51 protein-coding genes (1 of these 51 cut by a window edge) are annotated in these 57671 nt (G+C 49.1%); 32 read left to right on the top strand and 19 right to left on the bottom strand.

All coding sequences use genetic code 11. The features are described from left to right. The 6 genes from ACO6VG_RS05190 to ACO6VG_RS05165 form a co-directional block, all read right to left on the bottom strand. Positions 1 to 1033, bottom strand: the 5' portion of a protein-coding gene (locus tag ACO6VG_RS05190) for a hypothetical protein (RefSeq protein WP_422135922.1). It extends 347 nt beyond the left edge of the window; the window shows 1033 of its 1380 coding nt (coding positions 1-1033); the start codon lies at positions 1031 to 1033; the stop codon falls past the left edge of the window. Positions 1034 to 1164: 131 nt separating this feature from the next. Beyond that, a complete protein-coding gene (locus ACO6VG_RS05185; RefSeq protein ID WP_422135921.1) occupies positions 1165 to 1791 on the bottom strand; it encodes an F-box protein in 627 nt (208 codons plus the stop codon). A 308-nt stretch (positions 1792 to 2099) separates the two neighbouring features. Then, positions 2100 to 3761, bottom strand: a complete 1662-nt coding sequence (locus tag ACO6VG_RS05180) for an F-box protein (protein WP_422472993.1) — start codon at positions 3759 to 3761, stop codon at positions 2100 to 2102. A gap of 138 nt (positions 3762 to 3899) precedes the next feature. Then, positions 3900 to 5681: an F-box/WD repeat-containing protein gene (locus ACO6VG_RS05175; protein WP_422413259.1), complete on the bottom strand. Its 1782-nt coding sequence runs from the start codon at positions 5679 to 5681 to the stop codon at positions 3900 to 3902. 109 nt (positions 5682 to 5790) lie between these two features. Next, positions 5791 to 7455 carry an F-box/WD repeat-containing protein gene (locus tag ACO6VG_RS05170; RefSeq protein ID WP_422472991.1) on the bottom strand — a complete coding sequence of 555 codons (1665 nt, stop codon included), beginning with the start codon at positions 7453 to 7455 and terminating at the stop codon, positions 5791 to 5793. Positions 7456 to 7593: 138 nt separating this feature from the next. Beyond that, positions 7594 to 9252: an F-box/WD repeat-containing protein gene (locus tag ACO6VG_RS05165; RefSeq protein WP_422472989.1), complete on the bottom strand. Its 1659-nt coding sequence runs from the start codon at positions 9250 to 9252 to the stop codon at positions 7594 to 7596. A gap of 235 nt (positions 9253 to 9487) precedes the next feature. Between ACO6VG_RS05165 and ACO6VG_RS05160 the strand changes: the two genes are divergently transcribed. Beyond that, positions 9488 to 9676 carry a hypothetical protein gene (locus tag ACO6VG_RS05160; RefSeq protein WP_422413251.1) on the top strand — a complete coding sequence of 63 codons (189 nt, stop codon included), beginning with the start codon at positions 9488 to 9490 and terminating at the stop codon, positions 9674 to 9676. 77 nt (positions 9677 to 9753) lie between these two features. Here the strand turns inward: ACO6VG_RS05160 and ACO6VG_RS05155 are convergent, their stop codons facing one another. Beyond that, entirely contained in the window at positions 9754 to 9960 is a 207-nt protein-coding gene (locus ACO6VG_RS05155) for a hypothetical protein (protein ID WP_317144466.1), read from the bottom strand. A 5-nt stretch (positions 9961 to 9965) separates the two neighbouring features. Beyond that, positions 9966 to 10244 carry a BrnT family toxin gene (locus ACO6VG_RS05150; protein WP_422137048.1) on the bottom strand — a complete coding sequence of 93 codons (279 nt, stop codon included), beginning with the start codon at positions 10242 to 10244 and terminating at the stop codon, positions 9966 to 9968. Positions 10245 to 10273: 29 nt separating this feature from the next. On the opposite strand from ACO6VG_RS05150, the gene sigZ reads away from it, so the two are divergent. The 4 genes from sigZ (at position 10274) to ggt (ending at position 14423) form a co-directional block, all read left to right on the top strand. Continuing rightward, entirely contained in the window at positions 10274 to 10810 is a 537-nt protein-coding gene (sigZ, locus tag ACO6VG_RS05145) for an RNA polymerase sigma factor SigZ (protein ID WP_422139292.1), read from the top strand. 166 nt (positions 10811 to 10976) lie between these two features. Next, entirely contained in the window at positions 10977 to 11738 is a 762-nt protein-coding gene (locus tag ACO6VG_RS05140; RefSeq protein WP_422135913.1) for a glutathione S-transferase family protein, read from the top strand. Positions 11739 to 11858: 120 nt separating this feature from the next. After that, entirely contained in the window at positions 11859 to 12554 is a 696-nt protein-coding gene (locus ACO6VG_RS05135) for a class I SAM-dependent DNA methyltransferase (protein ID WP_422472987.1), read from the top strand. 102 nt (positions 12555 to 12656) lie between these two features. Then, positions 12657 to 14423 (top strand): gamma-glutamyltransferase, encoded by a 1767-nt coding sequence (gene ggt / locus ACO6VG_RS05130; protein ID WP_422135911.1) that lies wholly within the window; start codon positions 12657 to 12659, stop codon positions 14421 to 14423. Positions 14424 to 14486: 63 nt separating this feature from the next. Here the strand turns inward: ggt and ACO6VG_RS05125 are convergent, their stop codons facing one another. Then, complete coding sequence (locus tag ACO6VG_RS05125; protein WP_422472985.1) at positions 14487 to 14684, bottom strand: hypothetical protein; 198 nt, start codon at positions 14682 to 14684, stop codon at positions 14487 to 14489. Positions 14685 to 14985: 301 nt separating this feature from the next. On the opposite strand from ACO6VG_RS05125, the gene ACO6VG_RS05120 reads away from it, so the two are divergent. The 3 genes from ACO6VG_RS05120 to ACO6VG_RS05110 all read left to right on the top strand — a co-directional run bounded on the left by ACO6VG_RS05120 (position 14986) and on the right by ACO6VG_RS05110 (position 18590). After that, complete coding sequence (locus ACO6VG_RS05120) at positions 14986 to 17010, top strand: ATP-binding protein (RefSeq protein ID WP_422472983.1); 2025 nt, start codon at positions 14986 to 14988, stop codon at positions 17008 to 17010. A 35-nt stretch (positions 17011 to 17045) separates the two neighbouring features. Further along, positions 17046 to 17366 (top strand): FitA-like ribbon-helix-helix domain-containing protein, encoded by a 321-nt coding sequence (locus ACO6VG_RS05115; protein WP_422135908.1) that lies wholly within the window; start codon positions 17046 to 17048, stop codon positions 17364 to 17366. A gap of 96 nt (positions 17367 to 17462) precedes the next feature. Then, positions 17463 to 18590: a hypothetical protein gene (locus ACO6VG_RS05110; protein ID WP_422472981.1), complete on the top strand. Its 1128-nt coding sequence runs from the start codon at positions 17463 to 17465 to the stop codon at positions 18588 to 18590. A 60-nt stretch (positions 18591 to 18650) separates the two neighbouring features. Here ACO6VG_RS05110 and ACO6VG_RS05105 read toward each other — a convergent pair whose 3' ends face one another. Together ACO6VG_RS05105 and ACO6VG_RS05100 are read right to left on the bottom strand one after the other, a co-directional pair. Then, a complete protein-coding gene (locus tag ACO6VG_RS05105; RefSeq protein ID WP_422412708.1) occupies positions 18651 to 19700 on the bottom strand; it encodes a hypothetical protein in 1050 nt (349 codons plus the stop codon). Positions 19701 to 20005: 305 nt separating this feature from the next. Next, positions 20006 to 21721, bottom strand: coding sequence for a sugar phosphorylase (locus ACO6VG_RS05100; protein WP_422472979.1), 1716 nt, complete (start codon positions 21719 to 21721; stop codon positions 20006 to 20008). A gap of 193 nt (positions 21722 to 21914) precedes the next feature. Here ACO6VG_RS05100 and galU point away from each other — a divergent pair, with 193 nt between their 5' ends. The 7 genes from galU to ACO6VG_RS05065 all read left to right on the top strand — a co-directional run bounded on the left by galU (position 21915) and on the right by ACO6VG_RS05065 (position 26460). Continuing rightward, complete coding sequence (gene galU, locus ACO6VG_RS05095) at positions 21915 to 22745, top strand: UTP--glucose-1-phosphate uridylyltransferase GalU (RefSeq protein WP_422135904.1); 831 nt, start codon at positions 21915 to 21917, stop codon at positions 22743 to 22745. 25 nt (positions 22746 to 22770) lie between these two features. After that, positions 22771 to 23643, top strand: coding sequence for an HAD-IIB family hydrolase (locus ACO6VG_RS05090; protein ID WP_422472977.1), 873 nt, complete (start codon positions 22771 to 22773; stop codon positions 23641 to 23643). A 59-nt stretch (positions 23644 to 23702) separates the two neighbouring features. After that, complete coding sequence (locus ACO6VG_RS05085) at positions 23703 to 24914, top strand: glycosyl transferase (protein WP_422135902.1); 1212 nt, start codon at positions 23703 to 23705, stop codon at positions 24912 to 24914. A gap of 112 nt (positions 24915 to 25026) precedes the next feature. Continuing rightward, positions 25027 to 25470, top strand: a complete 444-nt coding sequence (locus ACO6VG_RS05080; RefSeq protein WP_422472975.1) for a hypothetical protein — start codon at positions 25027 to 25029, stop codon at positions 25468 to 25470. Positions 25471 to 25561: 91 nt separating this feature from the next. Then, positions 25562 to 25777: a hypothetical protein gene (locus ACO6VG_RS05075; protein ID WP_422135900.1), complete on the top strand. Its 216-nt coding sequence runs from the start codon at positions 25562 to 25564 to the stop codon at positions 25775 to 25777. Further along, positions 25777 to 25977 carry an efflux RND transporter permease subunit gene (locus tag ACO6VG_RS05070; RefSeq protein ID WP_422476255.1) on the top strand — a complete coding sequence of 67 codons (201 nt, stop codon included), beginning with the start codon at positions 25777 to 25779 and terminating at the stop codon, positions 25975 to 25977. Before ACO6VG_RS05075 ends, ACO6VG_RS05070 begins: the two co-directional genes overlap by 1 nt. A 33-nt stretch (positions 25978 to 26010) precedes the next feature. Then, positions 26011 to 26460: a DUF411 domain-containing protein gene (locus tag ACO6VG_RS05065; protein WP_422139282.1), complete on the top strand. Its 450-nt coding sequence runs from the start codon at positions 26011 to 26013 to the stop codon at positions 26458 to 26460. A gap of 239 nt (positions 26461 to 26699) precedes the next feature. Here the strand turns inward: ACO6VG_RS05065 and ACO6VG_RS05060 are convergent, their stop codons facing one another. Next, the gene (locus tag ACO6VG_RS05060) at positions 26700 to 27536 is read right to left on the bottom strand and encodes a trypsin-like serine peptidase (RefSeq protein WP_422472973.1); all 837 of its coding nucleotides are present in this window, start codon (positions 27534 to 27536) and stop codon (positions 26700 to 26702) included. A gap of 157 nt (positions 27537 to 27693) precedes the next feature. On the opposite strand from ACO6VG_RS05060, the gene ACO6VG_RS05055 reads away from it, so the two are divergent. Further along, positions 27694 to 28677, top strand: coding sequence for a transposase (locus ACO6VG_RS05055; RefSeq protein WP_422472971.1), 984 nt, complete (start codon positions 27694 to 27696; stop codon positions 28675 to 28677). 273 nt (positions 28678 to 28950) lie between these two features. Here ACO6VG_RS05055 and cueR read toward each other — a convergent pair whose 3' ends face one another. Both cueR and ACO6VG_RS05045 read right to left on the bottom strand, forming a co-directional pair. Next, a complete protein-coding gene (gene cueR / locus ACO6VG_RS05050; RefSeq protein ID WP_422135896.1) occupies positions 28951 to 29364 on the bottom strand; it encodes a Cu(I)-responsive transcriptional regulator in 414 nt (137 codons plus the stop codon). Continuing rightward, positions 29361 to 31820 (bottom strand): heavy metal translocating P-type ATPase, encoded by a 2460-nt coding sequence (locus ACO6VG_RS05045; protein WP_422135895.1) that lies wholly within the window; start codon positions 31818 to 31820, stop codon positions 29361 to 29363. The genes cueR and ACO6VG_RS05045 overlap by 4 nt, the downstream gene beginning before the upstream one ends. Positions 31821 to 32082: 262 nt before the next feature. Here ACO6VG_RS05045 and ACO6VG_RS05040 point away from each other — a divergent pair, with 262 nt between their 5' ends. Beyond that, positions 32083 to 32535, top strand: coding sequence for a hypothetical protein (locus tag ACO6VG_RS05040; RefSeq protein ID WP_422472969.1), 453 nt, complete (start codon positions 32083 to 32085; stop codon positions 32533 to 32535). Between the two features lie 257 nt (positions 32536 to 32792). On the opposite strand, the gene ACO6VG_RS05035 is transcribed toward ACO6VG_RS05040, so the two are convergent. Continuing rightward, positions 32793 to 33380, bottom strand: coding sequence for an acyloxyacyl hydrolase (locus tag ACO6VG_RS05035; RefSeq protein WP_422472967.1), 588 nt, complete (start codon positions 33378 to 33380; stop codon positions 32793 to 32795). A gap of 545 nt (positions 33381 to 33925) precedes the next feature. Between ACO6VG_RS05035 and gspC the strand changes: the two genes are divergently transcribed. The 12 genes from gspC (at position 33926) to ACO6VG_RS04975 (ending at position 45518) form a co-directional block, all read left to right on the top strand. Continuing rightward, positions 33926 to 34822, top strand: a complete 897-nt coding sequence (gspC, locus tag ACO6VG_RS05030) for a type II secretion system protein GspC (RefSeq protein WP_422472965.1) — start codon at positions 33926 to 33928, stop codon at positions 34820 to 34822. Further along, on the top strand, positions 34819 to 37020 hold the full coding sequence (gene gspD, locus ACO6VG_RS05025; protein WP_422412749.1) for a type II secretion system secretin GspD: 2202 nt from the start codon (positions 34819 to 34821) through the stop codon (positions 37018 to 37020). The genes gspC and gspD overlap by 4 nt, the downstream gene beginning before the upstream one ends. Next, positions 36995 to 38533: a type II secretion system ATPase GspE gene (gene gspE / locus ACO6VG_RS05020; protein WP_422472963.1), complete on the top strand. Its 1539-nt coding sequence runs from the start codon at positions 36995 to 36997 to the stop codon at positions 38531 to 38533. The genes gspD and gspE overlap by 26 nt, the downstream gene beginning before the upstream one ends. Continuing rightward, on the top strand, positions 38533 to 39756 hold the full coding sequence (gspF, locus tag ACO6VG_RS05015) for a type II secretion system inner membrane protein GspF (protein WP_422472961.1): 1224 nt from the start codon (positions 38533 to 38535) through the stop codon (positions 39754 to 39756). The genes gspE and gspF overlap by 1 nt, the downstream gene beginning before the upstream one ends. Before the next feature lie 92 nt (positions 39757 to 39848). Then, the gene (gspG, locus tag ACO6VG_RS05010; protein WP_422135888.1) at positions 39849 to 40289 is read left to right on the top strand and encodes a type II secretion system major pseudopilin GspG; all 441 of its coding nucleotides are present in this window, start codon (positions 39849 to 39851) and stop codon (positions 40287 to 40289) included. Further along, complete coding sequence (gspH, locus tag ACO6VG_RS05005; RefSeq protein ID WP_422135887.1) at positions 40289 to 40873, top strand: type II secretion system minor pseudopilin GspH; 585 nt, start codon at positions 40289 to 40291, stop codon at positions 40871 to 40873. The genes gspG and gspH overlap by 1 nt, the downstream gene beginning before the upstream one ends. Before the next feature lie 3 nt (positions 40874 to 40876). Then, positions 40877 to 41278: a type II secretion system minor pseudopilin GspI gene (gene gspI, locus ACO6VG_RS05000; RefSeq protein ID WP_422472959.1), complete on the top strand. Its 402-nt coding sequence runs from the start codon at positions 40877 to 40879 to the stop codon at positions 41276 to 41278. Further along, positions 41275 to 41913: a type II secretion system minor pseudopilin GspJ gene (gspJ, locus tag ACO6VG_RS04995; protein ID WP_422139273.1), complete on the top strand. Its 639-nt coding sequence runs from the start codon at positions 41275 to 41277 to the stop codon at positions 41911 to 41913. Before gspI ends, gspJ begins: the two co-directional genes overlap by 4 nt. Then, complete coding sequence (gene gspK / locus ACO6VG_RS04990; protein ID WP_422472957.1) at positions 41910 to 42917, top strand: type II secretion system minor pseudopilin GspK; 1008 nt, start codon at positions 41910 to 41912, stop codon at positions 42915 to 42917. The genes gspJ and gspK overlap by 4 nt, the downstream gene beginning before the upstream one ends. Further along, positions 42914 to 44149 carry a type II secretion system protein GspL gene (gene gspL, locus ACO6VG_RS04985; protein WP_422139271.1) on the top strand — a complete coding sequence of 412 codons (1236 nt, stop codon included), beginning with the start codon at positions 42914 to 42916 and terminating at the stop codon, positions 44147 to 44149. Before gspK ends, gspL begins: the two co-directional genes overlap by 4 nt. Continuing rightward, a complete protein-coding gene (gspM, locus tag ACO6VG_RS04980; protein WP_422135882.1) occupies positions 44146 to 44712 on the top strand; it encodes a type II secretion system protein GspM in 567 nt (188 codons plus the stop codon). Before gspL ends, gspM begins: the two co-directional genes overlap by 4 nt. 5 nt (positions 44713 to 44717) lie before the next feature. Next, positions 44718 to 45518 carry a type II secretion system protein N gene (locus tag ACO6VG_RS04975; RefSeq protein ID WP_422472955.1) on the top strand — a complete coding sequence of 267 codons (801 nt, stop codon included), beginning with the start codon at positions 44718 to 44720 and terminating at the stop codon, positions 45516 to 45518. A gap of 4 nt (positions 45519 to 45522) precedes the next feature. On the opposite strand, the gene ACO6VG_RS04970 is transcribed toward ACO6VG_RS04975, so the two are convergent. After that, a complete protein-coding gene (locus ACO6VG_RS04970; protein ID WP_422412759.1) occupies positions 45523 to 47760 on the bottom strand; it encodes an ankyrin repeat domain-containing protein in 2238 nt (745 codons plus the stop codon). 854 nt (positions 47761 to 48614) lie between these two features. Here ACO6VG_RS04970 and ltrA point away from each other — a divergent pair. Both ltrA and ACO6VG_RS04960 read left to right on the top strand, forming a co-directional pair. Beyond that, positions 48615 to 49922, top strand: a complete 1308-nt coding sequence (gene ltrA, locus ACO6VG_RS04965) for a group II intron reverse transcriptase/maturase (protein WP_422132384.1) — start codon at positions 48615 to 48617, stop codon at positions 49920 to 49922. Between the two features lie 485 nt (positions 49923 to 50407). Then, positions 50408 to 50833 carry a hypothetical protein gene (locus ACO6VG_RS04960; RefSeq protein ID WP_422472953.1) on the top strand — a complete coding sequence of 142 codons (426 nt, stop codon included), beginning with the start codon at positions 50408 to 50410 and terminating at the stop codon, positions 50831 to 50833. A 52-nt stretch (positions 50834 to 50885) separates the two neighbouring features. Here the strand turns inward: ACO6VG_RS04960 and ACO6VG_RS04955 are convergent, their stop codons facing one another. The 3 genes from ACO6VG_RS04955 to sbcD form a co-directional block, all read right to left on the bottom strand. Continuing rightward, positions 50886 to 51092 (bottom strand): hypothetical protein, encoded by a 207-nt coding sequence (locus ACO6VG_RS04955; protein WP_422135878.1) that lies wholly within the window; start codon positions 51090 to 51092, stop codon positions 50886 to 50888. A gap of 244 nt (positions 51093 to 51336) precedes the next feature. After that, entirely contained in the window at positions 51337 to 55002 is a 3666-nt protein-coding gene (locus ACO6VG_RS04950; protein WP_422472951.1) for an AAA family ATPase, read from the bottom strand. Further along, on the bottom strand, positions 54999 to 56243 hold the full coding sequence (sbcD, locus tag ACO6VG_RS04945; protein ID WP_422412147.1) for an exonuclease subunit SbcD: 1245 nt from the start codon (positions 56241 to 56243) through the stop codon (positions 54999 to 55001). The genes ACO6VG_RS04950 and sbcD overlap by 4 nt, the downstream gene beginning before the upstream one ends. A 290-nt stretch (positions 56244 to 56533) precedes the next feature. Between sbcD and nagB the strand changes: the two genes are divergently transcribed. Beyond that, positions 56534 to 57334 carry a glucosamine-6-phosphate deaminase gene (gene nagB / locus ACO6VG_RS04940; protein WP_422135875.1) on the top strand — a complete coding sequence of 267 codons (801 nt, stop codon included), beginning with the start codon at positions 56534 to 56536 and terminating at the stop codon, positions 57332 to 57334. The last annotated feature ends 337 nt before the right edge of the window (positions 57335 to 57671 follow it).

Genomic DNA, 57671 nt, shown 5'->3' with positions numbered 1-57671 from the left:
CTGAAGACCATGTTACTGTTCTACCTGTATTATGGTAAGGAAAGTCAGAGAAAAACGACCTGTGTCTGGTTAAAATCGATTTATCATCATCAAATAATTTATCTGCATCGCAATCTTTTATACCGTAGAGTGGCAGGGTCTCTGACAATGTTGGTTGAGTAAACATGCCATGGCTAGCTATTATATAAGGTGGTTTCGATAGCCATTGATTATCAATGTCTGAATAAAACAAAAAATTGGTTCCGAGTTTTTCAAAACGATTAGCCAGATTAATTTTGTTTTCAGATTTAGCCTTATCTATACAAAAGTTTATAGTCTTGGTAATGTGTTGAGATACAACAATTCTGATGCAATCCATAAACATGAAACCCATATATGCAGTATGCCAATCTAATTCCTTGGGAAATTTTAACTGCAGGTCTGTTTCAAGAGAGATACATAAGATATTATCATGATCTTTGAAACTGGCTTTCATCTCATTGATTTGGGATTCTTTAAGCGCCTTGTCAGAAAATACTATAAACAGTGGGATATCATTTTTACTGAGTTCGGTTCCTTCTTTCAATATTCTTTGGACATAATTCAATCCGTTAAATCTTTCAGGATTATTTTTGCCATCAAATATGGTGGTGCCATGCAGCGCTGCCCATGTATGAAATACTGGACATGGAGGACATACCTTCAAATCCATAGCAGTAGCTTTCTCTAATGTATCTATGCCTGAAAACTTTAAACTATCAGCGATATTTCTCCAGGATAATTCATCGATTGAATCAAAATAAGTTCGGTCGAGAGTGAAGACGATGTTTTTCGCAAGGTGGACGTAGAAATCATCATTGTCTTTTTCGTTCATAACCGGAGAAATGCATCTTGATGAAAGATCCTTAGTCCCAAAATAATTTCCTGTGTGTTCTACTGCGCAAGGAAGATACTTTATATCATCCTTTTTTACAGATGGACTCTCTTGCTCCATTTTGGACTGCGTTAGAATATGTGCCCCTGGCGGTACAATTGGTTTTACTACTTGATACATGCCCTTTTCCCTTTTCCCTTTTCCCTTTTCCCTTATTAGGCTGTTAAGAATCTAAAATGCTCACATTAGCAAAACATAGCCCTAAAGATCTTTCTAGTACCAAATAATTGCTAACAAATGTGTAATAATGGCTAACAAAAAATTTCCGAGAAATGTACGCAGGGTGTATTTGTGTGAAGAACAGATCGCTTGAGCTCGTTGGCAGTCAACACACCGAGGCCATCGACGCTGAAGGTGGCTGTGCTTAAATTGAAGGAATGAGTAATTTTGGCTTTTTCCACTAACTTGAATTTTTTACATTCAGACATCAGTTTACTGTTGCTGAAAAGTAACTGAACAGGAAAATAAGAACTCTTTCTTTGTTTAATGAGTGACTCGATAGTTTCTGAATTTGCAAACGTCTGCAACCAATCACGGAGCTGTTGCTCGTCTTTTGTCTTAATTGCGGCCTTTAGTTGATAAAGATGTGGTGAAGGAAACCGGCGATCCCATGCACTTTCCAGAGCTCTGTTTTGTTTAACAAAATCGCGAAAATATCGGCATACCTTGGCTAAACGGGTAATCTCTCGAAAATCCAGGCATCGAATAATCTTTAACTGTGTTAATTCGGGCAAAGCTAAAATCGGAGAGTTATTGTTGTGATATAGAGTAACGTCCCTACCTGCACTGACACCCGTTGGTGCTTCCTCCAGTTGATGCTGCACAGGTGTTGGCGGGAGTGATTCGTGTATCCCGGAATGGCTGTTAATTGGGTTCATCCCTCATTACTCCGTAGCTCCAAAGTCGGTCTTTATTCTCGCCTGGAAAGGTTATTTAAAAAGCATTCAATCTGTTGGAGTCGGTTTTATAGTGGAAGTTCAAAAAAGATTGAGGTCAGTGGAACTAATAAGTACCTAACCAGTTGGTTTCGCATATTCTTGACGGCGGCTTTTTCCACCCTTCTGCGTTCCAACTCTGGTTGCGTAGCTATGGCTACGCGCCCGTCGTTGCACCTTGAAGGATGAAAAAATCCACTCGCCAGAATATGCGAAACCAACTGGCCAGGTACTTAGCAATCATTCGATTATCAATTCTTCTTCCGAAGTTCAGTGATTCTCACCGTGTTATCTTTACAGACGGTCATCACATTTCGGCTGTCGGGGCTAAAACTGGCTGCGGTGAGTTCTGTCTCTTTTTGAATGACGGCTTTTTTCAGCCATGACCCGTTGGTCTCGAGACCATAAATTTTCACTACACCATCGACACTGGCGGTCAACACATGGCAAGCATCGGCACTGAAGGTGGCTGAGACGACCTCACCCGGATGGACAATGCGGGCTTTTAGTGCCCATGATCCATCGGCCTGCAGGCTGCTGATTTTCGCTATGGCATCACTGGTGGTCACCACATGCTGGCAATCGGCACTGAAGTTGGTTGAGGTGACCTCCTCAGGGTGTTCAATGCAGGCTTTTTCTTCCCAAGATCCAGCACTCTGGCTATGGATTTTCGCCTTACCATCATTACAGGCGGTCACCACATGGCGGCAGTTGGCGCTGAAGTTGGCTGATTTGATCAACTCATCATGTTTTATCGTGCCCACTTCTTTCCACGATCCATCAGCCTGCAGGTTATAGATTATTGTCGCGTGATTACGATGAGTGCTGAGGACCAGATGGCAGCTATCGACACTGAAGTTGGCCAGGAAGACAGGGGCCTTTAGTTGGATGGTAGATGTTACTTCCCACAATCCCGCAGCCAACTGGCCATGAATTTCTACAACGTGATCCATTGAATTAAGAATTATCATGTGACGGCCATCGGGGCTGAGCTTGGCCGAAGTGATCCAATTTCTATAAAAAGTCTCCTCTACTTCCCATGACCCATTGCCCCTTCGACCAACGAGTTTCACCGTGTTATAGGAACTGTGGGTCACCACAAGGCGGCTATCAGCACTGAAAGTGGCTGAATTGAGGAAATTCTTATGGGAAATGCAGGCCTTTTCTTCCCAGGATCTATGATCATCCAGACCATAGATTTTCCCTGTGCCATCGCGACAGACGGTGACCATGTAACGGCCATCGGGGCTGAAGCTGGCTGACAAGACCACACGATTATGGGTAATGGTGGCTTTTTCTTCCCATGATCCATTGGCCTCCCAGCAGTAGATTTTTGCCGTGTGATCGCTACTGGCGGTTACCAGATGCTGGCCATCGGGGCTGAAACTGGCTTCATAGACTCGACCACTATGGGTAATTTCGAGCGTTTCCACTAACTTAAATTCTCTGCACAGAGACATTAATTGACTGTTGGTGAAAAGTAACTGGACAGGGAAATGAATATTCTTTCGGTGTTCAATGAGCGACTCGACAGTGCCCTTATTAGCAAAAGGCGCCAACCAATCACGGAGCTGTTGCTCATCTTTTGTCTTAATGGCAGCCTTTAGTTGATATAGAGGATGTGGTGAAGGAAACCGGCGATTCCATGCTCTTCCCAAAGCGTTATGGTGTTTAACAAGATTGCGAAAATATCGGCATACTTTTGCTAAACGGGTAATCTCTCGCAAACCCAAACAGCGAATAATCTTTAACTGTGTTAATTCCGGCAAATCTAAAAGCGGAGAGTTATTGTCGTAATAAGGAGTAACGTCCCTGCCTTTACAGACAACGGTTGCAGCTTCCTTCAGTCGATTTCGCTTGGGTGTTGGCGGGTGTGGTTCCTGTATCCCGGAATGGCTGTTAATTGGGTTCATCCCTGATTGCTCCGTAGTTCCAAAGTCAGTCTTTATCCACAGTTAAAGGGGACATTTAAAATGGATTTGATCCGTTAGACTCGGTTTTACAATGGAAGTTCAAAACATTGCGTAAGCAAAAATACGCTCATTCGATCATCAATCTTTTTTCCGAAGTTCAGTGATTGTCACCTTGTTATCTGCGCTGACAGTCAACACATGTCGGCTATCGGCGCTGAAGTTGGCTGATTCGACAGAAAACTCGTGTCGAATGGTGGCTTTTTCTACCCATGAACCATCGGTCCACAAGCCATAAACTTTCGCCGTGTGATCGCAACTGGCGGTCACTACAAGGCAACCGTCGGCACTGAAGGTGGCTGAACAGACGTAACCTTTGTGGACAATAGTGGCTTGTTTTTCCCATGATCCATCAGCCTTCCGGCCATAGATTCTTGCCTTTTTATTGTCGACGGTGGTCACCAAACGGAGGCCATCGGCACTGAAGTCGGCTGAGATGTTGTCGATTTTGTGAGAAAAGATGGCTTCCTTTACCCATGATCCGGGGGGCTCCAGGCCATAGATTTTCATCGTATTATTAGAGATGGTCAGCAGGCGGCCGCCATTGGCACTGAATCTGGTTGAGAAGACACCCGTATTAAAAATCGTGACTGTTTCTTGCCATGAACCATCGTCCTGCAGGTCACATATTTTAAGCGTCTTAAGGACACCTTTGGTTATCAGATGGCGTCCATCGGCACTGAAACGAGCTGAGTGGACAGGAACATCATGAGTCATGGTGGTATTTATTTCCCATGACCCATTGGCTTCCTGACCATAGATTTCCACAGTGTTGTCTTTACCACTGATCATCAGATGACGGCAATTGGGACTGAATCTGGGCAATATGAGCTCACCGTTATGAATCATGGTGGCTTCTGCTTTCCATGAGCCATTGTCCTTCTGACCATAGAGTGTGACAATGCCAGATACGCTGAGGATCAATAAATAACGACCATCGTCGTTTAGCTGGGCAAATTTGATCGAATCATTATGGTAATTAGTGTATTTTTCTTGCCATGATGTATCAGTCTCCAGACCATAGATTCTCAGCGTTTTATCGGTGCTGGCGGTCAACATTTGGCGTCCATCAGCAGTGAATCTGGCAAATTTGACCAGACCATTGCCAGAAATGGTGGCTTTTGGTTTCCATGAGCCATTGTCCTCCCGGCCATAAATTTCCCCCTTGTTACGACTGGCGACCACCAGATTGCGGCTATCTGGGCTGAATGTGACGATGTAGAACCGACCATTATGGGAAATGATGTTTTTTGGTTTCCATGAGCCATTGTCCTCCTTAGCAAAGATTTTCGCTGTATTATCACGACTGGCAGTGACCAGATGCTGGCCATCGGAGCTGAAACTGGCATTGTAGACAATATCACCACGGGTAATTTCGGCTTTTTCCACTGACTCAAATTCTTTACATAGCGACATCAGTTTACTGTTGGTGAAAAGTAACTGAACAGGAAAATAAGTATTCTTACGTTGTTCAATGAGGGGCTCTATAGTGCCCTTATTAGCAAATGGCTCTAACCAGTCACGGAGTTGTTGCTCATCTTTTGTTTTAATGCTGGTCTTTAGTTGATATAGATGGGATGAAGGAAACCGGCGATTCCATGCTCTTCCTAAAGCGTTAACCTGTTTAACAAGATTGCGAAAATATCGGCATACCTTTGCTAAACGGGTAATCTCTCGAAAACCCAGGCAGCGAATAATTTGCAAATGAGTTAATTCGGGCAAATCTAAAAACGGAGAGTTATTGTTGTGATACAGAGTAACGTCCCTGCCCGCACTGACGCCCGTTGATGCTGCCTCCATTTGAGGTTGCACAGGTGTCGGTGAGGCTCTGTTTATGCAGGAATTGCTGTTAATTGGGTTCATCCCTCATTGCTCCGTAACTCCAAAGTCAATATTTATTGCTATCTGGAAAGGACATTTAAAATGGATTCAGTCAGTAGGATTCGGTTTTATGATGAAAGTTCATCGATCATCAATCCTTTTTCCGAAGTTCAGTGATCCTCACTTTGTTATCCATACTGACGGTCACCACATTTCGGCTATCGGCGCTGAAACTGACTGCGGTGAATTTTGTCTCTTTTTGAATGACGGCTTTTTGCAGCCATGACCCGTCAGCCTCCAGACCATAAATCTTCACTTTACCATCGTCACTGGCGGTCACCACGTGGCAAGCGTCGGCACTGAAGGTGGCTGAGACGACCTGATCATAATGGACAATGCTGGCTTTTAGTGCCCATGATCCATCGGTCTGCAGGCTATTGATTTGCGCCGTGGCATCGTCACTGTTAGTTACCACATGTTGGCAATCTGCACTGAAGCTTGCCGACCTCACCCCCCCGGAGTGGACAATGCAGGCTTTTTCTTTCCATGATCCAGCACTCTGGCTATAGATCTTTGCTGTATTATCTTTACTGGCGGTCACCAGGTGGAGGCAGTCGGCGCTGAAGTTGGCTGATTGGATCAAATCATCATGTTTGATCGTGCCCATTTTTTTCCATGATCCATCAGCCTGCAGGTCATAGATTATTGCCGCAGGAGCAAATGTGCTGATGACCAGATGGCAGCTATCGGCGCTGAATTTGACCCGGTCGCTTCCATCCTCTAGCTGAATGGTGGATGTTACTGCCCATAATCCAGCGGCCAACTGACTCTGGATTTCTATAACGCGATACCCGGGAGTATGAATGATCAGGTGACGGCCATCGGGGCTGAGCTTGGCCGAAGTGATCCAATTTTTTTGAAGAGTGTCCTCCAATTCCCATGATCCATTGTCCCCCCGACCTGTAATTTTCAGCAAAGCATCATTACCATAACCAACAGTCAACACACGGCGGCCATCAGCACAGAAGGTGGCTGAAGTGATGTATGTCTCGTGGGAAATGGAGGCTTTTTCTTCCCATGATCCATCGTCCTCCAGACCATAGATTTTCACTGTGCCGCGATGAGCGGCGATTATCAGATAGCGGCCATCGGGGCTGAAGGTGGCTGATATCACCCAATATTCATGGGTAATAACGGCTTTTTCTTCCCATGAGCCATTGGGCTCACGGCTGTAGATTTTCGCTGTTGTATCGCGACTGGCGGTTGCCAGATGTTGGCCATCGGGGCTTAAAGTAGCCTGGTAGACACGACCTCCATGGGTAATTTCGAGTTTTTCCACTAACTCAAATTCTTTACATAGCGACATCAGTTTGCTGTTGGTGAAAAGGAGCTGAACAGAAAAATGAATGTTCTTTCCTTGTTCCATGAGCAACCCGATAGTGCCCTTATCAGCAAACGGCTCCAACCAATCACGGAGTTGTTGCTGATCTTTTGTCTCAATGGTGGATCTTAGTTGATATTGCTGTGGTGAAGGGAAACGGCGATACCATGCTCTTTCCAGAGCTCTATCTTGATTAACAAGATCGCGAAAATATCGGCATACCTTTGCTAAACGGGTAATCTCTCGTAAACCCAAAAAGCGAATAATCTTTAATTGTGTTAATTCGGGCAAATCGAAGAATGGCGAGTTATTGTTGTGATATAGAGTGACGTCCCTACCCGCACTGACGCCCGTTGGTGCTTGCTCCAGTTGAGGTTGTTCAGATGTTGGCGACAGTGGTTCGTTAATACTAGAAGTGCTTTTTGCAGGGTTCACGACGGTTTCCTTCATAGCGCCAAAGTCAGTATGTATCCTCAGTTAAAAAGGACATTTAAAATGGATTCGATCCGTTAGACTCGCTTTTACAATGGAAGATCAAAACATTGCGTAAGCAAAAATACGCTCATTGGATCATTAATCCTTCTTCCATAGTTCAGTGATTCTCAGCGAGTATTCGTGACCGATGGCCGCCACATTTCGGCTATCGGCGCTGAAGCAGGCTGCGTTGAATCGTATACTGTTATGAACGGCGGTTTTTTGCAGCCATGATCCATCGGCCTGCTGGCCAAGGATTCTCACCATACCATCGTCACTGTACGTCACCAGATGACAAGCGTCGGGACTGAAGGCGGCTGAGAGGATCTTATCCTTATGGACAATGTTGGCTTTTGGTTGCCATGAGCCGTCGGTTTGCAGGCTATGGATTTTTGCTGTGGCATCATCACCGATGGTCAAGACATGCTGGCAATCGGCACTGAAGCTTGCCGATTTGACCCCCCCATGGTGGACAATGCAGGCTTTTTGTTCCCATGATCCAGCATTCTGGCTATAGATTTTCGCCGTACCATCATCACTGGCGGTCATCAAATGGAGGCTGTCAGGGCTGAAGTTAGCTGATTTGATCGACTGATCATGTTCAATCGAACCCATTTCTTTCCATGATCCATCAGCCTGCAGGTCAAAGATTATCGCTGTGTGAGCGTAAGTTGTGATGACCAGATGGCAGCTATCGGCACTCAAGTTGCCCGTGCGGATATTAAACCTGAAATTAATAGTGGATGTTACTACCCATGATCCGGCGGCTGACTGGCCATAGACTTCTAAAACATCATCCAGAGAACCGAAAACTACCAGGTGACGGCCATCGGAGCTGAGCTTGGCCGAATAGACCCCTTCGTCATGAATAGTGTCCTCTACCTGCCATGATCCATTGTCTTCCCGGTGGATGATTTTCACCGAATCTCTTAAACCGACGGTCACCACACGGCGGCCATCGGCACTGAATTTGGCTGAACTGAGCATATTCTCGTGGGAAATGCAGGCTTTTTCTTTCCATGATCCATCGTCTTCCAGACCGTAGATTTTTGCCTTGCCATCCCAACCGGCTGTGACCAGATAGCGGCCATCGGGGCTAAAAATGACTGAATCAACAGTATGATCATGGCTAATGGTGGCTTTTTTTTGCCATGATCCATTGGTCTGCAGGGAGTAAATTTTCGCTGATTTATCACGACTGGCAGTTGCCAGATGCTGGCCATCGAGACTTAAACTGGCGTGGTAGACAGTATCATCATGTCTAATTACGGCTTTTTCCACTAACTCAAATTCTTTACTTTGAGACATCAGTTTACTGTTGGTGAAAAGTAACTGAACAGGGAAATAAATATTCTTGCGTCGTTCAATGAGCGACTCGACAGTGCCCGTATTAGCCATTGGCTTAAACCAATCACGGAGTTGTTGCTCATCTTTTGTCTTAATAGTGGTTTTTAGCTGATATAGGTAGGGTGAAGGAAACCGGCGATTCCATGCTCTTCCCAAAGCGTTATTTTCTTTAACAAAATCATGAAAATATCGGCATACCTCTGCTAAACGGGTAATATCTCGAAAACCCAAACAGCGAATAATCTTTAATTGTGTTAATTCGGGTAAATGTAAAAACGGTGAGTTATTGTTGTGATATAGAGTAACGTCCCTGTCTGCACTGATACCCGCTGGTGCCTCCTCCGGTTGAGGCTGCAAAGGCGTTGGCGAGAGTGGTTCGTGTAGGTTGGAATTGCTGTCGATAGGGTTCATTCCTGATTGTCCCGTAACTTCAAAGTTAGTATTTATCCCGGCTTGGGAAGGGCATTTAAAATGGATCAGATCTGTTGGACCCGGCTTTATGGTGGAAGTTCAAAAAATATTGAGGTCAGAATAATGAAAGGCACGACTTATAAACGACTGTCCATACTGCCCGATCTGCCCCAACCCCTGTCGCACTGCCTCCCTGGACCCGGACTACAACGCCAGCAAGAAAGACGTGCTCATCATGCAAGAAGCCATCTTGCAGCACCAGGCACACTTCAATCAAAAAATGGCCGACATGAGAGCCGAGTTTGACGCTCGCTTCAAAGAACAGAAAGCCGAGTCAAACGCCCGCAAAGCCGAATCAGACGCTCGCTACTACGGAGTGAAAATGGACAACATCTTTTGGCAGGCCGGTATTATCTTGAGCTGATTAGGAATGTGCTGAGGGTTTGATTACCTGGCTCATTCGGCAACGGGGTGCCTTATATAGGGTACAGAACAATTTCTTTACCCATTTCCAGCTTCTTTCTTAGGGAGATTTGGATTTACCCGCTTAAAGCGTTTGAGTTGTTCTTCGGACAAAGGCTGTGCATCAGGGTCTTCCAATGCAGCCTCATGAAGTTCTTCTTCGGTCATTTCATCGAGAGCTTTTTTATCTTTGTACACATCAAGTTTTTGCCCTTTTACGTAGTCTACAGAGACTGTTTTTCCCATTGTGATCACCATGATTTATGCTGTTCATATAATCGACGCTCGTGCTTTTCAGCACGCCTCACCGAGATCAGCCTGGTTGAGGTTTCATTACTTCTCATTGTGTAGCATACATAAAGTGTATCCAACTCTTTATCCATACCAATGGTGATATACCGATCTTCCCCGTAAACTTCTTTGCCATCATGGGCTTCGATCCGGTAAGGATCATCGAATACGGATATACCCGCAATCAGAGACATCTTGTGCTTCCGTACTGGCGGTAAACTGTTACTTCCATGTTTAATTCCAACCCTTTCAGCAGGGGCAGACTGTTATGCAAAATCACTGGCAGGAGCATAAAGCCCGGCTGCAACGTTATATAGCCCGAGAAGTGAGCGAACCATCGGCTGTGGATGACATTTTGCAGAATGTCTATCTCAAAGCGCATACCCACATTAAGACACTCAAGTCTGGAGACAGAATGGGTAGCTGGCTGTTCCGGATTGCACAAAATGCTGTCATGGATTACTACCGTCAGCAGAAGCCCTGGGATGAGTTATCAGACAGTCTTGCTGCCGGGGAAGAAGATGAAGCAGAGAGGGCCCATCAGGAGCTGGCCCGTTGCCTGGTGCCTTTTATGGATGAGCTACCCGAGAAGTACCGGATTCCTCTGCAAATGTCAGAGTTGCAGGGCATGAGCCAAAAGCAGGTAGCAAAAGCCCTGGGTTTATCCCTGTCCGGTGCCAAGAGCCGTATTCAGCGTGGTCGGGTTCAGCTGAAAGAACGTTTTATTGCCTGCTGCGATATTGAAGTGGGCCGGGGCGGTGTGATGGACTATCGGCCTAAAAAAACCGGCTGTAAAAATTGCTGAGAACAACTATCAGCGAAAAAAACTTAGCCCTTCTCCTGCCTGTAACCAACTGGGCAAAATATTTTCACGATAAAAAAACATTTTTTTTGCGTCCTTTTTTCATACCTCGCGTCTTTATAGGTAACAGGCCGGTCTGACCGGTCATCGCTGAATCGAGGTATCGACCATGTTGAAAGTTATCAGCTTTAAAATCTGCCCATTTGTGCAACGCATTACCGGAATGCTGGAAGCCAAAAGTATTCCTTATGAAATCGAATACATCAGCCTGAGCGAAAAGCCCCGATGGTTTCTGGCTATTTCACCAAACGGCCAGGTACCTGTCATGGTCACTGAGAATGGCACAGCTTTGTTTGAATCCGATGCCATCGCCGAATACCTGGAAGAAGCTTATCCCCCACTGCTGCCTGGCTTGAGCGCAGAGCAGAAAGCACTGAATCGTGCCTGGAGCTACCTGGGCAGTAAACAGTACCTGGTTCAGTGCTCTGCACAGCGAAGTCAGGACGCTCAGGCTCTGATTGAACGCACTGAGAAGCTGGCCAGCGCCTTTGCCAAAGTGGAGAAGGGATTGGCTGAACAGCCATTCTTCAACAGTGATTCACTGGGCATGGTCGATCTGGCCTGGCTGCCCGTGTTGCATCGTGCCCATATCATTCAGGTGAACACAGGCTATGACTTCCTGGCTTTTTATCCTAAAACCAAAGCCTGGCAAAAAAGTCTGCTGGCGACCGGGCTGGCTGAAAAGAGTGTCTCCGATGACTTTATTGAAAAGTTCACAGGCTTTTATCTGTCTGAGGAAACCTTTCTTGGCCGCTGTGAACAGGGAGGGGAGTGCAATGCCTTTAATCTGGAAGAGTGCTGTATAGAAGCTGACTGCTGCAAGACAGAAGTTACGGCTTGTAAGGATTTCGTCAGTGGCTGCGGATGTTAAGCATGGGGGGCTGGTGGATCTCCTGTTTGAGTGGCATTCATTGGTGTTTGTTCGAATAGTGGCAATCGTTGTTCCTGATACACTTCTGGCCACAGAGAATAAGCGACAGAGAGTATCAGGATGAGCGAAATGTACGAAAAGTTCGCCAGGGATTACGAAAAAGCCATTATCGATAATATCTACAATGGCCATCTGGAGCGTCCATCATTAATCGCCATGCTGCCCGAACTGGGCGGAAAAAGTGTTCTGGATCTGGGGTGTGGACCGGGTGTCTATGCAGAGTATTTGATCAACCAGGGGGCAAAGGTGACTGCGATTGATGCCTCGCTGGAAATGGTTGAGATCGTCAAAGAGAAGTTGGGTGATAACGTTAGAACTTATGCACAGGATATTTCTCTTGGGCTGCCAGAAGAAAAAGAAGCCAGTTATGATGTTATTATCTGTCCTCTGACCGTGCATTACATTGAAGACCTTAGTGTACTGTTCGGTGATGTTAAGCGCCTGCTGAAAAATGGCGGCGTATTTATCTTTTCTACCCATCACCCGATAGTGGATTTTGAAGTGTCACCTTCAGGCAATTACTTTCAAAGAGAACTGATCACGGAAGAGTGGGATACTGTAGGTCATCCTGTCGGAGTAAGCTTCTATCGTCGTTCACTGACAGAGTGGTTTGAGAGTCTGGCTGCAGCAGATCTGTGTGTCACTCACCTGTCAGAAGGAAAGCCGTCGGAGCGCATGAAGTCTCTCTGCGCCGAGAGCTATAAGAAGTTATCCACAACGCCTAACTTTATCTTTTTTAAGTGTGAGGTCAGGTAGGCACCTTTTTAAACTGCTCAATTCCAAAAGTCATTGCACATTTGAGCCAAGACTGAAACCATGGTCCGACCTTATAAAAATTAATTGAAAGGAAGTCTTGCTATGTCTGGGGGAATGTTCAGACGGTATGTTATCACCGCCAGTCTTTTGGCTGCTTGCTTTAAGGTGCAGGCAGAGGCCGTGAGTCTGAGTGATGATCTGGCGCCTGAAGCAGCGACGGGATTTGAACAAAAGAGTCTGGTAAAAGCCAGCAAACATATGGTGGTAGCAGCCAACCCGCTGGCTGTGCAGGCAGGTGACGAAGTCCTTAGAAAACGTGGTTCGGCAGCGGATGCTGCGATTGCTGTTCAGTTGGTTCTGAATCTGGTTGAGCCCCAGTCGTCCGGAATTGGCGGAGGAGCCTTCACCCTTTACTTCGATGCCAAAAAGAACCGCCTGATCACTCTTGATGGCCGGGAAACAGCCCCTGTAGAGGCGACACCGACCTTGTTTCTGGACAGCGATGGCAAGCCGTTGCAATTCTATGATGCTGTGGTGGGGGGGCGCTCAGTCGGTACGCCAGGTACCGTCAAGCTGCTGGAAGAGATGCATCAGCGTTATGGTAAACGTCCATGGTCTGAGCTTTTCCAACCGGCCATTAAACTGGCTGAGGAAGGCTTTATCGTTTCTCCCAGGCTGGCCAGCTTGATTGCCAGGGATCAAAAAAGACTCAGCCGTTATTCGGGTACCCGTGAATACTTCTTTGATGAAAAAGGACAGCCGCTTCAGGCAGGCGCTGTTCTGAAAAATCCTGAGTTTGCCAGGACACTGAGGCTGATTGCCAAAGAAGGCTCAAAAGCCTTCTATGAAGGGAAGTTGGCGGACAGGATTGTCAAAACCGTCAGAGAGGCCGAGGGGAATCCCGGAGTGCTTTCAAAGAAGGATCTGAAAAACTATCAGGTAAAAGAGCGAACGCCGGTGTGTTCGGCCTATCGTCAATACTCTGTCTGTGGCATGGGACCTCCCAGCTCTGGCGCAACCACGGTGGGACAGATCCTGGGCATTTTGCAATCTTATGATCTGGCCAACCTGGGGGCGGATAATCCGGAATCCTGGCGCCTGTTTGCCGGTGCATCAAGGCTGGCTTTTGCCGACAGGGCCCGTTATTTGGCCGACAGTGACTATGTGCCCGTACCTGTTCAGGGGCTTCTGGACAGCCAATATCTGGCAGAGAGAGCCAGACAACTTCAGTCTGATCAGGCTCTAAAGACGGTTAAAGCAGGCAAACCCCTCTGGCAGCATGCTTCGCTTCAGGCCGATGATCAGTCCATTGAACTGCCTTCTACCAGCCATATTTCCATTGTCGATGCCGAGGGTAATGCGTTATCCATGACGGCGACTATTGAGAATGGTTTTGGCTCCCGTTTAATGGTGGGCGGTTTCCTGCTGAACAATGAGATGACGGACTTCTCTTTTTCCAGCCATGACAATGGTACGCCCATTGCCAATCGCGTTGAACCTGGTAAAAGACCAAGGTCTTCTATGGCGCCCACCATGGTTATGGATAAAAAGGGACAGCCTTATATGGTGCTTGGTTCACCCGGCGGAAGTCGTATAATCAGCTATGTTGCCAAAACCCTGGTCGCACATATTGACTGGGGAATGGACATTCAGGAAGCCATTGCTCTGCCCCATAAGCTGAACCCTTTTGGCGTTTATGAGCTGGAGCAGGATACCGAAGCAGAGCGTCTGAAGTCGGCACTGGAAAAGCTCGGCTACTCCGTCAAGGTGCGGGAACTGAACAGTGGCCTGCACGGCATTGTGATCACGGACAAAGGCCTTGAAGGTGGCGCTGACCCCCGTCGTGAGGGAGTAGCGATGGGGATTTGAACGAAATTAAGGGGGTAATCCCGCTTCTTTAGGAGGGTGTCGCAAAACTTCAACAGCTCGTTCTCACGCTCTGAAGTCGTCATTCCCGCGAAGGCGGGAATCCAGCGCCAACGGTGGATCTCTGCCTTCTCGGGGATGACAAGGCCAGGGGGACACCGGGCAGTATGGTTCTGGTGGAGAGTCAGTGTGGATTCCCGCCTTCGCGGGAATGACGAGAATGAAGCCGGGAATGACGAGAATGAAGCCGGGAATGACTGGCAATGACGGGAGTCAACGCGTTCCCACGCCGGAGAGAGTTTTGCGACACCCTCTTAGAGGCGGGGAGTGTCAGAGACTCCAGCAAATTACATTCCTGATGAAACAGTGATACCCGTCTGACATTTTCTGATGTTTTGTAATAGTCATTCCAGTAACTCTGTCTATACTGCCTTCTCAAGCAACGGGTGCAGAACAGGTTTTATTTTGCTGTGCATCTTTTCTCACTGAGCGAAAAATCACTTTGTTTGATGCTATCTTCAATCCGTGAAAAACAACAATGCGGGCTGCTTCCAAGGGAGTGCCAATGAGCCTTCATACAAATCTTGCCGGAAGGTTACGTAATACTAATCTGCCGAAAACTCATGGTCTGCTGCCGGTTTTTGAAGCCGTGGTCAACTCGATTCAGGCCCTTGAAGAAGCAGATGGGCTGGCCGAAGGTCAGATTACTCTTGAGATTATTCGTAACCCTCAACAACAAATGCACCCCGGAAAAGGGGCTGAAAAAGAAATCATCAAAGGCTTTACCATTACCGATAATGGAGTCGGATTTAACGCAGCCAACATGGAGTCCTTTGAAACCCTGGACTCAGATCACAAGATCGGAAAGGGTTGCCGGGGCATCGGGCGTTTGATGTGGTTGAAAGCCTTCGACACCGCCGAAGTAGAAAGCGTTTTCTGTCAAGAAGGAAAGCTTTATCAGCGAAACTTTTCTTTTTCATCCCGGCAGGGTGTTCAGACAGAGTCGCCGGTGGCGGTTCATGACCAGAAAGTACGGACGGTGCTAAAACTGGACGGGTTTGACAAAGAGTATTACGCGAGTTGCCGTAAAACCCCGTTGAGTATTGCCGAGGCTCTGCTGGAACATTGCCTGTGGTATTTCGTCAGAAGCCCGGCAACGCCAAACATTATTGTAAAGGATGGTACCGAAAGCATTTCTCTCAGCGACATTTACGATCGCTGCATGCACTCTGCTGCAACGGCAGAACAAGTCAGTCTGAAGGGCTATGTTTTTGAACTGAATCACATTAAGTTTCGGGCTGGAGTGAACAAAAACCACCCCATGTTCCTCTGTGCGGCTAACCGTGTTGTTAAAGAAGAGTCTATTGGCAAAAAGGTACCCGGGCTCTTTGGCACTCTATCCGATGATGCGGGTGAGTTTACCTACGCCTGCTATGTCACCTCAGACTATCTTGATGAGCATGTCCGTTCTGAAAGAACGGCATTTGATATCGCTGAAACGATTGAGGATCTTATCAGTGATCAGGAGATTTCCCTCAGCGAAATCCGGGAAGCGGTCGTAGAGAAAACCAGAGAATACCTTTCCGATTACCTCCACGACAACATGAAAGCAGGCAAGGAGCGGGTGAATACCTTTGTTGCTCAGAAAGCGCCACGGTACCGTTCAATTATGAGCCATATGGATGAGCGTGAACTTGTGGTTGACCCCAGAATATCGGACAAGGAGCTTGAGTCCCTTCTCCACAGGCACTACTACGAGGCCGAAAAAAGCCTGATGGAAGAAGGGCATGAAATTATGAATCCGGCGGTAGAAAGCAATCTGGAAGATTATCAAAACCGACTGAGTGACTACCTGAGAAAAGCACAGGACTTCAAACAGTCAGACCTGGCCAACTACGTCACTCACCGCCGGACAATCATCGATTTGCTGGAAAAGTATATTGAGCGGTTGGATGACGACAAGTACGCTCGTGAGGATTTAATCCATCAGTTGATTATGCCAATGCGTAAGGATTCCACGCAGACACCGTTTGATGCCTGTAATCTCTGGCTGATTGATGAACGACTCGCGTTTCATGACTATCTGGCCTCAGACAAGCCTTTGGGTTCCATGCCTGTTACCGGTGACATTTCTGGAAAAGAGCCAGACCTGTGTGCGTTAAATGTCTGTGATAATCCTATTCTGGTGTCCGATAAAAAAGCCTTGCCGCTGGCATCCGTTACTGTGGTCGAGATCAAACGGCCCATGCGAAACGATGCCCGAGAGGGAGAAAATAAAGATCCTATCGAGCAGGCTTTGAGCTATTTGGATCGTATTCGTGAAGGCCAGGCGAAAACGGCGAGTGGCAGGCTGATACCCAATTCACGGGATATACCAGGCTTTTGCTACGTCATCTGTGATTTAACGCCATCAGTTGTGCAGCGTTGCCGAATCTTCGACCTCACGCCAACCCATGACCACATGGGGTATTTTGGATACAGTAAAAGTTACGGTGCCTTTATCGAAGTTATTTCTTATAACCGGCTGGCACAGTCGGCGAAGGAAAGGAACAAAGCATTCTTCGACAAACTGGGCCTGCCATCCACTTAACCTTGACACAGAGTGTGCTCTGCAGGAGTGAAACTATGGCAATGATGACGCTTGGAAATATCCCGGATGAGCTCTACAGTGCTCTGAAGGCCAGGGCTAAGCAAAATAACCGGAGCCTGGTTGCCGAGGTTCGGAATATTCTCAAAGAGGTTCTTCAACCTGAGGATCGGCTGTTGATGGGTGATGCCCTGGTCAATGCCGGGCGAGACATCGGCCTGACGGACGAGGAAGTTGATGCGCTGGAGTCTGACCGGGATAAGACACCAGCGGAACCGCTGAAGTTACAACTCGTTCCCACGCTGGATAGAGTTTTGCGACACGCTCTCAAAGCACGGGGTTTTAAACTCATTCGATAAAACTACCAATCAAGCTCAGAAAACGCTTATTTTCTTGATCTATCACTTTCTCAATCTACCCTTACTCTCTACAAGTCAGAGCACACGGATAGAATGATGGGCAACTCAATCTTTGCGGCATTGTTTTTACTGTCAGTGCTGTTATCTGTCGTCTATCAGGCTGAGTCGTCGACAAGACATTTTGTTGTCGATTTTCAAAAGGATGATGCAGGTTCTCCGATCCAGAGCTTTTCTATAAAACGTGATTTCAATACTCTGTCGTATACCTCGTCAGACATGGTCGACACAAACGGCTATGCGGGGTTAGGTATTGAGTCCCTTGCATGGCTACCTGCAGGAGCGTTTGTTGCTCTTGGCTGGCTTTTGAAAAACTATTGGAACTCCGATCCATCACTGCTTATCCCAATGGATCAACTGGAAGCCAGTCAGGATGACCGGCCTGCAATCATCACCATGATGCTTCCCGGGAATAGCCAACAAAAAAATGACCAACAAAACCCGCCATCAACATCATCCGGTCAGCAAGCCACAGGTGGGTCAACCAGTGCCCAGATTAAAGGCTATGCCAGCGGCTCCCAGCTTTCTGGCTCTGACGGCGATGACAGAAACCCTGAACCACAACAGCATACCTTCGATTACAATTGTCACTTTGGTTCCTGTCACGGTATTTGTAAACTCCGATCACCAACTGGCATCTTGGCGAGGCCGAGAGCAGCCAGTAAATCTATCAGGAGAGGTCGTGATCCCGCCAGGGGATTTGTCTGTGATGTGCAGATGAAAACGAGCAGTGGTGAGCGGGCGCCCTGCGGGATTCGCTGCAGAGATAGGGAGAGGCTGTCAGAACACAAAATGCGATACCACACTGCGCCACTATTCTGTGATGTGATAGTGGTCGGGGGAGATGGTGAGCAGCGAGTATGCGGAGAAGTTCTTCATGTACTAGAGCAGGAGGATCACAACGACAGTAGATACCATGACGACGAATTGGATATTAGATGGTCGGATCCCAACAGAAGCCATCAGGTTCCCGGGTCAGTATTTTGTGACGTGATCCTATACGTGAATTTTAACGAGGGTCGCGTACATCGGATGACGCAGCAACTATGCGGGAGGATCTTCGAGAGTGAAGAAGGGCTGCTTCGTCACATAAGCAGACGCCACCAGGGATGCCATCACAGATGGAAAGACATAAGACCACCGGCAAACCTCCGGTGGCGTTTTTAACCCCATATCAGCGCCGCACTTTTGCGACAGTCTTAAGAGTGAGGGGCAGTCTATTCCCGATCAGCCTCCATGCTTTATTGTGGCGCCATTATTGTTGTTCGGATTATCGGGCCTGCGTCTTTGATGTATTCTTTTATGCCACATCAGGCCCCGAGCAGTCCTGAAGCCAAGTCCGCATGGCCACCGTCGACCATTGCAAATGGCGACTGTTACGTAACAGGTGTGTTGCCTGTGTTTTCTTCTTTTGTGATCCTTCAGGGCTGTATTACTCTGGCAGATTTGCCCGCATGCTCGCTGCCGACCACCCTCCCCGAACACTGTCACTTTACAGGTGTGTTGTTGCACGAGAGGGCTCTGTCGATCGAAGTCTTCATTGGGCGTTGAGCTTTGTTTCGGTCTTGCACCTGATTGTCGGAATTTACAAACGCCATTACAGTTATCTGCGAAACAATTTAAACCCAAAGTATGTTGGTGTTGTTCAGGGACTTCGTCTCCACCGTCAGAGTCAGAATACTGGCGGCTGGTGATAGTGCCTCTGAACCCTGAGGTTGTTCCTGAGGCTTGCCGGGTCGATGATTCCGATAGTTGGCCTTGTTGTTGGTTATCTCCGGAGCTGAGCGTCATAGTGTTGATCATAAACGGATAATCCTGGCTCGACTCTTGTTGTCCAATCGGGTTGAACATCGGTGAATCGGAGTTCCAATAGTTGCTTAAAAACAAACCGACAGTGATAAACGATTCTAAAGGTAGCCGTGAATAAGTTTTGGAGCTTTGCGTGTCACGGCTGGTCAGGATCAGTTCGTAAGCAACCAGCCACTGGGAGGCGTAAAGCAAATGCCACGAAACCGACTCAATAATGATCGTTATTAGCCCGAAAATACCGGGTCCGAAGGGTGTGTCATTTGCCGGGGAATCCTGGTCTGAATGACCGTTGTTGCTGGCAATGATTGAAGGAGTGTTCGGCAAAGTATGCGGGTCATGCTGTTTGATAGAAAAGCTTTTGTCTGGAGAACCTGCATCCTGTTCAAGCTCGACAACAAAGTGTCTTATTGACGCCTGGCAGGCGATAGACAGCAACAGCAGTGCTGCAAAGAGTGGGTGTTTGATCACTTTATTCTTACATCCTGGTTTGCCCTGGAAAAAGTGTAGACCAGAGAAATAAGCGTGCTTTCTGGCAAAGAGATTCTGTTAAAAACTCATTGAAGCACTGCTGTATCCATTGTTGTGCCCGAAGAGTGTGATCACGAGCTATTCGACGGGTAGATGGATGACTTCGGTCACTTATTTAGACGATTGGTGTCTTATGATAGTTCCGGATCGCCTGACAAAAGATATCACCCTCATCAAAGAGGGTATTGTTAGAAACCTGGTAACGAGTTGTTGGAGTTATGCGAGACCCTCGATTGGGCGAGGGTTTAAGGCGTTTTTGCTAACCACAACACTTGATAGGGCTTGAGTTGCAGGTCCTGTAGGGTCCCGCTGCCCAGTAAATCGAACCAGCCGATATAGTCTGGCTGGTTCAACGTTTGATGGGCCGATGTCAGGTTGTGAATAGCCACCAGTTTCCGGCGGCCACAGGGAGATGTTCGCAAGAATGTAAAAATACCGGGCGCCATATCCAGAATGGTTTGAGAGGCATTGGGATGAAAGCAGGGTTCCTGTTTGCGAACTTTGATGTGATTCAACAACGAATGGAAAACCAGTGACCGAATCGAAACCGGGTTTTCCAGCTCAGGCAATAATTCTTCCAGTAACCACTTGCGGCGATTGATCGAGCGGGTTCTGCCACTACTCTCGACGCCTGCCAAATCATTGTGTGTGGCAAACAGGCTGTGTATGTAAAAAGCAGGTATTCCGCGCATCCCCAGCATGATGAGCTGGGAGCAGAGAAATCGCTGCACTTGCCATTGGTCCTCACCCCTTCTCGTCCCTTTCATGGCATCAAACAGGGCAATATTGATCTCATAAGGTGATTCAGTGTTGTCCGAAAGGGTGCGCATGCTGACGAACCCCCCAAAACGGTGCATGCTGTCGATCAGCTCTGAAACTTCATTTTCCGGGATCACCCCCGTCAGCGGACGCAGGCCTATGCCATCATGAGAGGCAGTAAAGTTCAGAACGGTACAGCTCTCGGGGTAATCGGGCAGCTTGCGGGCCCATTGCACAAGGTATTTTTCTGTGCCCCGATTGAGTGCATGCAGTATCAGAGGCGGCAGGGCAAATTGATAAACCATGTGAGCCTCATCCTGGTCCCCGAAATAACTGATGTTCTCATCGTGGGGGACATTGGTTTCAGTCAGCAGTGTGCTGCCAGGGCAGGCTCTCTCCATAATCAGTCGGAACAGTTTCACGATGGCATGGGTCTCGGGCAGGTTTATGCAATGGGTGCCCGGTTTCTTCCAGAGAAAAGCGACGGCATCCAGCCTGATTACCATGGTGCCGCGGGCCAGATAGAAAAGCAGGATGTCCACCATCTGAATCAGCACATCGGGGTTTTTAAAGTTCAGATCCATCTGATCTTCACTGAAGGTGGCCCAGACGTGTTTCAGCCCTCGCCTTGTATGAATAGGCACCAGCAGGGGGGAGTTTCTTGGGCGGGTCACTTCACTGAGATCAGTGTCCGGGTCTTCTTCAATAAAGTAATCCCGGCCGGGCTGATGACCACTGACAAAGTCGGCAAACCAGAGACTTTCCCGGGAGACATGGTTAATCACCAGATCCGACATAAGCTGATAGTCACTGGCGATGGCTTCGATATCCTGCCAGCTTCCCAGCTGCTCATTGACCGACAGGTAATCAATCACAGAAAAGCCATCATCCGAGCTGTAGGGAAGGTAGGGAAGAATGTGAAGGGTATTAATAACCTCGTTCAGATAGCCATCAAGAAATCCCTTCAAGACCTGAAGAGGTGGCTGTTCACTGTTGTCATAGAGGGTGTCGCCATAGGTAATCAGAAAGATATCTTTTTCTGACCAGCCAGTGACTGTTTTGGGAGGGTTTTCATGAAGGTGATACTGAACTCTACGGACAATTCTGGCGGCTATCTCGCCCGCTTCCTGTCCATAAGGGAAGGTCAGAAGCTGAGTCATGGCCTGATGAAACTCATGGAAGGCTTTAGGATAACTTTGCACGATACATCTTCCCCTTTGGCAATGTTTTTTAGTACTTTTTCTTCTTTGCAGCAGGAGTCATGCCACTCCCGTATTTATAAAACCTTCAATCATTGTAAATGATGTTGACCCCGGCGGGTGGTTTTCTGAATTGGCACGACTTCTGCTTATAGCCTGATGAGATGCAAAACTTCTCAATAAGACGAGCAATAATATGATTAAAAAATGTCTGTTTCCTGTTGCGGGGTATGGAACCCGCTTTTTACCCGCCACCAAGTCCATGCCCAAGGAGATGCTGCCTATTGTTGATAAACCCCTAATTCAATATGGCGTAGAAGAAGCCATGCTGGCAGGTCTGACTGACCTGGGGTTTGTCAATGGCAGAAACAAACGGGCGATTCCGGATCATTTTGATATTAACTATGAACTGGAAGCGGAAATCGCTGGCAGTGGCAAAGAAGAAAAACTGTCGACCATTCGAGAAGTGATGGCGGCCTGTACTTTTTCCTATACTCGACAGAACCAGATGCAGGGGCTGGGGCATGCCATTCTCTGCGGACGAACTCTTATGGGCGATCAGCCTTTTGGTGTGGTGCTGGCCGATGATCTCTGTATTAACGACAGTGGTCCGTTGGTTATGTCGCAGTTGGTCAATCTTTACAAGCAGTTTCGCTGCACCATTCTGGCTGTTCAGGAAGTGCCCGAATCCGAAGTCGATAAATACGGTGTGATTGCCGGTGAAGCCCTGAGCGATAACCTGATCCGTGTGACCGATATGGTGGAAAAACCAGCCCCTTCGCAAGCACCCAGTAATCTGGCAGTGATTGGACGTTATGTCCTGACACCGGATATTTTCGACATTATTGAGAACACTGAACCCGGAATAAACGGAGAAGTGCAGCTGACTGACGCCATTCTGACTCAGGCCAGACAGGGCTGTGTTATTGCCTGCAAGTTTGAAGGTGAGCGCTTTGACTGTGGCAGTGTCAGTGGTTTTGTCGAGGCCACCAATACCATCTACCAAAAACGTCTGGACAGAGTTTGAGTCGATGTGCAACAGCAAAAAGGCGATGACGAAGCTGGTCATATTTTCCGACCTCGATGGTACCTTGCTGGATCATGATAGCTACAGCTGGGCGGGGGCAAAACCCGCTTTGGACCGGTTGAGAGAGCAAAATATTCCGGTTGTTTTCAATACCAGCAAAACCCTCAGTGAGGTACTGCCTCTGCAACTGGAGATGGCTCTGGATCATCCATTTATTACCGAAAACGGAATGATTACCACCATCCCGGCTCACTACTTTCAGTCGTCTGATACTGACAAGAATACCCATTACTTCCATGGTCAACCCTACAAGGCGATACGCAGGGTACTGAAACAGTTTCGCGAGCAGTACGGCTTCCGGTTCAGGGGCTTTGGCGATTGCTCTCATAGTGAAATAGCCGATCTCTCCGGGCTAAGCCTGGAGGAGGCTAAACTGGCAGCAGACCGAAAAGCCAGTGAACCTTTGGTCTGGGAAGACAGTGATAAGGCATTGGAGCAGTTTGAAAGGCAGCTTGCTGAAGAAGGATTACAACTGACCCGGGGTGGGCGTTTCTATCACGTATCCGGCAAGGGGGATAAGGGTTCGGCGGCGAAGAAACTGTTCAAACACTACCTGAAAAACTTTCCGGAGTGGACGTGGATATCCATGGGTCTGGGCGACAGCTTCAACGATCTGCCCATGCTGGAAGTAGTCGATATTCCTGTTCTTGTAAGTTCTGAAAAAAGTAAACAGCCCATTACAGAACATCTGTCTAATATTAAGTACACAAAATCAGTCGGGCCTGAAGGTTGGAATGAAGCGGTATTGGAGGTTCTTGATTCTCTTCAGGAAGGTCATGAGCCAGTCTGTCCTCCAAAAGACGGCTCTATAAAAGACTGCTGTTTACAAGACGGGTGAGCTGGACTGCAGAGTGTGATCAGAGCATAAAGCGCTAACGAAAAGAAGGGAAAGCATTTATGGGCGATTTTTACCAGAATGGCACTATCACCAATTTCCATAATTTGAGAGTACGTTCGGTTGAAGATATGGAGCAGGAGCTGCAGGCCTTTTCCCGCCAGCGCCCTATGTCTCTGGTCTTGCCTTCGCTGTTCTCCGAGCTGCAGGGACCAGCCTTGAATAATATTGTTCAGGAGCTTAGCCAGGTGGGTTATCTTTCCGAGATTGTTATAGGTCTGGATAGAGCCAACGAAAAAGAATTTTCCTATTCAAGAGACTTTTTTGCCCAGCTGAATCAGCACCACCGGATTCTATGGCAGGATGGTCCCGGACTTCGTGAAATTGACCGTCTGCTTGAAAGTAAGGGGTTGGCGCCTAAAGAGGCTGGTAAAGGAAGAAACGTCTGGTACTGCTACGGTTATGTGCTGGCTTCAGCCAAGTCAGAAGCAGTGGCTCTGCACGACTGTGATATCGTGACCTACCAGAGAGATCTGCTGGCCAGGCTACTCTATCCGGTAGCTAATCCTGCGTTTAGCTATGATTTTTGCAAGGGCTATTATGCAAGAGTCGCTGATAACAAACTTAATGGCAGGGTCAGCCGTCTTCTGGTGACGCCTCTGTTGCGAGCCCTGAAAAAAATTCTTGGCCCTATGGACTATCTGGAATACCTCGACAGTTTTCGTTATCCCCTGGCCGGTGAGTTTTCCATGCGAACCAGTGTTTTCAATGACATCCGGATTCCCAGCGACTGGGGTCTGGAAATAGGGGTACTGTCAGAAGTTAAGAGAAACTATTCCAATAAACGGCTGTGTCAGGTTGATATTGCCGATGTTTATGATCACAAACATCAGCCTCTATCGGAAGAAGATCGCAATGCCGGTCTGTCGAAAATGAGCCACGATATTATCAAGGCCGTGTTCAGGAAGCTGGCGACCAACGGGGTTCAGTTCAATACTGAAACCTTCCGCACGATCAAAGCGACTTATTACCGGGTGGCACTGGATTTCATCGAGTCTTATTACGATGATGCGATGATGAATGGCCTGCATGTCGATCGTGATACGGAAGAGCGAGCCGTTGAACTCTTTGCCAGAAACATTATGGCAGCAGGGCAACACTTTTTGGAAAACCCCATGGAAAGGCCTTTTATTCCCAGCTGGAACCGGGTGATGTCCGCTGTCCCTGATATTTTGGAGCGTCTCTATGATGCAGTAGAAGAAGACAATGCCTGATTAAAGCGCACAGAATAGTCTTGAATCATCACTCATTCAGCTTTTCAAGGGTTGACCTTCCAGTTACTGGATGGTTTAGGTTGGAAAGCTGAACCATAATCTCCTGAATTCTATGTCCATCCTTCACCTGAACCTGAAACACAGGCAGAACATTGGCACAGCAATGATTGCCCTGCTGATGTTTTTGCTGTTGCAGGTTTGCCTGATGGAGTCGTCACAGGCTATGGTTGCTGACCAGTCAGACATGCCCACGACGATGTCATCCAATGCTTCCGGCATGGCTGACGGTTTTTCCGCAGATCATGACTGTTGTGCTCCTTCCCCGGCAGAGCACCTGCAGAAAGCAAATCAGGCCTGTCCAGACTGCGATTCTGAGGATCGCTATATCCCGTTTTCTCACCCGGACAGTAAGCCGACTTTTACCCTGCTTTATATTGTTGCAGAGTTGATTTTGCTGGACGCTGAACCGTCGCAGGACTGGATTTCTGCACCCCCATCTTCAGTACAGCGCTCCCAACCTGATATCTATCTGGCCAATGTCTCCTTTCTGGAATAGCATTTCATAAATATCGTCGTTTAAAAAACAGAGTGAAACGTTGATTTTTCAGTGTCCCCTGCATGGGATTGGCACGGCTGTGGAGACAAACATGCAACTGAAACGGATTATGGTATCCGCTGCATGGCTGATATTGGTATCGGCAGGAGTCAGTGCAGGCCGCCTGACTCTATCTCAAGCCGAGCAAAAAGCTCTGGCTGCTGATCCAATGATTCAAGCCTATGAAAAACAGTCCAGGCAAGGCAAAAAAAGTCAGCAGGATCTGATCAGTGCCGAGCTTACATCCCCTGCCGCAGGCCCATTGTGATGACCGTTTGCACCATTCTCTTCGGTCTTATACCGGTCATGCTCAATAATGGCACTGGCTCCGAAGTCGTGCAGCGCATAACTAGCCTGATGATCGGTGGCATTGTCAGCTCACTGGTGGTGACTCTCGTGCTGGTGCCTGCCGTCTATTTTCTATGGCACACCCGGGAAAAGGTTCTGACCGCTCAGATCAATCAATGAATTATGAAACACTTGAAAAAGGAGAGTGAAACCATGAAAAAGCTGAAAGCCCTGTTCCTGGGAACTGCTGTTCTAATGTCGTTTATGCTGGCCAAGGCCGAGGAGTCATTACCGACAGTCATGCTCTACAAAACCCCTGCCTGTGGTTGTTGCAAACAGTGGGCGAAACACATGGAAGAGAATGGCTTTAAGGTCATGTCCCATGATGTGCCGAGCACAGCCACGTATCGAGCCAGGGCCGGTATTCCGAAAGGAATGGAGTCTTGCCATACAGCCTTTATCGGTGATTATGCCATTGAAGGTCATGTCCCGGCTGCAGACATCAAGCGTTTGCTAAGTGAAAAGCCTGCTGGTGTGAATGGTCTGACTGTTCCGGGTATGCCTCTGGGATCGCCAGGTATGGAGTACGGTGATCGCAAAGATCCTTATCAGGTGATCGGTTTCACCAAGGATGGCAACACGAGTGTATTTGCCAATCATTAATCATGTCGCGATCCAAAGAAGCTCTTTTATGAGCTTCTTTGGGTGGCAGGGTTGAAATGAGTTATCCCCAATTCACGTAACGGGTGTCTAAAACTTGATAGTTGACTGCTCGATTGTGAGTTTCACAAAAACGCACTCAGAAGGTGAAAATCAGAATCAGAGAATTATACACGAAAAGCCATGGATTGGGGGCTTCTCAGGCTGATTTATGTGATGTGAACTCGGGGATTCAGGTATGATTAAAGCAAATTCATTGCCAAGGTTAATGGTGTTATTAAAATACATAACATAGTTGAAGCAGAAGCAGAAGCAGAAGCAGAAGCAGAAGCAGAAATGGAATTCCATCTTTGTGCATTTAGAGAAATTCCTTTTATTGGGTAATATATATCATGGCTTTTTTCTAATCGCACATACTTCTCTATAAAATTACGATTAAAAGTTAATGACAGCTTAAACTGGATTGCCAAATTGTCTTGATAGAATTTTCCAACATGTATTCCTAAGATAAATGAATTGTTTTGTCTGTAAAATAAGGGAGAACCTGAATCCCCAGGCTGGGAATCTCCGGGATATGAAACGAAATGTACTTCATCATTGCAGGAGCCTACCCAACTTACAGATGCAAGCTGCAATAACTGCTGATTGCCATAACCCGCAACCATAAGGTCAGTAATATTATAAAGGTCAGGACATTTGGTATAGTCGATGTCAGCAGGAGGAATTGACACAGGCCGGTTTAACTCAAGTATTGCTATATCGTATTTAGGCCGATCAGAGCTAGAAAAAAAATTATTATTTATTATATACTTTATAACTTTTCTTTTAATCTTGTTTTTAGCATTAAGAAAAGTTATGTCTAATTTTTTACCAATGCAGTGAGCTGAAGTCAGCAAATGCTTATCAGATATGAGCACAGTAGTACAACCATTATTAATACCAGCTATCCATGGAAGCGTACCTGAATTTATTTTTATAACCGGCTCAGTGTATCGAGGAATTCTACTGTTTGATTCACACAATATTTCTTCTGAAGTAAATATTAATATAAATGAAAAGAGCACAATAATTTTTTTCATTAAATGTTGCCTGTCTGTGCTAGCCAAGTGTATCAAAGTAGCATATTTCAAACTTGTTGCCGTATAAAAAGAAAAAAGACACCCATAAATTTGCTTTACCGTCCACCTAGTCTACTTTTTCACCCATCACTGATTTTTTACCCAGACAGGTGAGTCCATGGCACAGGCCCGCAATACTCTGATTGACCCCGGCTCAACGCCTTATTACCACTGCATGGCAAGATGTGTTCGTCAGGCTTACCTCTGTGGAGAGAACCACCTGACTGGCAAGAACTACGAGCATCGCCGCCAATGGGTGGTGGATAAACTCCGGGAACTGGTTTCAGTCTTTGCTATCGAAGTCTGCGCTTACGCTGTCATGTCAAATCATTATCACGTGGTTTTGCACATCAATCAGTCATCTGCCAGAGGCTGGTCACGGGACGAAGTGCTTCACCGTTGGACGACCTTGTTTACAGGCCCACTTCTGGTGCAAAGGCATTTGGCTGCTGACAAACTGGGCAGCGCTGAATTGGCCCGTATCGATGAATATGCTGAGGAATACCGGCGTCGTTTAACGGATATCAGCTGGTTTATGCGTTGTCTGAATGAATACCTTGCTCGTGAGGCCAATAAAGAAGACGAGTGTAAAGGACGCTTTTGGGAAGGTCGCTTTAAAAGCCAGGTACTGCTGGACGAAGCAGCGTTACTGACCTGCATGACCTACGTTGACTTGAATCCGATTCGGGCTGGAAAGGTAGAAACATCGGAAGAATCAGACTACACGTCGATTCAGGAACGCGTAGAGCAGGTTACAGATTCTGAGACTAAAAATCAGCCGCTGACCCTGAAACCTTTTTGTTTGCAGGGCCAGAATACGGACGTTGCCCTTCCCTACCTTCTTCATGACTATCTGGAACTGGTCGACTGGAGCGGTCGCATTGTCAGAACAGACAAGAAAGGTTCCATTCCGTCATGCACCCCTCCTATTCTTGAAAGATTGGAAATTGATCCGGATGAGTGGCTGAAAACCATGCAATGGAATAATCGTTTTTATCGGGCAGTTGGCCGTCTGAAGGCGATGAAGGCTTATGCACTTGAAGCCGGACAGAAGTGGCTTCGAGGTTTAAACGCCTGCAGTCGTTTGTATCTGACAAGTTAGCTTAGAAGTCAGTTAAGAAATTAAACACTTTCTCTTTATCCCTCCTCGACTTTAAGTCGGAATAAGTTTGTGTCGTCTGAATCATGGACTGAGCAGCCTCTGTTCGTCGAACGCTCATGTGTGGCTCGCTGATAGGCTATTCGAAGATAGGTTTTCAGATCCTTTTTTGGGAATGCAGTTTTTAAATGTCTTATTTATTTAATGGGTGTCTTATTTTTTTCTTTTTTATGGGTGTCTTATTATTTTTTTATGGGTGTCTTATTTTTTTTTATCTTATTTTTTATCAGGATCCGATTCCATTCCCCTGGCCAGCCGTTCAATGATAGGGCAGTCCGGCATATTGTCTCCATGACAGCATTGGGCGAGCTGTTGCAGGCTGTCACGAATCACCTGCAGTTGACTGATCTTAGCCTCGACATCGACTAATTTTTTCAGGGCCAGTGATTTTACATCAGCACTTTTACGATGTTTGTCGTTATACAGATCCAGAAGGTCCGAGCACTCTTTCAGAGTAAAGCCCAGCTCTCTGGCGCGGCTAATAAAAGACAGTTCTCGTATGTGTGATTCATTATAATCACGGTAACCGTTATTGAGACGATGGGCAGGTGAAATCAGGTTCAGACTTTCATAGTAACGAATGGTTTTGGCGGTCAGTCCAGTGGCCTGCGCTGCTTTGGAAATATTCATGATTCAGGCTCCCTTGCAGTTGGCTTGAAGCGTCTCAGACGATTGGCGTTGCTGACCACTGTGACCGATGACAGAGCCATGGCTGCTCCTGCAACAACAGGATTAAGCAGCATTCCTGTGAAAGGGTATAGCACTCCGGCAGCAATCGGGATACCGAGAGAATTGTAAACAAAGGCGCCAAACAGATTCTGTTTAATGTTTCCCAGAGTTGCCCTGGACAGCTCGACGGCGTCGGCCAGTCCATGGAGTGAAGAGCGAATCAGGGTGATATCTGCCGATTCAATGGCAACATCAGTCCCTGTGCCTATGGCAAAGCCAACGTCAGCACGGGCAAGGGCCGGGGCGTCGTTTATACCGTCACCTGTCATACCGACCTTGTGCCCTTTTTCCTGCAACTGCCTGACATAGCGCTCCTTGTCTTCAGGCAGAGTTTCGGCTCTAAAGTCATCAATGCCCACCTGTTGAGCAACAGCGGCGGCAGTCAGCTTGTTATCACCGGTCACCATCAAGACCCTGATGCCCAGTTTATGGAGTCTTTCGATAGCTGCTTTGGAGTCTTTTCTTATCGGGTCGGCGACCGCTATCAGTCCCGCCAGTTGATGATCCACAGCCAGATACATGGGGGTTTTACCCTGATTGGCCAGTGACTCTGATGTGGATGCCAGAAGCGAGACATCAATGCCATTGGCAGCCATAAGCTTTTCATTACCCAGCAGCACAGACTTTTCTTGAACACACCCGCTCACTCCTTGCCCTGTGACTGCATGAAAATCGGATACGGGTGAAAGTGACAACGATTGCTGTCTGACAGAATTGACAATAGCGTCAGCCAGGGGATGCTCCGATGCACTCTCAATGCTGGCGGCAATCTGCAGAATTCTGTTTTTTTCTTCCTCAGTGTCCGCCGTGATGCTGATTCGTTCGGTCACTCTGGGATCGCCTTCGGTGATAGTGCCTGTTTTATCCAGCACTATGGTGGTCAATTGACTGGCCTGCTGCAAAGAGTCTCCCTTGCGAATCAGCATTCCCAGCTCAGCGGCCTTGCCAACACCGGCCATGACAGACATAGGAGTAGCCAGACCCAAAGCGCAGGGGCAGGCAATAATCAGAACCGTGGTGACTACCACCAGTGCGTGCGCTAATACCGGCGCAGGCCCGAAAAAGAACCAGACAGTGGCTGCCAGAACAGCAATGACTATCACAACGGGTACAAATACAGATGAGATCTGATCTGCCATCCGGGCAATGGGGATTTTTGAACTCTGGGCTTTTTTCACCAGGGCAATGATATGGGCCAGAGCGGTTTCACTGCCCACCTTTTCTGCCCTGAACAGCAAGCTGCCATTTTTATTCAGGGTGCCTGCTGAAACTGCGTCGTCTGGTGTTTTTTTCACAGCCAGTGGTTCGCCTGTGAGCATAGACTCGTCCACGAGACTGCTGCCTTCAACGACAATGCCGTCTACCGCGATATTCTCGCCGGGTCTGACTCTGACGATGTCGCCTTTTAAAACCTGGTCTGTGGGGAGATCTATTTCCTGTCCATTGCGTACGACTCTGGCCGTTTTGGCCTGAAGCCCCAGCAGACGCTTAATCGCCTGACTGGTTTTGCCTTTGGCTCTTAACTCCAGAGCATGGCCCAGATTGATAAGACCAATGATCATGGCACTGGCTTCAAAGTAAACATGGCGAGCGGCAGACGGTAGAAGGTGAGGAAACAATACGACGACCATAGAGTAAAGCCAGGCTATGCCTGTGCCTATGGCAATCAGGGTATCCATATTGGTGTTGCCATGCTTCAGAGCTTTCCACATGCCGGTAAAGTAGTGTTTACCTGAGAACACCAGAACAAAAAGAGTGGCAAGGCCAACAATCCCCCAGGCGAGTTGCTGAAAGGGCGTGTTTATGCTCATTTCGCCGGTGACGACACCCCAGATCATCAGGGGAATGCCCAGACTCAGAGCAATGGCGGTATGTTTTAGCAGGTGGCGATACTGTTTTTTGTCTTCCTCTTCCTGTTTCAGCTGAAGATCACTGTCAGGTGTCAGCACGGTGCCGGGATAACCGGCATGTTCCAATGCCTGCAGAATGACGCCAATTTCAGATTGCCCCTGAACAGAGCAGGTTTTATCGGCCAGATTGACCGATGCACTCTCAACACCCGGAATCTTTAGAAGAGCCGACTCGATTTTGCTGACGCAGGAGGCACAGTGAATAGTCGGTATAGAAAATTGTCGTTCAGAGTCGCAGGGTATCACTCGCGCTTCAAATCCGGCTTTTTTCAGGGCTGAAATCAGAGAGGACGCTTCAGCACTGCCTTTGACCATAGCCGTTTTGTCTGCAAAGTTAACACTGGCTTCATTCACGCCAGTCACTCCTTTCAGGGCCTTTTCAATTTTGCCGACACAACCGGCACAGTTGACTCCGGAGAGGGCCAGCTGAATCTGTAGAGATTTCATGGTGTTTCTCCACGAGATTGATTTAGAGGGAAACTGTGCACAGGATAACCCTTACCCTGACTGGAAGGTAAAGAGGTGGTAGAGAAGATATGCCATAATCCGCAGCTAACATCTACACAACCGCTTACCGCTACGCCGAGCTCAAAGAGCTGACTGCCCGGGAACTGGATTCATCCTAAATTCTGGTGCTTCTCGAAGTTTTGCAATGATGCTCGCTGGCTCTGCTATGCTGATCAGCGCAACGACAACATGAGGTAAGATTATGTCGGTTGAGTCGAGACTGGAAAAACTGGAAGAGCAACACAGACAGTTGGATGCCAACCAGCACGGGCTGGCAAAAGTCTGTGCTGATACCAAAAATATTGCGCTGACCAATCAGCATGATATTGCGGGCCTGAAGATCGAAGTGTCATCTGTTCGATCTGACCTGGCGGCACTGATTCAGGCGACTATGGCGGGTTTCAAGCGCAGCGATGAGCAACATCGGGAGACACAAGCCCGTATTGATCGGCTGGAGCTGGAAACTCGTACCCGCTTTGAACAGGTGGACAACCGTTTTGAAGAGATGGACAACCGTTTTGAACAGATGGACAACCGTTTTGAACAGATGGACAACCGTTTTGAACAGATGGACAACCGTTTTGAACAGATGGACAAACGATTTGACCAGCTGGAGCTGCTCTTTCGCCAGATGATCCCCCAGGCCCGTAATTAACTCAGTTATTTTCCTGCCAGCACCACGCTAAAGTATCCAACCGGATAATGGCCAGTTTTTTTAATCTGGCCTCTGGTTCAGACTCCTGTTCGGCCTCTAACCTTCGCAATAATAACTTGTGTCTGCCTCAGTTTGTTGAGTTCCTGTTCATTGATCAACACAAATCGGCAGTTTAATGTCGAAACTGAGCCATCCATCAAATGTTTTTGAAAAGCAGACAGTCAGCAAAACGCCCGACAACTGCCGGGCATTTAATTTCAAAAATGATAAGCAAGCGAAAACTGGACAACATTCAAATCCATATTGGGCCGTTTGATATAAGCATTGGAGTAGTGAAGCAACTTGGCGCCCAGGTCAAAACTTTTTTCGGAACCCAGAAGAACCCCGGCACCCAGCATGGTTTCAAACTGTAAATGAGTGCTTTTTTCTAAAGGCTGGTCGCCTTTGTAACGGATCTGGGTGTCGCTGATCCAGCCAACGCCCAGACCTGCATCGAAGTAATACCGTCCTCTGGGACTCTTGAATTGCCATACCGGAGTCACGAAAATGCCATGGATATCATCGTCACCTTTCGAGCTGTGGGAGGGTCTGGCATCGAGTTTATTGTCCCAGTAAGAAACCGAGGTATCGAGAAGAAAGCGATCATTCCATTCTGAATGTTCGAGAAGTCCTTCGTCACTTAAATGCCATCTGAGTGCCAGACGAGTGTCCTTAACCTCTATTTTACTGGAAAGATCCGGCCCGTAGCTGAGATGAATACTTTCGGGTTGTGCGACTACCGACGTTGAAAAAACAGATAGCACCAAAGGTACTGCCGACAGAAAGGCTGTGTTATTGAATTTCATGATCCTTATGCTCTTGTTTTATTTATTGAGCCCGCTACCAGAGTTTGCTGCGCAATATTCTTGACGCCAAGTGGGAGGGGGCTTCCTACTAACTTACACTAAGGAGTCAGCCAATAAGACCAGATTTTTGCAACCTTGTTCTTTTTCAGCAAAGCCAGGTTGATATGCAGGCTGTTATCTCACACAGTTCTGGGCTTTTTATGACTCAAAAAATGAAGGGACCGATGAAGTATCAGATGATGAAGCTGAGTTTGGTTATTACCATTCGAACTAAAAGAGGCGATCTGATGGCTTCACGAGAGTGTAACAGTGAACCATTACCATCAAATCAGTCGATTTGATCTGGATCAAGATCAGGGCCGTTTTGCTGTAGCCTCTATGCACTGAAGGATGAAGAATAATTCGTTGTTTTTATAAGTATTTACACGTATGGTGAATTTTTTGTACCTGTGTACCACTATTAGTGGCAATTGGGAAAACAAGAATTTTAATGCCGACTTAATCTGCATTGGACTGATAAACGAATTAGATGAAAAAGTTGTACCATGTCACCAAGCCTGCTCAACAGACTGAAAGCCTTTGGCCCTCTGTCCTCGCCTGACTTGAACATTGCCAGTGTGTTATCACAGACTGGGGTGCGGCGACTGATTATTGGCTGTGAAGTGCTGCTGGTGATTCTTCTGACTCAACAGCTGGCTCGTCTTACCTGGCAACTCATGGAGGGTTCTGGCAGCGCCAGGATTCAGTCGTGGCAACCTCAATCGACAGTGGTAAATCGTCGCCAATCGGAACAGGATGCCTACCCCGCACTGAATGATTTCCATCTGTTTGGTCAGGAGCCTGTCAAGCTGACACAAACGGATAACCCTGGTATTGACCCCAACGCTGTTCCCAAATCCCGCCTCTCTGCAAAAGTCACCGGTATTGTTGCCAGTTCAGTTCCTGCTGATTCCGTTGCGGTGATTCGTTCCAGTGGCCGTGATCGCACTTATCGAATCGGTGAAAAGCTTCAGGGCTCCAATGCGGAAGTGAAAGATATTTATGAGGATCGGGTGATTGTATCGAACCGGGGCAAGCTCGAAGCCCTTTTGCTTTACCCCGATGAAGCGGATCGAAAAGTAGAAAAAAGAGACAGTGGTCGTCTGATAGAAATTCGTCAGCAACTGATCTCTGATCCGGACTCTTTTACGGATTTTTTTCAGATCACCGAGGCTCAGAAGGATGGTCAGCTGGTCGGGTATCAGATAACCCCTGGCAAGTTTCCTGACGTTTTTCGTGAGTCAGGCCTGAAGCCTGATGATATAGCCCTGTCCATTAACGGATATGACCTGAGTGACAGCAACGATACCATGAAGCTGCTGCAGGAAATCAAGCAGCTCACCCAGCTATCGATGACCATTGAACGGGGTGGTCGTCTCTATGAAATAGAAGTCAAACTATGAGTGTTAGAGGAAAGACAGGGTTATTAGTATTACTCCCTGAATTGCTTAGCGGGGCCATTGCCCGGAAATGTGTGAACCAGAATGCCGTGAGACGGCTGCGCAGACAGATCTGCTCAATGATGGCAGGACTCATACTGGTTTCAGCGTCTGCTTTTGCCAGTCAGGCTTCAGCTGACTATCAGCGTTATTCTGCCAGTTTTGAAAAGGCCGATATTGCTGAATTTGCCAGTACGGTCAGTGCCACTCTGAACAAAACCATTATTCTGGACCCCGCTGTTCGTGGCTCTGTAACGGTGCGTTCCTATGACAAGCTCAATGCTGAACAGTACTATCAGCTCTTTTTGAACGTTCTGGAAGTTCATGGTTTTGCCGTTATTGAACAAGAGAATAATGTTCTGAAAATTGTTCAGGACAAGAACGCAAAAATGTCGTCTATTGCGCTGGCCGACCGGCAAAACACGGGTCAGGGTGATGAGTTCGTTACCTGGGTGCTTCCGGTTCAGAATGTGCCGGTGAGAGAACTGTCTCCGTTATTGCGCCAGCTCAATGATACTGCAGGCAATGTGGTTCATTACGATCCCTCCAATATTCTTCTGCTGACTGGCCGTGCAGCTAATGTGAAGCGTCTGGTTGAAATTGTCAGACGAGTAGATATGGCCGGCAACCGAAACTTCTCTGTTATCCAGCTCGAGTACGCTTCTGCTTCAGAAATGCAGCGAATTCTCACTTCCCTGCTGCAGGAAAAAGGTGGTAAGGGCGGCGCGTCCCAGGTGACCGTGGTTGCTGATGATCGTAGCAACCGCCTGATTGTTGCCGGTCAGGCAAGACAACTGCAAAAAGTGAATCGTATTGTCTACCAGCTGGATGCCGAACAGGAATCCTCCGGTAATACCCGTGTCTTCTATTTGAGGTATGCCAAGGCGGAAGAACTGAAAGAAGTCATGGAAGGTGTCGGGCAAACGGTTCAGGCAGAAAAAGACAGCGGTAAAACAGTTGTTCGTAATAACCAGAAATTCAGCATCAACGTTCATGAGCAAACCAACGCTCTGGTGGTCACCGCTCAGCCGGACATTATGAAAAGTCTGGAAAGTGTCATCAAGCAGCTTGATATCCGTCGTGCCCAGGTTCTGGTCGAAGCCATTATCGTTGAGGTAGCCGATGGTGATGGCATTAACCTCTCCTTCCAGCTGGCCAATGCTAACAACGGCAGCATGATGCAGTTTAATGATGGCCGAACGGTACCGATTGGCGAGATCATGGCCGGTTTGAAAGAGGCAGAGGACGTGCCGGGCTCAACGGTCATCGGTGAAAATGGCACCACTATTAACCCTGATCAGCCGGGCGATTACACCAGATTATATGATGCTTTGGCCGGTGTTTCCGGTGCTGCATTCAGTATCACATCCGGCGACTGGACAGCCCTTTTGCAGGCTGTTACCAGCTCAACAAAATCCAATGTTCTGGCGACTCCCAGCCTGATGACGCTGGATAACGAAGAATCTTCTTTCATAGTGGGTGACGAAGTTCCTGTTATCACCGGTTCCGCCTCCAGTTCAAACAACGATAATCCTTTCCAGACTGTAGAGCGTAAGGAAGTAGGTGTGAAGATGACCGTCAAGCCCCAGATCAATGAAGGGGATTCGGTGATGCTGGATATTACTCAGGAAGTGTCTGGTGTTAATGGTACGACTTCCGTCGATGTCACTTTCTCCAAGCGTGAAGTGAAAACATCCATCATGGCCCGCAGTGGTGACACCATTGTTATTGGCGGACTGCTGGACGAAGACGTGCAGGAAAGTGTTTCCAAAGTGCCACTGCTGGGTGACATTCCCTACCTGGGGGCGCTCTTCCGCTCCACCTCCAGCGAGGTGAAAAAGCGTAACCTGATGGTCTTCCTGAGACCTACCATCATTCGTGACGATAACATCCTGACCAGTATCAGCGGTAAGAAATACAGCTATATGCGTGCCCGCCAGCTAGATCGTCGTGATCAGGGCGTTGAGTTGATGCCTGATGCGAGAACTCCGGTCCTGCCTGAATACCCTTCTAACTCCGATCTGATGAACAGAGCGCGCCAGAAACTGGATGAAGCCGATCGGAAAGAAAAAGAGAAAGAAAAAAACGACAGGGAAGACGATGACAAGGTAGCCAGTAAACAGTCGGAGAAGAACGATGCTGAGTCCGGCGATAACAGTTGATCAGGAAACCGAAGTCCTTGCTCAAGGTACTCCTGTGGGTGTTCTTGAACTGCCCTTTGCCTTTGCCCGTAACTTCGGTGTTCTGCTGGAACAAGAGCCGCAGGGCAGCCCCTGCCTGTACGTCAATGGCCAACCATCCAGAGCAGCCATTGCCGAAGTTCGTCGATTTGTTGCGGGTCCGATAGATATTAAATCACTGTCCGAGGGTGAGTTTGAAGCAAGACTGTCGGCTTATTATCAAAAAGACTCATCGGCTGCCCGACAGCTGATGAACGATATCGGCAATGATGAAGGTCTTCACTCTCTGGCAGAGGAATTACCCGACAGCGAAGACCTTTTAGATGCCGATGATGGTGCCCCGATCATTCGCATGATCAACGCCATGTTAGGTGAGGCGATCAAGGAAGGGGCTTCCGATATTCATATCGAAACCTTCGAAAACTGCCTGGTCATTCGCTTCCGCGTCGATGGTGTATTGAGAGAAATCCTTCGACCCCAGCGTAAGCTGGCGGCATTGCTGGTATCCCGTATCAAGGTTATGGCCAAACTGGATATTGCTGAGAAGCGGGTGCCTCAGGACGGTCGTATTTCTCTGCGACTGGGTGGCCGTGCCGTTGATGTCCGGGTATCGACACTGCCTTCCCGTCATGGCGAGCGAATCGTATTGCGTTTGCTGGATCGCAACAGTGTCCGTATGGATATGTCCAGCTTAGGCATGACGCCTGATATTCATCAGCACATCCGTGAGGCTTTGCATAAACCTCACGGCATTCTTCTGGTCACAGGTCCGACCGGTTCTGGTAAGAGTACGACACTGTACGCTGGTCTCACAGAAATCAATGACACAGAGCGCAATATTCTCACCGTTGAAGATCCTGTGGAATACGATCTCGAAGGTGTGGGTCAGACACAGGTCAACCCCAAGGTCGATATGACCTTTGCCCGGGGTCTGCGTGCCATCCTGCGTCAGGACCCTGATGTGGTGATGGTGGGTGAGATTCGTGATCTCGAAACCGCAGAAATTTCTATTCAGGCCTCCCTTACCGGTCACCTGGTATTGAGTACCCTGCACACCAATACGGCTATCGGTGCTGTCACACGCCTGAGAGATATGGGCATTGAGCCTTTCCTGCTGTCATCCAGTTTGCTGGGCGTTCTGGCCCAGCGTCTGGTTCGTACCCTCTGTCCTTCCTGCAAAGTAGCCAGAGAGCCAACGCCTCATGAGCGAAAGCTGATAGGAATGGACGACTCTGACAGCAGACCCGTTCACGAAGCCAGCCCTGAAGGTTGTTCCGAGTGTCATGGCGGTGGCTATAAAGGTCGAACCGGCATTCATGAGCTGTTTCTGGTCAGCGATGAAGTTCGTAGAATGATTCATGAGGGTGCCGGTGAACAGGCTCTGGAAGACGTGATTCGCAGGACCAGCCCCAGTATCCAGAAAGATGGCTTCCGTAAAGTTCTTGCGGGTATGACTTCCATTGAAGAAGTACTGCGGGTGACCAGGGAGGAATAATGGGCGTATTTGCTTACGAAGCCCTGGATAAAAAGGGTAAAAAACGCAAAGGGGTACTTGAGGCTGATTCTGCCCGCCAGCTCCGTCAGCAGTTGCGCTCCGAAGGTCTGGTTCCGGTGACCATTAATGAATCTGAGCAAAAGAGCAGTGGTGAACGTGCGTCGTTTACTCTGTTCGAGAAAAAAGCCAGCCCGGCTGAAGTCGCCATGCTGACTCGTCAGCTGGCCACTCTGGTTGCGGCTGCCATTCCTCTGGAAGAGTGTCTTCAGGCCTTGTCTCGTCAGGTTCAGAAATCCCATCTGAAAGCTATGATCACCACCGTCAGAGCCAAGGTACTGGAAGGCCGGACGCTGGCAGAAAGTCTGGCGATTTACCCGAAAACCTTCGACACACTGTATTGCTCAATGGTGGCGGCCGGTGAAAAGTCCGGTCATCTGGATACGGTTCTGGAGCGGCTGGCAGATTATACCGAACAGCGTCAGCTGATCCGGGGTAAGCTGATTCAGGCCATGATCTATCCCGCTATTCTCACCATAGTAGCGGTCTCGGTCATCGCCATTTTGCTGGCAACCGTGGTACCCACCGTGGTCGAACAGTTTGCGGATCTCGGGCAGGACCTGCCAGCCATGACTCGTGCCTTGATTGCCATGAGTGACTTTGTTCGGGATTACGGCTTCGGTGTACTGGCTGGCCTTGTTGTTCTGTTATTCATGAGGCAACGTCTGCTGGTTAATCCCGAGCGGAGACTGACCCACGACCGATGGCTGTTGAAAATGCCCGTTATGGGTGAAGTGGGTGCCGGTGTTGATACTTCCCGTTTTGCCCGGACATTGAGTATTCTCAGCAGCAGTTCAGTGCCCCTTCTGCAGGGTATGAGAATCTCGGCAGAAGTCATGTCCAACTCTTTTATCCGGAAATCCCTTGAACAGGCTTCGGAGCGGGTGAGGGAAGGTTCCAGCCTCTGGATGGCGCTGGATCAGACACAACTGTTTCCACCCATGATGCTTCATATCATTGCCAGTGGTGAAAAATCGGGTGCGCTGGAACAGATGCTGGTTCGAGCAGCGGACAGTCAGGATCGACAGTTTGAAAACCAGGTGAATATTGCCCTGGGTGTTTTTGGCCCTTTGCTGATTGTCTCCATGGCGGGCATGGTTCTGTTTATTGTGATGGCGATTCTGACCCCGATGCTGGATCTTAACTCACTGGTATCAGATGGTTAACAGTCAGTATGGGGTTTTCAGTAAAGAGCTTTTCAGAAGAGAATATGAGCCTGACACAGATCGGGCCATGTGACATTAGGAGTGAATGACCAATGACTACGAAAAAGGCACATCGACAACAACAGCAGGGTTTTACCCTGATCGAGATCATGGTGGTGATCGTGATTCTCGGTGTCCTGGCCAGCATGGTGGCCCCGAATGTTCTGGGTAACAAAGAAAAGGCAGACCAGCAGAAAGCTGTCAGTGACTTAGTGACGCTGGAAAACGCACTGGATATGTACAAGCTGGACAATAATCACTTCCCATCGACTCAGCAGGGTTTGAATGCTCTGGTAGAACAGCCTTCCGGCAGCCCTCAACCCAGGAATTACCGTGACAACGGCTACATCCGTCGTCTACCCCAAGACCCATGGGGTAATGACTATCTGATGCAGTCTCCCGGTGAATTTGGTGATATCGATATCTTCTCTGCCGGTCCTGATGGCCAGGCGGGCTCTGAGGATGACATCGGCAACTGGAACATGAATTCCTGATGAAAAGTGCCGGTTTCACCTTGCTTGAAATCATGCTGGTTCTGGTACTGCTGGGCATTGCTACCGCTGTCGTATTGCCCACTCTGGAACCGGCTGACAGTTCCGCACGTTTAAAAACGGCTGCGGATCGATTTGCTGCTCTGGTGAAAACTGGCCACGAAAAGTCATTGCTCAAAGGTAAAGACCTTGGGGTCAGGTTTACCGACAACGGCTATCAGTTTATGGAGTGGCACGGAGACAAATGGCAGTTAATGCAAAATGACCGATTGCTCACAGAGAAAGAGCTTTCAGAAGCCATCAATCTGGATTTTATGCCGGGTGAGCTGATCTGGCAGGCTGCTCTGGATGCTGAAGAGCAGCAGGATAGTGACTCGTTTTTTACTGACTCAGGGCTGTTTGAAAACGAAGCCAGCAAGAAAAAGCCTGAACTCTATATCTGGTCCAGCGGTGACCTGACCCCGGCGGAAGTGCGGTTCCAGTCAACCAGCGACATTCGTCGTTTTTTTAGTGTCATAATCACGGAAACCGGAGAAGTAACCGTGGTCAGTGCAGATGAGTACGACAAGACAGTTGGCCGGGGCTGATAAATGAAACGTTATTCAGGCTGTTCCCGATGTTCCCGACAGGTCAGGGGCTTCACTTTGTTAGAAGTGTTGATGGCCATGACTATTCTGGCCATCGCCGGTATCACGGTGCTCAGAACCAGCAGTGAAAGCCTGGATAACAGCCAGTACCTGAAGAACAAAACCATGGCTCGCTGGGTAGCCGACAATGAACTGGTCGATCTCTACCTGAAGGATCAATGGCCATCCCAGACCTGGAAAAAAGAAACCCGTGAGCTGGCTGATCAAACCTGGCATGTTCGATACCGAAGTGTGCGTACGGCGGATGACAATTTTCGGGCCATCCAGGTCGAAGTCCGACTCGACCGTGATGAGAAGAAAGACGCTCTGGCCAGTCTGCAAACTTACACGGTGAAGCGGTCTTGAAGTCATTGAATGTCATGCAACGCTCGACCCAACGCGGTTTTACATTGCTCGAAATGTTGGTGGCTCTGACCATTTTTGCACTGGTCAGTATGAGTGCCTGGCAGATTCTGCAGGGGGTTATGGGTGCTCGGGATGTTGCCAGCGATCATCAGAGTCGTATTCGGGAAATTGACTACGCCATGATGGTCATGGAGCAGGACTTTCGGCAAATGATTGACCGGGGTGTGCGGGTCGATGGTGAACTGACGGATCAGAGTCTGTTTGCCGGTAGAGACATGCTGGAATCCGATGACGAGGCGGCGGCCTTTATTCGTCTGGGCTGGCGCAATCCGCAACAGAAACTCCCCCGCTCTGAGTTGCAGAAAGTCAGCTATCGGCTCAAAGCCGGAGTGCTCGAACGTCAGCACTTTTATGTGCTGGACCCGGAGGAGAATGCAGAACCTGTGGTCAGGGATCTGTTAACCGATGTCCGCTCACTTAAATTTCAGTACTTTATTAATGGCCAATGGCTAGAAATGCTCGGCAATACCCTGCCCCAAGGTATGAAGATTACGTTTGAGCTGAATGATCTGGGGGTCATCGAGCGGCGCTACGTGCTTTCCGGGAACTGGGAAGTTCAGGAGCAAGATTCATGACGAGCCTGATTTCAGATAAAAAGAATACAACGTCTTTTCAGCGTCGTCAGTCGGGTGTCGCATTGCTAATTGTTATGTTCGTATTGACGTTGATGGTGCTGATAGCGGCAGAGATGACTTTTGGATTTTCCCTGCAAATGCGCCGGACAGCCTCCCTGCAACAAATGGAACAGGCACGCTGGTATGCATTGTCTGGCGAAGAACTGGCAGTCAAAGTACTTCAGGACGGGTTTGATGAAAGCGAAGAAACCGTGAATCTTGGTCAAACCTGGGCCACGGGGGAAGTGATTTTTCCGATGGATGGCGGAACAATCAGGGGCGAAATTTTCGACGCTCAGGCCTGTTTAAACCTGAATGCTTTGCAGGCTCCGGATAAAGAAGGGCAGACCTCGGTTGAAGTCAAAGTGTTTCAATCCCTGATGGAAGCTTTGGGAATTGAGTCCTATCAGGCCGAGACCATTGCACAATCAACCAGAGACTGGGTAGATAATGACAACACCCAGGGGTCAGGCATGGGCGCGGAAGACAGTTATTACCAGTCTCTGCCAGTGCCCTATCTGGCCAGTAATACCAGTATGAGATCGGTTTCGGAGTTGAGAGCGGTAAAAGGCGTCAATGCCAGAATAATGAGAAGGGTCAAACCTTTTGTCTGTGCATTGCCGACCACTGAAATGAAGATCAATATCAATACCCTGTCGCCGGACCATGCGCCGGTGCTCAGCGCCCTGTATTGGGGTGAGCTTCCCTTAGAGCAGGCAAAAGAGGTATTGGAACAGAGGCCGGAGAATGGCTGGAGGAGTGTCGATGAATTTATTCAACAACCCTCTCTCTCCAACTTCAGTGCCGAAAACACCCATGAATTGATGTCGGTGGACAGTCAGTATTTTGCAATGACTGCAACCGCTTCTTATGCGGACACCAAAGTCCGAATAAAGAGCCTGCTGCGGCGGGAAGAAGAGAATAAGTTCAGCGTCATTCGCCGAGAGTTTGGAGGGCTTGAGTGAGCCAGTATCTTATCATCAGGCTGCCTGGAGATCCCGGCCAGCGCGTTCACTGGCAATGCTATCCAGTAGAGCAGGAGCCAGTGATTCAGGTAACCGAAGGGGAAAACGCTACCTCTGGTATTCTGCCGTCTGTTGAAGACCTGGGAACACTGATGGAGTTATTCCCGGATACCAAAACCATTGCCCTGGTTCCCACGGAGCTGGTCAGTGTTCACTGCCTTCAGGTTGAAGGCAGACTGAGCAAGGCGGTATTAAAGTCACTGCCTTTTCGTCTGGAAGATGATCTGGCTGAGGATGTGGATGATCTTCATATTTCGGTTATTGCCAGAGAAGGAACTCAGGTTTATCTGTCAGTGGTCGCTCATTCGAAAATGGCTTTCTGGTACGAAGCACTGAATCAGTCCGGTCTTAAAGTCAAAACCCTGATTCCTGAAGCCCTGGCTCTGCCCTGGACCGAGGGAGAGTGCTCGGCGCTGGCCATGAATGGACGCTGGATACTCCGGGATGGCCGCTGGCAGTGGGCTGCCTGTGATCCATCCTGGCTGAGCTTCTGTCTGGCAGAGGACGACTCAGAAGAAACGCCCCTGAAAGTGAACTGTTTCAGCGAACTACCAGAGGACAGGCCGGGTGAATGGCGTCAGGAAGCTTCGGGCTCTGCTCTGGAAGTATTGGCAGCGGGTGCGGTGAGCGCCACCTCACAGAAAAACAGTGCCAACCTCTTGCAGGGCGTCTGGCAGGTAGAGTCATCCGTCATCAAAAGCCTGAAACCCTGGGGGCTGGCTGCCGGACTTCTGGCTTTTACCGTCACTCTGTTTATGGCTCAGGCGGTAGTGAAGTCGGTACAGTTGGAACAACAGGCTGAACAGCTTAATGCACAGGCGCATAAGATCTACAGTGACATGTTCCCCGGTGAGCGGATTGTGCGTCTGCAGTCGCAGATGCGGCAGAAGCTTATGGCCTTGAAAAGTAGCAACAGCGATGATTCGGGTCTGCTGAAACTGCTCGATCAGACTGCCCCGCTGTTTATACAGTATCCGCAACTCAAGCCGGTTACTTTGTCGTACAACCAGTCTCAGCAATCACTCCGGGTGGAAGCCACTGCGAAGGATTTTGATACTTTTACGGCATTTCGGGAAGAGTCGGGTGAGCAACTGGTGATCACGGTTGAAACACTGGAGAAGCGTGGTGATATTGCCAATGGTACGCTGATCATCAAGGGGAGCGATTCATGAATAACGTTGTGGAAAGCTTCAATGAGCGCTGGCAACAGGCTCAAACCTACTGGCGTGGTCTGAGTCGACGCGAGCAGCAACTCTGTACGGTAGCAGGTGCGTTTATTATTGTCTGGAGCATTTGGCAGGGTATTTTAAACCCTTTGTCAGAACGTCAGTTAGCTGCCGAGCGAAAGCTGGTGGCCAGTCAGAAGTTACTGGCTTCTGTAGAGAAACAGGCCAACGAGATCGTCAGTCTGCGTCAGGGTCGGCCTGACAAGAGCCGCTATCTGGTGTTACCTCTGGACCAGTTGGTGAACAGAACCGCAAAAGATTTCGATCTGCGCATCACCGGGGTTCGAGCCGTTCGAGATGCATTGCAGGTCGATCTTGATACAGTGGGCTTTGATCGTTTATTGGCATGGCTGGTCAATCTTCAACAGCAGGGTGGGGTTGAGATCAGGGAGCTGGAGGTAGAAGCCGCCGAAAAGCCCGGTCATGTGATCGTTAAGGCTCTGAGAATGGAAAGAGCCTTCAGCGCAGAGACAGCCTTCAGCGCAGAGACAGCCTTCAGCGAGAGTTAAGACATATGAAGAAAATCATTTCTCTGGCTGCACTGGCCGTTGTTTCTTACTCAGTTTTTTTGCTGGCAGGGTTGCCAGCCGCTTTTGTCTGGCGTCATGCACCCAACATGTCGGGGATTGAGCTGGAAGGTCTGTCAGGTTCAGTCTGGTCGGGTTCAGCGCAGGAATTAACCATCAATGGTATCGAGCTTCAGGAAGTCAGTTGGGATTTCCAGCCTTCTGCACTGCTCACCGGAAAGGTCAGTGCGGACCTCGAGGTCGGCGATAACTTGTCTGCTGTTGTAGGTCAGGCGACAGTGACCTACAGTCCTCAGGGTGTGATGGTTGAAGACCTTGAAGCAGACGTCTCGGCAGGCTGGTTACAGCAGCTTGCAGCCATGCCAGTTCCGGCAACAGCCAGAGGTAATATCAATCTGGTGGTAGACTCCCTGGTCTATGAAGAAGGTCGGTGTGTCGAGCTGGATGGTCGTATGGAATGGGAAAGAGGGCGAATCAGCAGTCCTCTGGGTAACGTAGAACTGGGTAAAGCAGATGCTGATCTCACCTGTAAGGGAAATACTCTGGAAGGTAAAATTAGCCAGTCATCCGAGTTTCTGACAACAGATGCCGTTTTCAGCTTTAATCTTAACGGCAGTTATTCATTGAACGGGAAAGTGTCTGAAGGTGAAGCTCTGCCAGAAACCATGAAAGATGGAATGAAGTTTCTGGGAAGGCCGGATTCTCAGGGGCGCTTCCCTTTAACATTCAGAGGGGGCATCCAGGGGGTATTCTTATCCAACCGACCGAACAGATCAAAGCATCAGTAACTTGCTAGTATGCCCCACCGTTGATCAGGAGATTCACGCAGTCGGTATTGCCCTCCTTGGTTGCGATGGACAGCGGAGTGGCGCCAGTCTTGGTGCGGGCGTTGATATCCGCCTCGGCGTTGATCAGGAGTTTCACGCAGTCGGTATTGCCCTTCAGGGCTGCGGTGAACAGCGGAGTGGCGCCATTCGGCAGGGCAGCGTTGAGATCTGCCCCGGCTTCGATCAGGATTATCAGGCAGTCGGTATTGCCTTTCTGGGCTGCGATGAACGTTGGGCTGGCACCACCCTTAATCCGGGTGTTGAGATCTGCCCTGGCGTTGATCAGAAGTTGCAAGCATTCGATGTTATTTTCCTGGGCAGCGACGAATAGCGGGGTGGCACCATTCAGCAGGGCAGCGTTGAGATCCGCCCCGGCGTTGATCAGGAGTTTCACGCAGTTAGTATTGCCTTTCGCAGCAGCAACGAACAGCGGGGTGGCGCCATCCTCAATTTGCGCATTGATATCTGCCTTGGCTTCGATCAGGATTTTCAGGCTGTCGATGTTATCTTGCTGAGCAGCCATGAATAGCGGGGTGGCGCCATCCGAATTCCCTGCGTTGAGAGCCGCCCCGGCGTTGATCAGGAGTTCCACGCAGTCGGTATTGCCTTTCGCAGCAGCAACGAACAGCGGGGTGGTGCCACTCTTAGCCCTGGCGGGGCTGAGTTCCGCCCCGGCCTTGATCAGGAGTTTCACGCAGCCAGTATTGCCTCTCGCAGCAGCAACGTACAGCGGAGTGACGCCATCCAAAGTCCGGGCGTTGAGATCCGCCCCGGCCTTGATCAGGAGTTTCACGCAGTCGGTATTGCCTTTCTCAGCAGCAACGTACAGCGGAGTGGCGCCAGTCTTAGTCCGGGCGTTGAGAACCGCCCCGGCGTTGATCGGACGTTTCACGCAGTCGGCATTACCGTACTCAGCAGCAGCATAGAGCGGGGTGGCGCCATTCTCAGTGCGGGCGGTGATATCCGCCCCGGTGTTGATCAGGAGTTCCACACAGTCGGTATTACCCTTCGCAGCAGCAGCGTGCAGCGGGGTGTTGTCAGTCTTGGTCCGGGCGTTGAGATCCGCCCCGGCGTTGATCAGGAGTTTCACGCAGTCGGTATTGCCTTTCGCAGCAGCAACGTACAGCGGAGTGGCGCCAGTCTTAGTCCGGGCGTTGAGATCCGCCCCGGCGTTGATCAGGAGTTTCACGCAGTCGGTATTGCCTTTCGCAGCAGCAACGTACAGCGGAGTGACGCCATCCAAAGTCCGGGCGTTGAGATCCGCCCCGGCGTTGATCGGACGTTTCACGCAGTCGGCATTACCGTACTCAGCAGCAGCATAGAGCGGGGTGGCGCCATTCTCAGTGCGGGCGGTGATATCCGCCCCGGTGTTGATCAGGAGTTCCACACAGTCGGTATTACCCTTCGCAGCAGCAGCGTGCAGCGGGGTGTTGTCAGTCTTGGTCCGGGCGTTGAGATCCGCCCCGGCGTTGATCAGGAGTTTCACGCAGTCGGTATTGCCTTTCGCAGCAGCAACGTACAGCGGAGTGGCGCCAGTCTTAGTCCGGGCGTTGAGATCCGCCCCGGCGTTGATCAGGAGTTTCACGCAGTCGGTATTGCCTTTCGCAGCAGCAACGTACAGCGGAGTGACGCCATCCAAAGTCCGGGCGTTGAGATCCGCCCCGGCGTTGATCAGGAGTTTCACGCAGTCGGTATTACCATACTCAGCAGCGATGAACATTGCGGTGGCACCATTCGAATGGGTAGCTTCAAGGTTTGCCCCAGCGTTGATCAGGCGTTCGACGACATCTGTGTGCCCCCAGCTGGATGCCAGCATCAGGGCAGTGAAATCAGCAGTCATTACAGCATTGACATTGACTCCTTCCGCCAGAGACCTCTCCACCTGATCCAGATCCGCGTTTAAACAGGCACGATAAAACCTCTGATCGGGGAAAAATGTATCCGGGTGAGATTCACTGGTGTTCTGATTCACCAAAGGCATCGGGTTTTGCCGGCACATCGCACACCGGCGTGAGCCGATGGGCTGATTAACAAAAAACCTCGAAATACAGTCCAGATCAAAGCGGTAGCCACAACATTGGGCTTTGACGACCACAGGCGCTTCACTTCGGCCATGGAAGGGAGCTAAACAAATAGGACAATGGTCTGCCTTCAGTGTCAAAGGGGAGAGGGTAGCGAATAATACCACACATAAGTAGAACATCTGTGTCGCTCAATAAGCCGTGTGGGTTAGATACAGAAAAGCATATTAGTTCATTTAAACGGCTATCAAAGTTCGCTGTGGCCAAACAATCACCTGTTTCAAAAACTCAGAAGATGGGAACATCTGAGAGCCATGATCACTGAACAACACAACACTTTTTTTGTTCCCTTCTTTAACCTCTGTTCACTACCTCGCCCCAACGTTGAACAGGCGTTTGACGACGTCTATGTGAGACTTGATGGATGCCAACATCATACTTCGTGCATCAAATGTGTGATCAAGAGCCGTATGACGGGAGACTCTCAGGTATGGTTCCGTGAGAATTGCGCCTTGCAAGCGCGTAAAATCTTGTGACCTGAAATGGTCATCGCGGTAAAGCTGTGGTCGGCAGCCGTGTACCGAGTCTTGCGTGGTAGAAGGTAACGACTACTGCGAAGCGTAGACAGGGTGATAACAGGCCGTAACGTCTGCTAAGGGATAATTAGCCCCGAAATTGAACGTGGTTGAAGTAGCTGACCTTCTTTCTCAATGGGGAAAGCGGAAGTCGGGAGCTCCGCTAATGACAAGGCATCCCGACTGCTTCCGGGGTTCGTACCCACGGCATGTTATCGAATGATTTTACGTGAACAAGGGAGATCCTGAACGTTCAGGCGGAGCCTGTAGGGTCCGACGAGCCTGTAAAGCAAGAACGACTTGATGACGTTCAGGAAGTCAGACCAGCTGATAGTACTCCGAGGCGGGGAGAGCCCGTCACATGGGGAAGCGGCTGGCGGTATTTGAGCCTTTCCAGGGAAACATGGGCTCCACATCTGAGGGAGTTACGGTCTTTTACGCAGTGAGAAGGTAAACCAGCCATGGCAACGGGACTGGAGAGGGTAGCAGCGAAAGCCCGGAGTTATCCGAAACTTCGCTTTACAAGTCTGGCACATCATATTACCCCGGCGAGCCTGTGTATGAATCTGAACAAGATTCCACACAACACATCGCCCGGAGTCGATGGGCTGACTGTCGAAGAGACAAAGAAAGACTTTAAGCGGTGGTTGGAACAGACACTGACGTCTATCCATCGGCAAGGCTACAAGGCACCGCCGGTCAAAAGGGCATGGATACCCAAGCCGGGAAAAAAGGAAAAGCGCCCTCTGGGTGTTCCCTGCATCAATGACCGGGCTTTGCAGCGAAGTGTTGCTGATGTGCTGAATGCTATTTATGAGCAGGACTTTTTGCCCTGTTCCATGGGTGGCAGGCCACGACTGGGAGCGCACCATGCCCTGTCCACTTTTAACGAGGTGGTTTCAGGCCGAAAGGTCAGCTGGGTGCTGGAAGCGGACTTGAAGAACTTCTTTGGGAGTCTTGACCATGGATGGCTGCTTCGTTTTGTGGAACACCGGGTCGGTGATCCCAGAATCCTGAACCTTATACGGCGCTGGTTGAAAGCCGGGGTGATGGAGGCCGGGGAGTTGCAAGAGTGTGAAGAAGGTACGCCTCAGGGTGGGCCGATCAGCGTAGTTCTGAGCAACCTGTACCTGCATTATGTACTTGACCTCTGGTTCGAGTGCATGGTCAAGCCTCGGCTAAAAGGCGAGGCATGGCTGATCAGGTACATTGATGACTTTGTGGTGTGTTTTCAGTATCGCAGTGATGCGGAGCGGTTCATGAATGTGCTGCCACAGCGACTGGAGAAGTTTGCGTTGAAACTGGAGCGGGATAAAACCCGGTTAGTCAGGTTCGGACGTTTTGCCAGTCGTGGGGGAAGACGACCGGAAACGGTTTACTTCCTTGGCTTTACGCACTACTGCACAAGGAATCTGAAAGGAAACTTCATGGTGGGAAGGAGAACGGAAAAATCCCGCCTAAGACGCAGCATAGCCAAACTGAAGGAACTGCTGAGACGAATACGCCATGAACCGCTGCACGAACAAGTGACAGCGATCAATCGACGGTTGAGAGGGCATTATGCGTATTACGGTCTGGGAGGAAACTTCCGAAGTATGGAGAAGCTTTACCGGTTTGTTGACCGCTACTGGTACAAGATGCTGTGTAGCCGATGCCGGAAAGGCAAGATTCCATGGGAAAAGTACCATAACCTCAAGCAGCTTCTGCCGCTACAGAAACCGAGGATAATGCTGCCTTTTATGGCAATGAAATCCATGGCTGTGCTGTGAGTCAAATATCGAAGAGCCCGGTGCGGGAAATCCGCACGCCGGGATCTGAGGGGGTTGGAGCTACAATTGGTAGCTCCTTCTACCCGGTGCCTGGAGATGAAATTTCCCCTTGCTTACTCGACTCAACCAGCGGCTTGAGCGGCAACTTGCCTGTTTTTCAGCAGCTCCCGTCGCTGGCTGATCCAACTGTGGTAATCAGTTGTATATTGGTTTTCAATCGTCAACTCTGCACCAGTCAATCCATAACCGCCCAATGTAGACCAGAAACCGGAGGTAATGCAAAGTAACTACCGTCAGATGCCATTGACAGAGGCAGGAAGTTAGGTTTTTCATCGCAGGAAGGGTTACCATTATATTCATCACACATTGCGTGATGAATATAGCCGAACATAATTACGCTCAGTTCAGAGCAACGGTTCTGAGGTTATTCTGTCGTATCAACCATTCAAACTGACTGTTTTTTTCTTCCCGTTAATGGAAGTTTCGTGAATAAAATCTTCATAAAAATTCTATTGTTTGTTCTGCTTCTGGCCGGAGCCACTGTCCTGTACCTGAAGTTTAAACCGGTTGAAAAACCGGTCACTCCGGCACCGGAGCTGACTCAACTGTTGGAAAGAGCTCAGCTTCAGGCGGAAGAACTGACCATGCCAAAGGCAGAACCCATTAATCTGGCAGACTGGCAGCTGCTGATGCAGCAGGTGGCTGACCAGAGCGGTCTACAGATTGGTGTCAGAGAGGGCAATGCCCAGCAGGCTGAAATCTATATCAGGGAGGGATCGGTAGCGTCCTTTGTGAACGGGTTTGCGGATATGTATGCCAGAGGGCTCAGAGTTCAGAGCATACGATTGCTGGAAACCGGTGAGCCAGCGCAGGTTAAGGCTGAAACAGTGAAGCTGTTGGTGAGTCCTTAGCTTTCAAGTTTTCAAATGGCTGTATTTGCTGAATGATCTGAAACCGACAGGATCAGTGGGTGTCGCAAAACTCTGATTCCCATGCTCTGAGGTCGTCATTCCCGCGAAGGCGGGAATCCAGCGCCAACGGTGGATTTCTGCCTTCTCGGGGATGACAAGGCCAGGGGGGCATCGGGCAGTATGGTTCTGGTAGTGAGTCAGTGTGGATTCCCGCCTTCGCGGGAATGACGAGAATGAAGCCGGGAATGACGGGAGTCAACTCGTTCCCAGGCTGGAGAGAGTTTTGCGACACCCTCAGAGCGTGGGAACGAGTTGTTAGAGTTTTGCGACAGCCTCGATCAGCGTAGGTGTATCTTATGCAATCGTTAAAGCACTTCCCAGTTATCTGATACCGGGTCCGTTGGGTTATCGATCGAGATAACGCTACCATTCAAGAGATCTTTCGGGTCTTTTAATCGGGCCACCGCCCGCTTTTCTGTCCTTTGACCAGAAGCTAATGCCGTCTATCCGACGACGGCATAGTGTTTCTCCAGAGAGCTGTATCCCAGCCCTGTCTCTTTCCTCACTTCAATACGTGTGGGAATCCTTTCTTTCAATGATTCAATATGCGAGATGACCCCTACCATCTTTCCTGAAGCGTTCAGGTTATCCAGGGCATCCAGCGCTATTTCCAGTGTCTCCTGGTCCAGTGTGCCGAAGCCCTCGTCCAGAAACAGGGAATCAATGCTGGTTTTGTGACTGACCAGATCGGACAAGGCCAGTGCCAGTGCCAGACTGACCAGAAAGCTCTCTCCTCCCGAGAGAGTTTTGATATCCCGGGCGGTATCACCCTGCCAGGTATCAATGACTTCCATGCTGAGGGCTTCGACCGCTTTTCTGTGTAGCTGGTAACGACCATGCAGCCTTTGCAACTGCTGGTTGGCCAGATAAATCAGATGGTCGAGTGTCAGTCCCTGGGCAAATTTACGAAACTTGTCGCCTTTTGCCGAGCCGATCAGACTATTGAGATGTTCCCATACCGCAAACTGCTCTCTCTGTTTGCTGATTTCATCTACCCAGTCAGACAACTGCTGACGCTTTTTCTGGTCTTCGGTGAGCGCCTGTCGAATTTCACCCAGTCGTTGATTGTTGAGGCTCAGTTCTGCTGTCTGTTGTTTCAGGCAGGTCAGGATCTCTTCAGCGGCTTGTTCAGTCAGGGCCTCTTTCAATAGTTTTTCCAGAGAGGCTTCAGCCAGTTTGAAACGTTCGCTACTGCTGGCAATGGCACTGTCCAGAGTGCTTTTCAATGCTTCCAGTTCGCTACGTTGTTCAGGAGCAAGCAGAGCCTGCTGAAACTGTTCGCTGGAATCAAAGGGGCTGTCTTCCAGAGTGGTCTGCCAGTGTGCTTCTTTTTGTTCCAGTTCTGACTGGTGAGTTTTCTGGTCATTGAGATGTTGCCGGATAGAGCCGGACAGCTCGCTCTCAGCGCGCAGTGCTGTTTGCAACTGCGTTTCTGCGTTTTTAAGGTTTTGTTCGGCGGTGACTATGGCCTGCTCGATCCTACTGCGTTCCTCGGTCACCTTCAGTTCTCCAAACAATGTGAACCGCACGTCTTTGCGATCAGCCTGCTCTCTGTCGATCTGATCCAGTTGCCGGTTTAATTGATCGGCCTGCTGTCGGGACTGAAGCAGGTTCTGCTCAAGCATCTGCATCTCATGATTGAGCGTTTGCAGTGCCTGCTGTTGTTCCAGGCTCTGCTGATGGCATGTTTGCCAGCGATCTTTCAACGCTTTCTGGCTCATAAGCCAAGTGTCCTGCGTTTCCAGTGCCGGAAGCGCCGTTGCCATTGACTGATGAAGGGCTGCTTCCAGCTGGCCCAGTTCCTGTTCGTGTCGGGATAGCTGCTGCCTCAGTGTTTCGATCTGTTCTGACGCTTGACTCAGCTGTTGATGCAAAAGAGCCAGTTGCGACTGTTTCTGCTCAAGCTGCTGCTGTTCCCGGGTAGCCACCTTTTCGGCACTTTGCAGTTGCTGGTTGATTGCGTCCAACTGCTTGACCTGTTCATTAATGGCTATCAGCTGCTCTCTGGTGCTGTCCAGCCAGCTATGAACCGATTCAGAGTCAGAGATATTGAGTTGAATCTGCAGTGACTGACAAAGCTGCTGCCATTCTGTCTGCGTCGATGCCTGTCGGTCCTGTAATTCGAGAATGCGTTTTTCTGAAGTGTTGCACAGCGTTTTCAGTTCTGTTTCCAGCTGCTTTTTCCGGGTTCCCTGCTGTTCCAGTTCTGTCACAAGCCGCTTCTTATCCTCCTGCCGATTTTGAGTGGAATCAACGTCTACCTGCTGATAACGCTGCACAGCAGGGTGTGCTGTTGAACCACAGAGTGGGCAGGGGTCGCCTTCTTTCAGGTGATGACGATGTTCACTGAGACTGGCAATTTTTTGCTCTTGAAGTAGCAGGGTTTCCAGATCTTTCAGATGCTGAGCTTCTTTTCTGTATAGGTCCCTTTGCTGAGTCAATTCTGCCTCAACAGTGGTGAGTCGCCGTTTGTTTTCGTCCAGTGTCGTTTTTTCTGTACGCAGGCTGGTTTGGCTTTCCAGATGATGCTCAAGCAGAGTTTTCAGCTGCTGGCATAAGGGTACTTTCTCCATCAGGGCGTGTTGTTGTTGCCTGAGTAAAGGCTCTTCCTGACCCTGAAGCCAGTGTTGTCGCTGAGCCTCTTTTTGCTCCAGCAGATCACGAGATTGGGCTAACTTTTCCTGACTGACTTTTTGTTGTTCCAGCAACTGCTCGTGCCGGGTGCTGTCCTGCTTATTCCGGGTATGGTGTTCTTGCAGCCTGTGTTTAAGCTGATTAATCTGCTCTATCAGAGACTTTCTCTGCTCAAACTGTGAATGCCAGAGAGGCAGCTGTTCTGCCAGCTTCTCATGATGAGTATGTTGAGCCAGATATTCAGAAGCCTGTTTCAGAGACTGCTGAAGCTGTTGTCGATTCTGTTGCAGTGTTGAGTGCTTTTCTTGCTGACTCTGAAGCGCTTTACCAAGTTCTTTCTGTGCTTCATACAGTTCGGCCTGACGGCGGTGGGCCTCGGCTATTTTAAGATCCAGAGGAATGATCTGATCAGCGATCAGTTGCTCGGTTTCCGCTTTTTGCTGTTTGACCTGCCTGAGGTTTTCCTGCGCACTTTTGCTGGCCTGCTCTTTTTTTGTCAGGGTTTGCTTGAGTGTTTGTTCTTTCTCCAGCAATTCATCCACCTGTTTCTGACGCTGAGCTGCCGCTGCCTTCAGAGTCGATAACTGATCATAGACAGGCTTTATTTCCAGGGCAGGAATCGATTCGTCCAGCTTTTTCAGCCTTTCACGGTTGGCTTCCCGCTGTTCCAGATTTTGCTGGTGTAACTGCCGGGATGCTTGCTTTTCTTGCTCAAGCTCAGCTTTCTTTTCCAGCCAGGTATGTTGTCTGTTCAGTTCATCCGCCTGGCTCTGTATCTTGCTGTTGGATTCTGTCAGGTCGGTCTGTTCTTCAGCGAGCTTTTCCAGAACGCTGTCGTCCAGTAGCTCAACGCCTTCGGTTCTGGCCTGAAGCAGGTTGAGTGTTTCCTGCTCTGCCCGTGCCCGCCCAAACACCCGGCGGGAAATTTCTCCGTAGATATCCGTGCCTGTCAGTTCTTCCAGAAGCTCGGCCCGGTCATTGGCGCTGGCCTGGAGAAAAGCGGCAAATCCCCCCTGGGCCAGCATCATGGACTTGGTGAAACGACCAAAGTCGAGGCCGGTAATGTCACTGACGATCTTTAGTTTGTCCTGGATGCGGCTGGTAATGATGGTGCCATCGAGTTTCGCCAACTCTACCTGTGGGCTTTGTAATTTACCGTCTGCCTTGCCTCTGGCCCGCCGCTGGGACCAGAAAGAACGATAACCCTGTCCCTGAACTTCAAACTCCACTTCCGCCAGGGATTCTGACGTATGACGTGTCATCAACTCGTTATCGCTGGTAGAAACCGTGCTCAGTCGGGGTGTCTGGTGATAAAGAGCCAGGCAGATGGCATCCAGTAGCGTGGTTTTTCCCGCACCCGTGGGACCGGTGATGGCAAAAAGACCGTTGTTGCGGAAGTTGTCTTCGGTGAAATCAATTTTCCACTCACCTCTGAGCGAGTTGATGTTCTTCAAACGTAAACTGAGGATTTTCAAGCCATTAACTCCTTCTCGTCCTCAAGTCTGGCGGTTTTGCTGTCACCATCCGGATCATCCAGAGTGGCAAGGATTTCATTAAACGCCCGGTTGAGACTGGCTGTGCGTTGTTCATCAAGATCTTCGTCGTTCAGTCGCCGGGCAAACACTTCAGCGACATCAAGTTCGTCGAGTGTTTCTTTGCATTCGCTATGTAAAGCCGCGCTGTTGATTTCACGCTTTCGACGGACTCTTAAGACTTCCAGATTTCTGCCCTCCAGCATGATCTGAATAGGCTTTTGCAGATCGGTGAGGTAGTCGTCAGTGCTGACTTCCAATTCCAGCCAGGTGGTGAGTGGAGAGTCGTCATCGATCTTGTCCAGCGCCTGCTGAATGGTCTTCAGGCTGCCTTTCAGGCTTTTCAGGGAACGAAAGATGGGCACTGCCAGTTCATTGATTTCTGGCGCAGTGCCAGGCTCAAGGTCAACCAGCACCACCTGTTTAGGGCAGGACGTTTCATCAAAGCTGAGCGGAATAGGGGAGCCTGAGTAACGGATATGTGCCTGATCTGAAACCTTCTGGGCGCGGTGCAGGTGCCCCAGGGCTATGTAGTCTGCCGGGGGGAAGGCACTGGCCGGAAAAGCCGACAGGGTGCCAATATAAATATCCCGCACCGACTCAGACATTTGTCCACCGACCGTGGTCAGGTGTCCTGTAGCCACGGTTGGCAGGTTTTTGTCAGAGGCCAGTTCAAATACTTTTTGGTAGTGCCTGGCAATTGCGTTCTGCAGAGCCTGTTGTTTATCGGTGTCACTGTCACCAGCCTGACTTTCCAGAACATCTCTGGGTCGGATAAACGGTATAGCGCAGACCACTGCGCCGGGTTCTCCCTGATGGTTCTTTAAAACCACTATCTGGTCTTCCGGGTTTTCCGTAACGCCACCCACCACATGGGTATTCAGGCAGGCCAACAAATCTCTGGACTCATTCAGGGTTGAGACCGAGTCATGGTTGCCACCGACAATAATCAGCTGCTGACAGCAAGTTTTCTGCAGGTCGACAATGAAACGGTTGTAGAGTGTTCGGGCATAGCTGGGCGGCGTTCCGGTATCAAAAATATCACCGGCAATGATGATGGCATCCACAGAATTCTCTTCAACGGTTGTCAGCAGCCAGCAAATAAATGCCTGATGTTCAGGCTCACGGCTCTTGCCTATAAAGTGCTGGCCAAGGTGCCAGTCAGACGTGTGGAGAATGCGCATGTATTGAAGACTAACCAGAAAGAGAGGTGGACTGTAAAGAATATACTTTTTGAGTCAGGACTGTCAGTTTTATTAAAGAGGCCGCTGGTGGGTTCGGAAAGTAAAGTATCCAGCTGCTCGAACTGTTTCAGAGAAATTCGTATCTTTTGCACGAAACATTGATCTGTGAGATAGGCCGTTATCTGTAGAAATGATAGTGTAACCGGTTACATCATGCCGAAAACAGAGTGACAAATGTCCATCGTCCGGCTAAACAGAATTCAGAAGGTCCACAACCGGAAGATTAAACTATGCGCTTAATTCCTCTATCCGCAAAATCCGACGTGGGCAAATGGGCCGCCAGGCACATTGTCAGACGGATCAACAAGTTCAAGCCAACGGCAGACAGACCCTTTGTTCTGGGGCTGCCCACAGGCAGTACGCCTCTGGCTACCTACAAGAACCTGATTGAGATGAACCATGCCGACGAGGTGAGCTTTGAGCATGTAGTGACTTTCAATATGGACGAATACGTGGGCATTCCCGCCGATCATCCGGAATCCTACCGTACCTTCATGTTTAAGAATTTCTTTGAACATATTGATATCCGACACGAAAACATCAATCTGCTCAATGGAAATCCGAAAGACCTGGAAGCCGAATGCCAGCGTTATGAAGACAAGATCAAATCCTGTGGCGGCATTGATCTGTTTATGGGTGGAGTTGGTCACGATGGCCATATTGCCTTTAACGAGCCAGGCTCTTCCCTGTCTTCACGTACCCGTATCAAGACCCTGACTGACAAGACCCGTCAGGCCAATTCCCGTTTCTTCGAAAACGATATCAATCAGGTACCCAATCTGGCTCTGACCATTGGTGTAGGCACACTGATGGATGCCCGTGAAGTCATGATTCTGGTCACTGGTGCGGATAAGGCTTATGCCCTCCATGCTGCGGTAGAAGGCTCTGTGAACCATTTGTGGACCATTTCTGCCATGCAGATGCACCCGAAAGCCATGATCGTCTGTGATGAAGATGCCACCATGGAACTGCGAGTCAAGACCCTGAAATACTTTGCCGAGCTGGAAGCTGAAAATATTCGCGGCCTCTGATTTTCGGGCGGGCTCTGTGCCAGTGCAGCGGATTGACAGACTCACTGGATCAGGGCAGAAATGCCGGTATTTGGAAAGTCATTCAGGACGGCCATTTCCAGAATTGATTCTCTTGATCTGTAATGGTGGGGTGGCTTAACAAAATATTTTTTACGGTAAAAAAAGCAGTTATAGAAATGAGTATCTATAATTGAGCGGTGGTCTAATCCGGAAATATCATAAAGTGTCTAGCTTCTCATTCTACCGCTTTGCAAGTGATACATTTTGTTGTTAGACGAAAGTGGGCTGGCAAGAAGTAGGCATGTGACGTTCGTTTATTTTTGTACAGTTCAATAAA

It is taken from the genome of Endozoicomonas sp. ALB032 (assembly GCF_049310125.1).
GTDB lineage: Bacteria > Pseudomonadota > Gammaproteobacteria > Pseudomonadales > Endozoicomonadaceae > Endozoicomonas_A.
This window is presented reverse-complemented; position numbering and strand designations above follow the sequence as displayed.

What these genes read in the sequence shown, in the direction of transcription:
- ACO6VG_RS05185 (WP_422135921.1), bottom strand. Translation starts at nt 1,791, where the DNA reads ATGAACCCAATTAACAGCCATTCCGGGATACACGAATCACTCCCGCCA.
- ACO6VG_RS05180 (WP_422472993.1), bottom strand. Translation starts at nt 3,761, where the DNA reads ATGAACCCAATTAACAGCCATTCCGGGATACAGGAACCACACCCGCCA.
- ACO6VG_RS05175 (WP_422413259.1), bottom strand. Translation starts at nt 5,681, where the DNA reads ATGAACCCAATTAACAGCAATTCCTGCATAAACAGAGCCTCACCGACA.
- ACO6VG_RS05165 (WP_422472989.1), bottom strand. Translation starts at nt 9,252, where the DNA reads ATGAACCCTATCGACAGCAATTCCAACCTACACGAACCACTCTCGCCA.
- ACO6VG_RS05160 (WP_422413251.1), top strand. Translation starts at nt 9,488, where the DNA reads ATGCAAGAAGCCATCTTGCAGCACCAGGCACACTTCAATCAAAAAATG.
- ACO6VG_RS05155 (WP_317144466.1), bottom strand. Translation starts at nt 9,960, where the DNA reads ATGGGAAAAACAGTCTCTGTAGACTACGTAAAAGGGCAAAAACTTGAT.
- sigZ (WP_422139292.1), top strand. Translation starts at nt 10,274, where the DNA reads ATGCAAAATCACTGGCAGGAGCATAAAGCCCGGCTGCAACGTTATATA.
- ACO6VG_RS05140 (WP_422135913.1), top strand. Translation starts at nt 10,977, where the DNA reads ATGTTGAAAGTTATCAGCTTTAAAATCTGCCCATTTGTGCAACGCATT.
- ACO6VG_RS05135 (WP_422472987.1), top strand. Translation starts at nt 11,859, where the DNA reads ATGAGCGAAATGTACGAAAAGTTCGCCAGGGATTACGAAAAAGCCATT.
- ggt (WP_422135911.1), top strand. Translation starts at nt 12,657, where the DNA reads ATGTCTGGGGGAATGTTCAGACGGTATGTTATCACCGCCAGTCTTTTG.
- ACO6VG_RS05120 (WP_422472983.1), top strand. Translation starts at nt 14,986, where the DNA reads ATGAGCCTTCATACAAATCTTGCCGGAAGGTTACGTAATACTAATCTG.
- ACO6VG_RS05115 (WP_422135908.1), top strand. Translation starts at nt 17,046, where the DNA reads ATGGCAATGATGACGCTTGGAAATATCCCGGATGAGCTCTACAGTGCT.
- ACO6VG_RS05110 (WP_422472981.1), top strand. Translation starts at nt 17,463, where the DNA reads ATGGGCAACTCAATCTTTGCGGCATTGTTTTTACTGTCAGTGCTGTTA.
- galU (WP_422135904.1), top strand. Translation starts at nt 21,915, where the DNA reads ATGATTAAAAAATGTCTGTTTCCTGTTGCGGGGTATGGAACCCGCTTT.
- ACO6VG_RS05090 (WP_422472977.1), top strand. Translation starts at nt 22,771, where the DNA reads ATGACGAAGCTGGTCATATTTTCCGACCTCGATGGTACCTTGCTGGAT.
- ACO6VG_RS05085 (WP_422135902.1), top strand. Translation starts at nt 23,703, where the DNA reads ATGGGCGATTTTTACCAGAATGGCACTATCACCAATTTCCATAATTTG.
- ACO6VG_RS05080 (WP_422472975.1), top strand. Translation starts at nt 25,027, where the DNA reads ATGTCCATCCTTCACCTGAACCTGAAACACAGGCAGAACATTGGCACA.
- ACO6VG_RS05075 (WP_422135900.1), top strand. Translation starts at nt 25,562, where the DNA reads ATGCAACTGAAACGGATTATGGTATCCGCTGCATGGCTGATATTGGTA.
- ACO6VG_RS05070 (WP_422476255.1), top strand. Translation starts at nt 25,777, where the DNA reads ATGACCGTTTGCACCATTCTCTTCGGTCTTATACCGGTCATGCTCAAT.
- ACO6VG_RS05065 (WP_422139282.1), top strand. Translation starts at nt 26,011, where the DNA reads ATGAAAAAGCTGAAAGCCCTGTTCCTGGGAACTGCTGTTCTAATGTCG.
- ACO6VG_RS05060 (WP_422472973.1), bottom strand. Translation starts at nt 27,536, where the DNA reads ATGAAAAAAATTATTGTGCTCTTTTCATTTATATTAATATTTACTTCA.
- ACO6VG_RS05055 (WP_422472971.1), top strand. Translation starts at nt 27,694, where the DNA reads ATGGCACAGGCCCGCAATACTCTGATTGACCCCGGCTCAACGCCTTAT.
- cueR (WP_422135896.1), bottom strand. Translation starts at nt 29,364, where the DNA reads ATGAATATTTCCAAAGCAGCGCAGGCCACTGGACTGACCGCCAAAACC.
- ACO6VG_RS05045 (WP_422135895.1), bottom strand. Translation starts at nt 31,820, where the DNA reads ATGAAATCTCTACAGATTCAGCTGGCCCTCTCCGGAGTCAACTGTGCC.
- ACO6VG_RS05040 (WP_422472969.1), top strand. Translation starts at nt 32,083, where the DNA reads ATGTCGGTTGAGTCGAGACTGGAAAAACTGGAAGAGCAACACAGACAG.
- ACO6VG_RS05035 (WP_422472967.1), bottom strand. Translation starts at nt 33,380, where the DNA reads ATGAAATTCAATAACACAGCCTTTCTGTCGGCAGTACCTTTGGTGCTA.
- gspC (WP_422472965.1), top strand. Translation starts at nt 33,926, where the DNA reads ATGTCACCAAGCCTGCTCAACAGACTGAAAGCCTTTGGCCCTCTGTCC.
- gspD (WP_422412749.1), top strand. Translation starts at nt 34,819, where the DNA reads ATGAGTGTTAGAGGAAAGACAGGGTTATTAGTATTACTCCCTGAATTG.
- gspE (WP_422472963.1), top strand. Translation starts at nt 36,995, where the DNA reads ATGCTGAGTCCGGCGATAACAGTTGATCAGGAAACCGAAGTCCTTGCT.
- gspF (WP_422472961.1), top strand. Translation starts at nt 38,533, where the DNA reads ATGGGCGTATTTGCTTACGAAGCCCTGGATAAAAAGGGTAAAAAACGC.
- gspG (WP_422135888.1), top strand. Translation starts at nt 39,849, where the DNA reads ATGACTACGAAAAAGGCACATCGACAACAACAGCAGGGTTTTACCCTG.
- gspH (WP_422135887.1), top strand. Translation starts at nt 40,289, where the DNA reads ATGAAAAGTGCCGGTTTCACCTTGCTTGAAATCATGCTGGTTCTGGTA.
- gspI (WP_422472959.1), top strand. Translation starts at nt 40,877, where the DNA reads ATGAAACGTTATTCAGGCTGTTCCCGATGTTCCCGACAGGTCAGGGGC.
- gspK (WP_422472957.1), top strand. Translation starts at nt 41,910, where the DNA reads ATGACGAGCCTGATTTCAGATAAAAAGAATACAACGTCTTTTCAGCGT.
- gspM (WP_422135882.1), top strand. Translation starts at nt 44,146, where the DNA reads ATGAATAACGTTGTGGAAAGCTTCAATGAGCGCTGGCAACAGGCTCAA.
- ACO6VG_RS04975 (WP_422472955.1), top strand. Translation starts at nt 44,718, where the DNA reads ATGAAGAAAATCATTTCTCTGGCTGCACTGGCCGTTGTTTCTTACTCA.
- ACO6VG_RS04970 (WP_422412759.1), bottom strand. Translation starts at nt 47,760, where the DNA reads ATGTTCTACTTATGTGTGGTATTATTCGCTACCCTCTCCCCTTTGACA.
- ltrA (WP_422132384.1), top strand. Translation starts at nt 48,615, where the DNA reads ATGGCAACGGGACTGGAGAGGGTAGCAGCGAAAGCCCGGAGTTATCCG.
- sbcD (WP_422412147.1), bottom strand. Translation starts at nt 56,243, where the DNA reads ATGCGCATTCTCCACACGTCTGACTGGCACCTTGGCCAGCACTTTATA.
- nagB (WP_422135875.1), top strand. Translation starts at nt 56,534, where the DNA reads ATGCGCTTAATTCCTCTATCCGCAAAATCCGACGTGGGCAAATGGGCC.